General features: G+C 66.6%; 51 protein-coding genes (1 of these 51 running past the window's edge). 31 read left to right on the top strand and 20 right to left on the bottom strand.

Annotation, left to right across the window (positions count from 1 at the left end; translation table 11 throughout):
* The 10 genes in view from Q0Q36_RS16405 to maiA are tightly spaced (at most 33 nt apart) and all read left to right on the top strand, a layout consistent with a single transcriptional unit that may run on beyond the window.
* A protein-coding gene (locus Q0Q36_RS16405) for a branched-chain amino acid ABC transporter permease (protein ID WP_293799331.1) crosses the window boundary here: on the top strand, positions 1 to 809 show its 3' portion. 145 nt of this gene lie to the left of the window's left edge; the window shows 809 of its 954 coding nt (coding positions 146–954); its start codon lies off the left edge, out of view; it ends in the stop codon at positions 807 to 809.
* A gap of 6 nt (positions 810 to 815) precedes the next feature.
* The gene (locus Q0Q36_RS16400) at positions 816 to 1,799 is read left to right on the top strand and encodes a branched-chain amino acid ABC transporter permease (protein ID WP_293799330.1); all 984 of its coding nucleotides are present in this window, start codon (positions 816 to 818) and stop codon (positions 1,797 to 1,799) included.
* Positions 1,789 to 2,574: an ABC transporter ATP-binding protein gene (locus tag Q0Q36_RS16395; protein ID WP_293799329.1), complete on the top strand. Its 786-nt coding sequence runs from the start codon at positions 1,789 to 1,791 to the stop codon at positions 2,572 to 2,574. Before Q0Q36_RS16400 ends, Q0Q36_RS16395 begins: the two co-directional genes overlap by 11 nt.
* Positions 2,567 to 3,280 carry an ABC transporter ATP-binding protein gene (locus Q0Q36_RS16390; protein ID WP_293799328.1) on the top strand — a complete coding sequence of 238 codons (714 nt, stop codon included), beginning with the start codon at positions 2,567 to 2,569 and terminating at the stop codon, positions 3,278 to 3,280. The genes Q0Q36_RS16395 and Q0Q36_RS16390 overlap by 8 nt, the downstream gene beginning before the upstream one ends.
* Before the next feature lie 33 nt (positions 3,281 to 3,313).
* On the top strand, positions 3,314 to 4,057 hold the full coding sequence (locus Q0Q36_RS16385; protein ID WP_293799327.1) for an SDR family oxidoreductase: 744 nt from the start codon (positions 3,314 to 3,316) through the stop codon (positions 4,055 to 4,057).
* Positions 4,058 to 4,067: 10 nt separating this feature from the next.
* Entirely contained in the window at positions 4,068 to 5,765 is a 1,698-nt protein-coding gene (locus Q0Q36_RS16380; protein WP_293799325.1) for an FAD-dependent oxidoreductase, read from the top strand.
* A 13-nt stretch (positions 5,766 to 5,778) separates the two neighbouring features.
* Positions 5,779 to 6,399: a glutathione S-transferase family protein gene (locus Q0Q36_RS16375; protein ID WP_293799324.1), complete on the top strand. Its 621-nt coding sequence runs from the start codon at positions 5,779 to 5,781 to the stop codon at positions 6,397 to 6,399.
* Positions 6,400 to 6,421: 22 nt separating this feature from the next.
* On the top strand, positions 6,422 to 7,252 hold the full coding sequence (locus Q0Q36_RS16370; RefSeq protein WP_293799323.1) for an SDR family NAD(P)-dependent oxidoreductase: 831 nt from the start codon (positions 6,422 to 6,424) through the stop codon (positions 7,250 to 7,252).
* A gap of 13 nt (positions 7,253 to 7,265) precedes the next feature.
* Positions 7,266 to 8,036 (top strand): SDR family NAD(P)-dependent oxidoreductase, encoded by a 771-nt coding sequence (locus Q0Q36_RS16365; protein WP_293799322.1) that lies wholly within the window; start codon positions 7,266 to 7,268, stop codon positions 8,034 to 8,036.
* A gap of 14 nt (positions 8,037 to 8,050) precedes the next feature.
* The gene (maiA, locus tag Q0Q36_RS16360) at positions 8,051 to 8,683 is read left to right on the top strand and encodes a maleylacetoacetate isomerase (protein WP_293799321.1); all 633 of its coding nucleotides are present in this window, start codon (positions 8,051 to 8,053) and stop codon (positions 8,681 to 8,683) included.
* A gap of 6 nt (positions 8,684 to 8,689) precedes the next feature.
* Here the strand turns inward: maiA and Q0Q36_RS16355 are convergent, their stop codons facing one another.
* A complete protein-coding gene (locus Q0Q36_RS16355) occupies positions 8,690 to 9,460 on the bottom strand; it encodes a LuxR family transcriptional regulator (RefSeq protein WP_293799319.1) in 771 nt (256 codons plus the stop codon).
* Between the two features lie 135 nt (positions 9,461 to 9,595).
* The gene (locus Q0Q36_RS16350; RefSeq protein WP_293799318.1) at positions 9,596 to 10,288 is read right to left on the bottom strand and encodes a GntR family transcriptional regulator; all 693 of its coding nucleotides are present in this window, start codon (positions 10,286 to 10,288) and stop codon (positions 9,596 to 9,598) included.
* Between the two features lie 180 nt (positions 10,289 to 10,468).
* On the opposite strand from Q0Q36_RS16350, the gene aroQ (Q0Q36_RS16345) reads away from it, so the two are divergent.
* Positions 10,469 to 10,936 carry a type II 3-dehydroquinate dehydratase gene (gene aroQ, locus Q0Q36_RS16345; RefSeq protein ID WP_293799317.1) on the top strand — a complete coding sequence of 156 codons (468 nt, stop codon included), beginning with the start codon at positions 10,469 to 10,471 and terminating at the stop codon, positions 10,934 to 10,936.
* Positions 10,937 to 10,969: 33 nt separating this feature from the next.
* Here the strand turns inward: aroQ (Q0Q36_RS16345) and Q0Q36_RS16340 are convergent, their stop codons facing one another.
* Positions 10,970 to 11,635 (bottom strand): TetR/AcrR family transcriptional regulator, encoded by a 666-nt coding sequence (locus Q0Q36_RS16340; protein ID WP_293799316.1) that lies wholly within the window; start codon positions 11,633 to 11,635, stop codon positions 10,970 to 10,972.
* Between the two features lie 223 nt (positions 11,636 to 11,858).
* Here Q0Q36_RS16340 and Q0Q36_RS16335 point away from each other — a divergent pair, with 223 nt between their 5' ends.
* From Q0Q36_RS16335 to pcaG, 10 genes are all read left to right on the top strand, one after another.
* Positions 11,859 to 12,527, top strand: coding sequence for an amino acid ABC transporter permease (locus Q0Q36_RS16335; RefSeq protein WP_293799315.1), 669 nt, complete (start codon positions 11,859 to 11,861; stop codon positions 12,525 to 12,527).
* Between the two features lie 7 nt (positions 12,528 to 12,534).
* Complete coding sequence (locus Q0Q36_RS16330) at positions 12,535 to 13,176, top strand: amino acid ABC transporter permease (RefSeq protein ID WP_293799314.1); 642 nt, start codon at positions 12,535 to 12,537, stop codon at positions 13,174 to 13,176.
* A 50-nt stretch (positions 13,177 to 13,226) separates the two neighbouring features.
* Positions 13,227 to 14,060, top strand: a complete 834-nt coding sequence (locus tag Q0Q36_RS16325; RefSeq protein WP_293799313.1) for a transporter substrate-binding domain-containing protein — start codon at positions 13,227 to 13,229, stop codon at positions 14,058 to 14,060.
* 65 nt (positions 14,061 to 14,125) lie between these two features.
* Positions 14,126 to 14,857: an amino acid ABC transporter ATP-binding protein gene (locus Q0Q36_RS16320; protein ID WP_293799346.1), complete on the top strand. Its 732-nt coding sequence runs from the start codon at positions 14,126 to 14,128 to the stop codon at positions 14,855 to 14,857.
* A 29-nt stretch (positions 14,858 to 14,886) separates the two neighbouring features.
* Complete coding sequence (aroQ, locus tag Q0Q36_RS16315; RefSeq protein ID WP_293799311.1) at positions 14,887 to 15,336, top strand: type II 3-dehydroquinate dehydratase; 450 nt, start codon at positions 14,887 to 14,889, stop codon at positions 15,334 to 15,336.
* Between the two features lie 11 nt (positions 15,337 to 15,347).
* The gene (locus Q0Q36_RS16310) at positions 15,348 to 16,412 is read left to right on the top strand and encodes a Gfo/Idh/MocA family oxidoreductase (RefSeq protein WP_293799310.1); all 1,065 of its coding nucleotides are present in this window, start codon (positions 15,348 to 15,350) and stop codon (positions 16,410 to 16,412) included.
* On the top strand, positions 16,409 to 17,239 hold the full coding sequence (locus tag Q0Q36_RS16305) for a shikimate dehydrogenase (RefSeq protein WP_293799309.1): 831 nt from the start codon (positions 16,409 to 16,411) through the stop codon (positions 17,237 to 17,239). Before Q0Q36_RS16310 ends, Q0Q36_RS16305 begins: the two co-directional genes overlap by 4 nt.
* 13 nt (positions 17,240 to 17,252) lie before the next feature.
* Entirely contained in the window at positions 17,253 to 19,160 is a 1,908-nt protein-coding gene (locus Q0Q36_RS16300) for a sugar phosphate isomerase/epimerase and 4-hydroxyphenylpyruvate domain-containing protein (protein WP_293799308.1), read from the top strand.
* 281 nt (positions 19,161 to 19,441) lie between these two features.
* Positions 19,442 to 20,161 (top strand): protocatechuate 3,4-dioxygenase subunit beta, encoded by a 720-nt coding sequence (pcaH, locus tag Q0Q36_RS16295; RefSeq protein ID WP_293799307.1) that lies wholly within the window; start codon positions 19,442 to 19,444, stop codon positions 20,159 to 20,161.
* Positions 20,145 to 20,861 (top strand): protocatechuate 3,4-dioxygenase subunit alpha, encoded by a 717-nt coding sequence (pcaG, locus tag Q0Q36_RS16290; protein WP_367187179.1) that lies wholly within the window; start codon positions 20,145 to 20,147, stop codon positions 20,859 to 20,861. Before pcaH ends, pcaG begins: the two co-directional genes overlap by 17 nt.
* Positions 20,862 to 20,876: 15 nt before the next feature.
* Here the strand turns inward: pcaG and mfd are convergent, their stop codons facing one another.
* Positions 20,877 to 24,425 carry a transcription-repair coupling factor gene (gene mfd / locus Q0Q36_RS16285; RefSeq protein WP_293799306.1) on the bottom strand — a complete coding sequence of 1,183 codons (3,549 nt, stop codon included), beginning with the start codon at positions 24,423 to 24,425 and terminating at the stop codon, positions 20,877 to 20,879.
* Between the two features lie 180 nt (positions 24,426 to 24,605).
* Positions 24,606 to 24,902, bottom strand: coding sequence for a succinate dehydrogenase assembly factor 2 (locus Q0Q36_RS16280; RefSeq protein ID WP_293799305.1), 297 nt, complete (start codon positions 24,900 to 24,902; stop codon positions 24,606 to 24,608).
* 171 nt (positions 24,903 to 25,073) lie between these two features.
* On the opposite strand from Q0Q36_RS16280, the gene recG reads away from it, so the two are divergent.
* Positions 25,074 to 27,173, top strand: coding sequence for an ATP-dependent DNA helicase RecG (gene recG, locus Q0Q36_RS16275; RefSeq protein ID WP_293799304.1), 2,100 nt, complete (start codon positions 25,074 to 25,076; stop codon positions 27,171 to 27,173).
* Between the two features lie 179 nt (positions 27,174 to 27,352).
* Positions 27,353 to 28,186: an AraC family transcriptional regulator gene (locus Q0Q36_RS16270; protein ID WP_293799303.1), complete on the top strand. Its 834-nt coding sequence runs from the start codon at positions 27,353 to 27,355 to the stop codon at positions 28,184 to 28,186.
* Here the strand turns inward: Q0Q36_RS16270 and Q0Q36_RS16265 are convergent.
* On the bottom strand, positions 28,176 to 28,892 hold the full coding sequence (locus Q0Q36_RS16265) for a DUF502 domain-containing protein (protein WP_293799301.1): 717 nt from the start codon (positions 28,890 to 28,892) through the stop codon (positions 28,176 to 28,178). The genes Q0Q36_RS16270 and Q0Q36_RS16265 overlap by 11 nt on opposite strands.
* Before the next feature lie 129 nt (positions 28,893 to 29,021).
* Between Q0Q36_RS16265 and Q0Q36_RS16260 the strand changes: the two genes are divergently transcribed.
* Positions 29,022 to 29,408: a YbaN family protein gene (locus Q0Q36_RS16260; protein WP_293799300.1), complete on the top strand. Its 387-nt coding sequence runs from the start codon at positions 29,022 to 29,024 to the stop codon at positions 29,406 to 29,408.
* 7 nt (positions 29,409 to 29,415) lie between these two features.
* On the opposite strand, the gene glmS is transcribed toward Q0Q36_RS16260, so the two are convergent.
* Both glmS and glmU read right to left on the bottom strand, forming a co-directional pair.
* On the bottom strand, positions 29,416 to 31,242 hold the full coding sequence (gene glmS, locus Q0Q36_RS16255) for a glutamine--fructose-6-phosphate transaminase (isomerizing) (RefSeq protein ID WP_293799298.1): 1,827 nt from the start codon (positions 31,240 to 31,242) through the stop codon (positions 29,416 to 29,418).
* A 120-nt stretch (positions 31,243 to 31,362) separates the two neighbouring features.
* Positions 31,363 to 32,730 (bottom strand): bifunctional UDP-N-acetylglucosamine diphosphorylase/glucosamine-1-phosphate N-acetyltransferase GlmU, encoded by a 1,368-nt coding sequence (gene glmU / locus Q0Q36_RS16250; RefSeq protein WP_293799343.1) that lies wholly within the window; start codon positions 32,728 to 32,730, stop codon positions 31,363 to 31,365.
* A gap of 309 nt (positions 32,731 to 33,039) precedes the next feature.
* Between glmU and Q0Q36_RS16245 the strand changes: the two genes are divergently transcribed.
* Positions 33,040 to 34,599, top strand: coding sequence for a glucan biosynthesis protein (locus Q0Q36_RS16245; protein ID WP_293799297.1), 1,560 nt, complete (start codon positions 33,040 to 33,042; stop codon positions 34,597 to 34,599).
* A 20-nt stretch (positions 34,600 to 34,619) separates the two neighbouring features.
* A complete protein-coding gene (gene mdoH / locus Q0Q36_RS16240) occupies positions 34,620 to 36,770 on the top strand; it encodes a glucans biosynthesis glucosyltransferase MdoH (protein ID WP_293799341.1) in 2,151 nt (716 codons plus the stop codon).
* Positions 36,771 to 36,970: 200 nt separating this feature from the next.
* Here mdoH and Q0Q36_RS16235 read toward each other — a convergent pair whose 3' ends face one another.
* From Q0Q36_RS16235 to Q0Q36_RS16220, 4 genes are all read right to left on the bottom strand, one after another.
* A complete protein-coding gene (locus tag Q0Q36_RS16235; RefSeq protein WP_293799296.1) occupies positions 36,971 to 37,852 on the bottom strand; it encodes a VOC family protein in 882 nt (293 codons plus the stop codon).
* 70 nt (positions 37,853 to 37,922) lie between these two features.
* On the bottom strand, positions 37,923 to 39,092 hold the full coding sequence (locus tag Q0Q36_RS16230; protein ID WP_293799295.1) for a glutathionylspermidine synthase family protein: 1,170 nt from the start codon (positions 39,090 to 39,092) through the stop codon (positions 37,923 to 37,925).
* Between the two features lies 1 nt (position 39,093).
* Positions 39,094 to 39,720, bottom strand: a complete 627-nt coding sequence (locus Q0Q36_RS16225) for a DUF1190 domain-containing protein (RefSeq protein WP_293799293.1) — start codon at positions 39,718 to 39,720, stop codon at positions 39,094 to 39,096.
* A 7-nt stretch (positions 39,721 to 39,727) separates the two neighbouring features.
* A complete protein-coding gene (locus Q0Q36_RS16220) occupies positions 39,728 to 40,129 on the bottom strand; it encodes a DUF350 domain-containing protein (RefSeq protein WP_293799292.1) in 402 nt (133 codons plus the stop codon).
* A 104-nt stretch (positions 40,130 to 40,233) separates the two neighbouring features.
* Between Q0Q36_RS16220 and Q0Q36_RS16215 the strand changes: the two genes are divergently transcribed.
* Positions 40,234 to 40,620 carry a GFA family protein gene (locus Q0Q36_RS16215; protein ID WP_293799291.1) on the top strand — a complete coding sequence of 129 codons (387 nt, stop codon included), beginning with the start codon at positions 40,234 to 40,236 and terminating at the stop codon, positions 40,618 to 40,620.
* A gap of 1 nt (position 40,621) precedes the next feature.
* Here Q0Q36_RS16215 and Q0Q36_RS16210 read toward each other — a convergent pair whose 3' ends face one another.
* The 3 genes from Q0Q36_RS16210 to tpiA all read right to left on the bottom strand — a co-directional run bounded on the left by Q0Q36_RS16210 (position 40,622) and on the right by tpiA (position 43,726).
* Positions 40,622 to 42,250: a CTP synthase gene (locus Q0Q36_RS16210; protein ID WP_293799290.1), complete on the bottom strand. Its 1,629-nt coding sequence runs from the start codon at positions 42,248 to 42,250 to the stop codon at positions 40,622 to 40,624.
* 153 nt (positions 42,251 to 42,403) lie between these two features.
* Positions 42,404 to 42,817, bottom strand: coding sequence for a preprotein translocase subunit SecG (gene secG / locus Q0Q36_RS16205; RefSeq protein WP_199086330.1), 414 nt, complete (start codon positions 42,815 to 42,817; stop codon positions 42,404 to 42,406).
* 144 nt (positions 42,818 to 42,961) lie between these two features.
* On the bottom strand, positions 42,962 to 43,726 hold the full coding sequence (gene tpiA / locus Q0Q36_RS16200) for a triose-phosphate isomerase (RefSeq protein ID WP_293799288.1): 765 nt from the start codon (positions 43,724 to 43,726) through the stop codon (positions 42,962 to 42,964).
* Positions 43,727 to 43,913: 187 nt separating this feature from the next.
* Between tpiA and Q0Q36_RS16195 the strand changes: the two genes are divergently transcribed.
* Positions 43,914 to 45,827 carry a peptidylprolyl isomerase gene (locus tag Q0Q36_RS16195; protein WP_293799287.1) on the top strand — a complete coding sequence of 638 codons (1,914 nt, stop codon included), beginning with the start codon at positions 43,914 to 43,916 and terminating at the stop codon, positions 45,825 to 45,827.
* A gap of 2 nt (positions 45,828 to 45,829) precedes the next feature.
* Entirely contained in the window at positions 45,830 to 47,344 is a 1,515-nt protein-coding gene (gene trpE, locus Q0Q36_RS16190) for an anthranilate synthase component I (RefSeq protein WP_293799286.1), read from the top strand.
* Between the two features lie 76 nt (positions 47,345 to 47,420).
* Here the strand turns inward: trpE and Q0Q36_RS16185 are convergent, their stop codons facing one another.
* Positions 47,421 to 47,993 carry a TIGR00645 family protein gene (locus Q0Q36_RS16185; protein WP_293799285.1) on the bottom strand — a complete coding sequence of 191 codons (573 nt, stop codon included), beginning with the start codon at positions 47,991 to 47,993 and terminating at the stop codon, positions 47,421 to 47,423.
* A gap of 244 nt (positions 47,994 to 48,237) precedes the next feature.
* Here Q0Q36_RS16185 and Q0Q36_RS16180 point away from each other — a divergent pair, with 244 nt between their 5' ends.
* Positions 48,238 to 48,681, top strand: a complete 444-nt coding sequence (locus Q0Q36_RS16180) for a BA14K family protein (protein ID WP_293799284.1) — start codon at positions 48,238 to 48,240, stop codon at positions 48,679 to 48,681.
* Between the two features lie 126 nt (positions 48,682 to 48,807).
* Positions 48,808 to 49,587, top strand: coding sequence for an exodeoxyribonuclease III (gene xth / locus Q0Q36_RS16175; protein ID WP_293799283.1), 780 nt, complete (start codon positions 48,808 to 48,810; stop codon positions 49,585 to 49,587).
* Between the two features lie 120 nt (positions 49,588 to 49,707).
* On the opposite strand, the gene Q0Q36_RS16170 is transcribed toward xth, so the two are convergent.
* The 4 genes from Q0Q36_RS16170 to Q0Q36_RS16155 form a co-directional block, all read right to left on the bottom strand.
* Entirely contained in the window at positions 49,708 to 50,664 is a 957-nt protein-coding gene (locus tag Q0Q36_RS16170; protein WP_293799282.1) for a tetratricopeptide repeat protein, read from the bottom strand.
* A complete protein-coding gene (gene ilvD, locus Q0Q36_RS16165; protein WP_293799281.1) occupies positions 50,651 to 52,381 on the bottom strand; it encodes a dihydroxy-acid dehydratase in 1,731 nt (576 codons plus the stop codon). The genes Q0Q36_RS16170 and ilvD overlap by 14 nt, the downstream gene beginning before the upstream one ends.
* A gap of 287 nt (positions 52,382 to 52,668) precedes the next feature.
* Positions 52,669 to 53,250 carry a DedA family protein gene (locus Q0Q36_RS16160; RefSeq protein WP_293799280.1) on the bottom strand — a complete coding sequence of 194 codons (582 nt, stop codon included), beginning with the start codon at positions 53,248 to 53,250 and terminating at the stop codon, positions 52,669 to 52,671.
* A gap of 299 nt (positions 53,251 to 53,549) precedes the next feature.
* Positions 53,550 to 56,369, bottom strand: coding sequence for a valine--tRNA ligase (locus Q0Q36_RS16155; protein WP_293799279.1), 2,820 nt, complete (start codon positions 56,367 to 56,369; stop codon positions 53,550 to 53,552).
* Between the last annotated feature and the right edge of the window lie 69 nt (positions 56,370 to 56,438).

The following is a 56,438-nucleotide window of genomic DNA, read 5'->3' as shown; positions in this document are numbered from 1 at the left end:
TGGTGATCTTCAAGACCTCGGATGTGCCGAATTTCGCCCAGGGCGAGGTCTTCATGGCGGCGGGCTACGTCGCGCTCTATCTCTTCGTCTTCCAGAAGATGCCGATCTGGGTCGTGCTGCCGGCGACGCTGGTCGTGGCCTTCCTCGCCATGGCGCTGTTTCGCCGCTTCGTGCTCGATCAGGTCGCGAAATCGGCCAAGGACCTCGTCTATTTGGTCATCGCGACGCTCGGCCTGTCCTATGTGCTGAAGGGCCTCGTACGCCGCACCGGCTTCGGCGACACGCCACGCTCCTTCCCGGCACTGGTGCCGACCGATTCCATCATGATCGGCCAGGCCTCGGTGACGATGCTCGATCTCGCGATCTTCGGCACCGCGGTGACGGTGATGGCCGCCTTCTTCTGGATGTTCAACTACACCAAGACCGGCCGCGCCATGCGCGCCGTCGGCATGAATCCCAAGGCCGCCCAGCTCGTCGGCGTCGATCTGCGCCGCTGCCATATGCTGATCTGGGGCCTCTCCGGCGTGATCTCCGCCATAGCGGCGCTATTGATCTCGCCGAAGATCCTGATGACCGCCGATATGGGCTCGATCGTCATGCTCGCCTTCGCGGCGGCGATCGTCGGCGGCTTCTCCAGCCTGCCCGGCGCCGTGGTCGGCGGCTTCGTCATCGGCATCGTCGAGAACATGGTCGGGCTGTTCATCTCGTCGCGCGCCATCGTGCTCGCCCCCTTCCTCGCCATCCTGATCGTGCTCGTCCTGCGTCCGCAGGGCCTGTTCGGTGGGAAGCTGACGATCAAGAAGGTCTAAAGCCGGATGTCGTCACCGCCTCTCGCATCTTCGGCGCCCGTTCGGCGCGCGCTCTCCGGCCCCGCCCTGATCGGGCTCGTGGCGGCCGTGGTCGTGACCGTCGCGCTACCCGTCTTCACCTCGGGCTATGTCGTCTACATCGCCAACCTGCTGCTGGTCTTCGTCGTGCTCTGCCTCGGCCTGCACATCGTCATCGGCGAGACTGGCCAGTTCTCGATGGCCCATGCCGCCTTCTATGGCATCGGCATCTATGCGAGTGCGCTGGCCAACCGCGCGGTCGACCTGCCCTATCCCGTCGCCATGCTGTTCGGCGCGCTCGTCGCCGGCGCTGTCGGCCTGGTCATCGGCGCGCTCGCGCTCCGGATGCGCGACATCTATCTCGCGCTCGCGACCTTCGCCTTCGGCGAGGCCATGCAATGGGTCTTCGCCAACTGGGACAGCGTCACCAACGGCCCGAACGGCCTGCGCATCAGCCCGGCCCGCTTCGGCCCGATCGAAATCCTCAGCGACAAGCAGGCCTATCCGTTCGTGCTGTTCTTCTGCCTCGTGATGATCGGGCTCACCGTGGCGATCTCGCGCTCGCGGCTCGGCCGGTCCTTCCGGGCGGTTCGGGAATCCGAAGTCGCGGCCATGGCGATGGGCATCGACGTGCGCCGCGCCCGCATCGTCTCCTTCGGCCTCTCGGCCGCAATTGCAGGCTTCGCGGGCGGCATGTTCGGCCTGTTCCAGACCTTCATCCACCCAGACAGCCTGGGCTTCCAGACCACGATCCTCGTGCTCACCATGGTCGTCGTCGGCGGGCTCGGCTCGATCGCGGGCGCCATCGGCGGGGCGATCGTGTTCGGGCTGATCTCGGAGGTGCTGCGCCAGGCGCCGCAATACCAGGAGATCATCTACGGCGCGATCCTGATCCTGTTCATGATGTATGCGCCGCGCGGCCTCTTCGCCTTCATCGGCGACCGTATCCGGGAGGCGCGCCATGGCCGGTGAAAGCGCCGCCGCCTTCCTGAATGTCGAGGGGCTTACCATCCGCTTCGGCGGGCTCACCGCCGTCGGCGGGCTCGACATGGCGGTCGCCAAGGGCTCGATCCATGCGCTGATCGGCCCGAACGGCGCCGGCAAGTCGACGACCTTCAACTGCATCTCGCGCTTCTATACGCCGAGCGCCGGGCGCATCACCTATGACGGGCGCGACATCACCCGCATGCCCGCCCGCGAGATGGCGGGCCTCGGCATCGCCCGCAGCTTCCAAAACCTCGAGCTCTTCGGCGAGCTCACCGTCTTCGAGAACGTGCTGATCGGCGCCCATGTCCATGCCGGCCGCTCCTGGCGCGACGCGATCAGCGCCCGCCCGCGTGGCATCGTCGAGCATGTCGATGAGTTGCTGGAGCGCACGGGCCTGACCTCCTACGCCCAGACCAAGGCGCGCAATCTCGATTTCGGTCACCAGAAGATGGTCGAGATCGCCCGCGCGCTCGCCATCCGCCCAAAACTCCTGCTGCTCGACGAACCGGCTGCCGGCCTACGCAACCGCGAAATCGCCGCGCTCGACCGCCTGCTCTGCGAATTGCGCGAGCGCGACGGCCTGACGATCCTCCTGGTCGAGCATGTGATGCAGTTGGTCATGTCGATCTCCGACAGGATCACGGTGCTGAGCTTCGGCACCAAGATCGCCGAGGGCACGGCTGCCGAGGTGCGCGCCCATCCCGCCGTGATCGAAGCCTATCTCGGCCGCGAGGCAGCCCAGGAGGCCGCTCATGGCTGATCTCCTCGAAATCGACGGCATTTCCGCCGCCTATGGCCGCATCCAGGCGCTCTCCGAGGTTTCGCTCAAGGTGCCGGAGGGGGCGATCGTCGCCCTGCTCGGCTCGAACGGCGCCGGCAAGAGCACGACGCTGAACACCGTCTCGCGGCTCGTGCCGGTGACGAAGGGGCGCATCCGTTTCGCCGGCGAGGAGATCCAGTCATGGGCCTCGCACAAGGTCGTCTCGGCCGGCGTGCTGCAGGTGCCGGAAGGCCGCGAGGTCTTCCGCGACATGAGCGTGCGCGAGAACCTCGACATGGGCGCCTATCGCCGCAGCGATGCCGCCGGCATCAGGCGCGATCTCGATCGTGTGTTCGAATATTTCCCCAAGCTGCAGGAACGTCTCCAGCAGAAAGCCGGCACGCTCTCCGGCGGCGAGCAGCAGATGCTGCTGATCGGCCGGGCGCTGATGGCGGGACCGCGCCTGCTGCTGCTCGACGAGCCCTCGCTCGGCCTCTCGCCGGTGCTGGTGCAGCAGATCTTCGCGATCATCGAGCGCTTGAACAAGGACGGGCTCACCATCCTGCTGGTCGAGCAGAACGCGGCGATCGCGCTGGGCTGCTCGACCTATGCCTACATCCTCGAGAACGGCGAGATGGCCCTCGAAGGGGCATCCGCACAACTGCGGCAGGACGACAGCGTCCGCCGCACCTATCTCGGCGGCTGAGCCGGGATGCGCGACACGGACAGGAACCGGCTCATGGCTACGCCGCAGGACAAACCCATCGCCCTCGTCACGGGCGGCGCTCGCGGGATCGGCCGGGCAATCGTCGAGCGGCTCTGTGCCGATGGCTTTGCGGTCGGCATCCTCGACCGCGAAGCTGAGATCGCGACCGCGCTCGTTAAGGAGCTGATGGCGCAGGGTCACAGCGTCTTCTTCGAGCCGGTCGATCTGGCCCATCACGCCGGCCTCGCTGCGCTGGCGGAGCGGCTGCCGGTGGCACAGGCGCTGGTCAACAATGCCGGCATCTTCGAGAACAAGCCGTTCTTCGATCTCGGGGCGAGCGATTTCGGCCGGATGATGGATGTCAACGTCACCGCGCTCTTCCTGCTCTCACAGGCGGTGGCGCGGCGGATGGAAAAGGGCGGGCGCATCGTCAACATCGCCTCGCGCACCTTCCTGGGCGCCCGCAACCACGCGCATTACGTCGCCTCGAAGGCCGCCGTCGTCGGCCTGACGCGAGCGATGGCGATGGAGCTTCTGCCGCACGGCATCGCCGTCAATGCGGTGGCGCCGGGCGGTGTCGCGACCGAGATGGTTGCGAAGCAGTCGGAAGAGGCGCGCGCCGCCCTGCTTGCCCAGCAGCCGACCGGGGCGCTCGCGGCGCCCGAGGATATCGCCAACGCCGTCGCTTTCCTCGCTTCTCCGCGCACCAATTTCATCTACGGCCAGGTCCTGCTCGTCGACGGCGGCAAGTCGCTCGGCGGCGGCATGGGCGGCTGAGGGCATTGCGATGAGCGAGAGCTTCGACGAAATCCGCGACGTCGTCGTGGTCGGCTCCGGCGCCGGCGGGATGTCGGCGGCCATCAGCGCCGCCAAGGCCGGGCTCGACGTGCTGCTGATCGAGAAGAGCGAATATGTCGGTGGCAGCACGGCCGTCTCTGGCGGCGCCATGTGGGTGCCGGAAAACCCGCATGCGGCCAAGGCCGGCCATGCCGATACCCGCGAAGCGGCGATGACCTATCTCGAAGCCGTGCTCGGCAACCGCCTACGGCCGGACCTGATGCGCGCCTTCCTCGATAACGGCCCGGAGATGGTCCGTTTCTTCGAGCGCGAGACGGCGCTGAAATTCGAGGCGCGCGCCTATTCGCCGGACTACCAGCCCGAACAGCCCGGCGCCTCCAAGGGCGGCCGCACGATCGACCCGGCGCCCTATGACGGCAACAAGCTCGGCGCCGATTTCGCCCTGTTGCGCCCGCCGCTGAAGGAATTCACCGTGCTCGGCGGCATGATGGTGAACCGTAGGGATATCGACGCGCTGGTCGGCCGCTTCCGCAATCTCGCGAACTTCAGGCACAGCGCCAAGCTCCTGATCCAGTACGGGCTCGACCGCCTGCGCCATCCGCGTGGAGCGCGGCTGCTGATGGGCAATGCCCTGGCGGGGCGCCTGCTTAAATCGGCGCGGCAGGCGGGCGTCGACATCCGCACACAGACGCCGGCCGGCGCGCTGATCGTGAAGGACGGTGTCGTCATCGGCCTCACTGTCAAGGACCCGCAGGGCGAGCGGCGGATCGGCGCGCGGCGCGGCGTCGTGCTGGCGAGCGGCGGCTTCCCGGCCAATGCAGCGATGCGTGGCGAGCACATGCCGCATGCCGAGGTCCATCGCTCGATGGCGCCGAAGACCGATACAGGAGACGGCATCAATCTCGGTCTCTCGGCCGGCGGCGCCCTGCGCGATGACAATATCGGCGCGGCCTTCTGGACGCCGGTTTCCGTGCTGAAAAAGCCGGATGGCAGCGAGGTGCAGTTCCCGCATCTGATCCTCGACCGGGCCAAGCCCGGCCTGATCGCGGTCGATGGCCAAGGCCGCCGCTTCGTCAACGAGGCGACCTCCTATCATGGTTTCGTCGAGGCGATGCATGCCAGCGGCGCCGTGCCCGCCTTCCTCGTCTGCGACAGTGATTTCCTGCGGAAATATGGGCTCGGTCTTGTCCATCCCGGCCTGAAGACACCGAAAGCCTTCGTCGGAGCCGGCTACCTGTTCGAAGGCGATAGCGTCGCGGCACTGGCCGGACGGATCGGCGTGCCGGCCGCGGCGCTGGCGGAGGCCGTTGCCGGCATGAATGCGGCGGCGCGCTCCGGCACCGATGCCGCCTTCGGCAAGGGTTCGAGCGAGTACAACCGCTATCTCGGCGACCCCAACAATAAGCCCAATGCCTGCCTCGGCCCGATCGCGACCGCGCCCTTCTATGCCGTGAAGGTCTGGCCCGGCGATATCGGCACCGCGACCGGCCTGACCTGCGATCCCCAGGCGCGCGTGCTCGGCCGCAATGAGCAGCCCGTTGCCGGGCTCTATGCCTGCGGAAACGACATGAACTCGATCATGGTCGGCGCCTATCCGGGCGCCGGCATCACGCTCGGCCCCGCGCTCACCTTCGGCTTCATTGCCGGACGGGCGCTCGCCACCGAGCCAGACCGCCTGCCGCGATGAGAAAGGCATTCCGATGAAGCTTTACCAGTCCGCCACTTCACCCTTCGTCCTCAAGGTTCGGATCGCCGCCGCCGAACTCGGCCTGCTCGACCGGATTAAGATGCTCGACGTCTCGCAGGAGTACAAGGCCGGCGGCCCGCTCGCGCGCGAGCAGAATATCATCAAGACCAACCCGCTCGGCCAGGTCCCGACCCTGCTGCTCGCGGACGGCACGACGATCGCCGACAGCCGCGTCATCTGCGAATATCTCGACGGGCTCGGCGGCGGCTCGCTGTTTCCGGTCGAGCCCAAGGCGCGTTGGAACGCCCTGACCGAGCAGAGCTATGGCGACGGCCTGCTCGATGCGGCGCTGGCCGCGCGCTATGAAGGACTGCTGCGCAGCGAGAAGCAGCGCTGGCAGCGCTGGATCGACGGGCAGCTCGCCAAGGTCCATGCCACGCTCGACCTGATAGAGGGCAAGGCCGCCGGCTTCGGCGGGCGCGTCGATATCGGCACGATCACCTTCTATTGCGCGCTTTCCTATCTCGACCTGCGCTTCCCCGACCTGAATTGGCGCGAAGGCCGGCCGCAGGCCGCCGCCTGGTTCGCCAAGCTGTCCGAGCGTCCCGCCTTCGGCGGCCAGAAGCTGGGCTGAGCAGGAACGGCGGGAGGCGGCGATGGGAGCAACTCTCGGGCTTGCCGGTCGGACCGTCCTGATCACCGGCGGCGCCTCAGGCATCGGGCGGGAATGCGCGCTGGCGCTGGCGCGCGAGGGCGCGGCCATCGCCATTGCGGATGCGAACGAGCAAGGCGCCGCCGAGACCGTTCGCGAGATCGAGGCACTTGGTGTCCGTGTCCTCGCCGTCAATTTCGACGTGCGTAATCCCACCGCCACCGAAACGGCGGTCGAGGCGATCGAGCGCGATCTCGGCCCGCTCGACGGGTTGATCACGGCGGCCGGTATTTCCCGCCCTGCCCCGGCGACCGAACTCGCTTCGGAGAGCTGGGAGGCCGTGATCGGCGTCAACCTCTCCGGCACCTTCTATTCCTGCCAGGCGGCGGGCCGACGCATGGTCGCGCGCGGGCGCGGCGCCATCGTCACGATCGGCTCGGTCTCCTCGCTCGGCGGCCAGTCCGGCCGCGCGCATTACTGCGCCTCGAAGGCCGGCGTCGTCGGGCTGACGCGCGACCTCGCGGTCGAATGGGGCTCGCATGGCGTCCGCGTGAACTGCATCGGCCCGAGCGCGACCGATACCCCGATGATACGCCGCGGCATCCCCGAGAGCTTCGTCTCCGGCGTGATGGAGGATCGCACGCCGCTCGGGCGTCTGGCCCAGCCTTCCGAGATTGCCTCGGTCTGCCTGTTCCTGCTTTCGGACCTCGCGAGTTACGTCAACGGCGCTCTGATCATGGCCGATGGCGGCGTTTCGGCCGGCTTCTTCACGCGCGGCCATGGCCGCGATTTCTCGTCCAAGGCCCTGCTCGCGCAGGGCGTCTACAGCGAATGAACCGGAGACCGACATGAGCAAGCTCGCCCTCGTCACCGGCGCCGGCCGCGGCATCGGCGCGGCCATCGCCCATAAGCTCGCGGCCGATGGCTGGCGCGTCGCCGTCTGCGACCTGACGCAGGAGCCAGCGGCAGCGGTCGCGGCCACCCTGCCCGGCTCCGGCCATAGCGGCTGGGCGATGGATGTTTCCAATGAGGCTTCCGTCGAGGCGGTGTTCGACGCGGTCGAGGCCGCTCATGGCCCCGTCACCGGGCTGGTCTGCAACGCCGGCGTTCTCCTGATGGCGGCCGATGGCGAGCGGCCGACCATCTTCGACATGACGCTCGACGACTGGGAGAAGACGCATGCCGTGAACACGCGCGGCGTCTTCCTGAGTATCCGCGCCTATGCCCGTCGCCGCCGCGCATTGCCGGTCGAAGGCGGGCGGGTCACCACGACGAGCTCGGTCGCGGCGGAGCTTGGCGGCTATCGCGGCTCGGCCAGCTACATCTCGTCGAAATCCGCGATTCTCGGCTTCACCAAGGCGATGGCGCGTGAGCTCTCGTCACTCGGTATCACCGTGAATTGCGTGGCGCCCGGCGTGATCGACGCGCCGATGCTCGCTGCGGCGACGCCGCGTTCGGCGACGCCGGGCTCGATGGATGCGCTGGCGCAGGCCGTTCCGCTCGGCCGGCTCGGCACGCCGGAGGATATTGCCGGGGCGGTGTCCTTCCTGCTCTCGGAGCAGGCCTCCTACGTCACCGGCGCGACGATCGACGTCAATGGCGGCTACCGGATGGCCTGACGAGGAAACCCGACATGATCCTGCACGGCTATTTCCGCTCCTCCGCCGCCTGGCGCACGCGGATCGCCTTCAACCTGAAGGGCGTGACACCGCAGAGCGTGACACACAATCTGCGCGACGGCGCCCAGAACGAGCCCGCCTATGCGGCGATCAATCCGCAGAAGCTGATCCCGTCACTGGAGCTCGACGACGGCACGGTGCTCACCCAATCGCTCGCGATCATCGGCTGGCTCGATCGCGAGGTGCCTGAGCCGCCGCTCTTTCCGGCTGCCAATGCCCTACGCGCCCGCGTCGAGGCCTTCGCGCTGGTCATCGCCTGCGAGACCCACCCCTTCCAGAATCCGAAGATCCAGAAGCGCCTGCGCGCCAAGAGCTTTTCGGAAGCCGACGTGCAGGATTGGCTCGCTGTTGCGATGAACGAGGGCCTAAGCGCCTGCGAAAAGCTGATCCAGGACCAGCCCGGCCCGTTCTGCTTCGGCGGTGCGCCGACGCTTGCCGATATCTGCCTCGTGCCGCAGATCGGTAGCGCGCGACGTTACGGGATCGACCTTGCGCCTTATCCGAAGCTCGTCGCGATCGACGCCCATTGCGCCACCCTGCCCGCCTTCATGGCGGCAAGGCCCGACCAGCAGTCGAACGCGATCTGAGCCGGCTCACATCAGGATGCGCATCAGCTCGTTCTGCGAGGAGATGCCGAGCCTCGCATAGGCGCGCTTGCGATAGGTCAGCACGGTATTGATGCCGACGCCGAGTTCGAGCGCGATGCCCTCCGAGGTCAGGCCGGCGGCGACGAGCGCGCAGACATCTCGCTCGCGCTTTGACAGGCCGGGCGCAGCCTTCTCCAACCGGGCGTGGAAATCCCGCGCCGCCGCCGGCTTCGTCACCTCGTAGTGGCGCCAGAGCGCCGCCATCAGAAACGGCGCGCTCTCGACGAGATTGTCGATCTCCGCTTCGCTGAAGCTCTCCTTGCGGCGGCGATAGATACTGAGCCGCATCGTGCCGGCCTCGCGACGCTGCAGCAGCGAGAAGCGCTCCGACAGCCCGACCGAGAGATAGCATTCGCTGCGATAGGCGGAGCTTTCGATGTCGCCCGCCTTCATCCGCACGCCCCAGCAATCGGCCTCATCGCCCTCGTCGAGCGGGATCGTGTTGGCCGGATCGGCGCGCCAGTGCCGCGAGACGTAGCGGCGTGCGATCTCGAGCGCCGGCTGTCCAGAAGTATAATGGTTCTCGGCCAGCAGCGTGTGGATCTCGCCATCCGGAGCCGCGACGAAGGCGGTGACGATCTCCGTGCCGGTGAAGCGCCGTGCGATGTCGAACAGGCCGCTGGAAAAATCGGAACGGCCGACGCTTTCGATCACGCGCGGCATGGTCGCCAGGATACTGCGCGCCGCCAAGGCCTGCTGGATGGCCACAAGCTGCATTCAAACCTCCCGCCGGCCCCTCTTTCAGCCCGGCACGGAGCCGGTGGCGGAGGCCGTTTCAGCCTTCCAGCGTTAACAGTATCCAACTTCGCATGCAAACTTTCGGATGAGACGAGACTGGCTTCTGCGCCGGCTTCAGCCGACCAGCCCGCGCTCCAGTGCCGTGTCGATGCAGCCATGAATATGGCCATGCAGCTGCCGCTGCGCCTCGGCCGCGTCGCGGCGCAAGGCACAATCGAGCAAGGCTTTGTGGTCTTCGGTCGAGGTCGGCCCCCAGAAGATGAAGAAGACCATCTGATAGCGCAGATAGCGGTCATAGATACCGGCATGGAGATCGAGCAGCGCCTTGGAGCCGCAGGCCGAAACCAGCGCCTGATGAAACTCGAAATCGTAGCGCTTCCAGGCTTGCGTGCCGGTTTCGTCGCCCGCGAGCAGGCGCTGCTCCATGCGGGCGAGCTTGTGATGGGCGGCGACGACACGCCCCTCCCATTCGACATCGCCGGCTTGGAAGGACTGCGCCAGGGCGTTGCTTTCGATCAGCAGGCGCAGGTCGGCGAGCTCCTTCAGGTCCGTCGCCGAACAGGGCGCGACCTGGAAGCCGCGCTGCCCTTCGGCCACGACGAGCCCCTCCGGCGCCAGCCGGTTCAGTATCTCGCGCAAGGTGCTGATGCCGACGCCATAAACCGATTTCAAACGATCGAGCGGGAGGCGCTGGCCGGGCTGGAGCACGCCGAAGATGATGTCGTGCTTGATGCGCTCATAGGCCTGCTCGCCGGTCGAGAGAACCGGGATCTCCTCGCCGCCGATTTCGAATGCCGCGTCCGTCATGGAGCTCCCTACCCTCACGCCTTCCTGTCAGGCGACAAGGCTGCTCGCAAGCTTGATGCTCATGCTCGCATAAATCAACTGACGATCGATGAATTATCAGTTGATCTCTGTTTCGTCTTGTATCACGTTCCACTCACGAATTGCGAGCGAGGCCGTCAGAGCTTAGCCTGGGAGGGTGTCATGGCGGACAAGGAAGCAGCGGCATCACGCCGGATTTTCATCCTGAACGGCCCTAACCTGAACCTGCTCGGACAGCGCGAGCCGCAAATCTACGGCTCGACCACGCTTGCCGAGATCGGCGAGCGTTGCGAGGCGAAGGCGCGCTCGCTCGGCTTCTCGGTCGATTTTCGCCAGACGAATTTCGAGGGCGAGTTGGTCGAGAGCGTGCAGCAGGCGCGGCAGGAAGCCTGCGGTATCATCATCAACCCGGCCGGCTACAGCTTCACCTCGGTTGCGCTGCTCGACGCGCTCAAGATGTTCGAAGGCCCGAAGATCGAGCTGCACATCTCGAATGTGCATGCGCGCGAGAGCATCTATCACAATTCCCTGGTCTCGCGGACCGCGACCGGCATCATCATCGGGCTCGGCGCTGCCGGCTACGAGCTCGCGATCCAGGCGATGGCCGGCCTCGTCGCGGCCCGGGGCTGAACGGTGCCTGCGCCTGCCCTGCCCCACCAGACCTCAGACACGCAACATCCGCAGCAGCGTATCGATGGCAGCGGCGCGGCGCCTGACCAGCGCTTCAGGCGCGCCCATGTCATGGCCGAAGACCTGGCGGATGCTGGCACGGTTGGAGACGTTGTAGAAGGCGAGCGCGCTGATCGTCAGATGGATGTCGAGCGCCTCGATTCCGGGCCGGAACAGCCCCGCCGCGACGCCGCGCTCATAGGCTTCGCGGATCATGTCGATGGCAGAGAGGTTGAGCGTCGCGATCCGGTCGGAGGTCGCGAGATGGCGGGCATGGTGGATGTTCTCGACCATGACGAGCCGCACGAAATCCGGGTTCTCGGCGTGATAGTCGAAGGTGAAGCCCGCCAGCAGCGTCATCGCTTCGACCGGCGGCAGGCTGGCGATATCGAGGCTGCGCTCGAAGCCGCGGATGCGTTCGTACATCTCCTCGAGGACGGCGCGGTAGAGACCCTCCTTGTCCCCGAAATAATAGTAGATCATCCGCTTGCTGGTCGCGGTCCGCGCCGCGATCTCGTCGACGCGCGCGCCGCTCAGGCCGTTCTCGACGAATTCCTCCTTCGCCACAGCCAGGATGTTGCGGCGGACGCCCTCCGGGTCCTGCGTCCAGGACGCCGGCTTGCGGCCCGTTGTCTTCGACGCAGACGCTGCCTTGCTCATGCTTCACCCGCAGGAGGCCGGCTCGAAAACCGGGCCGAACGCACTGAAATGGACAAGGCGGTTAATTGCCCTTGACCAAATGAACTGATTGGTACATTTAACATGTCGTCGGCATAGCGCAAGCCGGCAAGCCTGAAGGCCAAGGCACCCGATGAGAGGTGCCGCGACTGCAGACGGAAACCGGATCGACCCCATCGAGAATGGTCGGCCGCTAGGGAGCGCCATGAACTACCAGCTTGATTTCACGCCGGTGATCGACGGGCTGCCCGCGCTGCTGATGGGCTGCCTCGGGACGTTCCTGCTGGCGCTCGCGGGGATGGCGCTGGCCATCGTCATCGGCGTCGGCGGCGTCGTCCTGCGCGACTCCAAGATCGCGCCGGTGCGCTGGCTGGTGAAGGCCTTCGTCGAGATCATCCGCAACACGCCCTTCCTGGTCCAGATCTTCTTCATCTATTTCGCCCTGCCGCTGGCGGGCCTGAGGCTCGACCCGACGCCGACGGCGATCATCGCGCTCGGCATCAATGGCGGCGCCTACGCGATCGAGATCATCCGCGGTGGCGTCCAGTCGATCGGCAAGGGCCAGATCGAGGCAGGGCTGGCGCTCGGCCTGCACAAGGCCCAGGTCTTCCGGCTGATCGTGCTGAAGCCGGCGCTGAGGGCGATCTTCCCCTCGCTCACCAGCCAGTTCGTGCTGCTGACGCTCACCACCTCCATCGCCTCGGCGATCTCGGCTTACGAGCTGACCTCGGTGGCCCAGCGGATCGAGTCCGACAGTTTCCGCTCCTTCGAGGTCTACGGCACGATCACGCTGTTCTACCTCGTGATCTCCTGGGTGATGATGCGCTTCTTTTCGGCGATCTCGACCCGCTACTTCAGCTATCCGGTGAAGTGAGGGCGCGATGGGATCGAACGAATTCCTCTTCCTGCTCACCGGCCTGAAATGGACCGTGCTGCTCTCGCTCGTCGGCTTCGTCGGCGGCGGCGTGTTCGGGCTCGCGATCGCGCTGATGCGCGTCTCCGGCCGGCCGCTGATGGAGCGCATCACCTCCGGCTATATCGCGCTGTTCCAGGGCACGCCGCTGCTGATGCAGCTCTTCGTGGTCTATTACGGGCTGGCGCTGGTCGGGCTGAAGCTCGATGCCTGGATCGCGGTCGCGATCGGCTTCACGCTGCATGCCAGCGCCTATCTCGGCGAGATCTGGCGCGGCTCGATCGAGGCCGTGCCGAAGGGCCAGACCGAAGCCGCCAAGGCGCTGAGCCTGAACTACGTCTCCCGCATGCGCGACGTCATCCTGCCGCAGGCGATCCGCATCTCGCTGCCGGCGACGGTCGGCTTCCTGGTCCAGCTGATCAAGGGCACCTCGCTTGCCGCCATCGTCGGCTTCACCGAGCTGACGCGGGCCGGCAACATCGTCTCGAACCAGATCTTCCAGCCGCTCCTCGTCTTCGGGATCGTCGGCGTCCTCTACTTCCTGCTGTGCTGGCCGCTCTCGCTCTACGGCTCGCATCTGGAGCGCCGCATGGCCATCGCCGCGCGCTGACCCCGTTCACCGCCTGAACCAACCACCAATCACAACAGAGGGAGAGAAACATGACGAAGATGAAGACCACCCGCCGCAGCTTGCTCATCGCCGGCGCTGCAGCTCTGGCGATGCCCGCCCTGCTCGGCAGCCCGGCACAAGCGGTCACCCCGGCCGAGATCAAGGCCAAGGGCAAGATCGTCGTCGGCATCCAGGGCGACAATCCGCCGTGGGGCTTCGTCACCAGCGCCGGCAAGCAGGACGGGCTTGATGCCGATATCGCGACGCTCTTCGCCAAGGAGCTCGGCGTGCAGGTCGAGTTCGTGCCGCTCGAGGTCAATAACCGCATCCCGGCCCTGACCACCGGCCGCGTCGACGTGCTGTTCGCGACCATGGCGATGCTGCCCGAGCGCGCCAAGGCCGTGCAGTTCTCCAAGCCCTATGTCGCCAACACCATCGTGTTCATCGGCCCGAAGAAGGACAAGATCACCACGAACGAGGACATGGGCCGCTACACGATCGCCGTCGCCAAGGGCGCCGCGCAAGACACGCAGGTGACCAAGAACGCGCCCGCCAGCACCACGATCCGCCGCTATGACGGCGATGCGCCCTCGATCCAGGCACTGGTCTCCGGCCAGGTCCAGGCGATCGGCGGCAACATCTTCTACATGCAGCGCATCGAGCAGGCCCGCCCCGGCGAGTTCGAGAACAAGCTCGAATTCCAGAACCTCTACAACGGCGCCTGCACCCGTCTCGGCGAGAAGGAGATCAACGCCGCGATCAACACCTTCATCGACAAGATCAAGGCCAATGGCGAGCTGCAGAAGGTCTACGACAAGTGGATGAAGGTGCCGGTGCACAAGTTCCCGGACAGCCTCGAAGGCATCACCTTCACCGCGAGCTGATCGCGCAAAACGAGGTCAGGGCCATGAACCAGCCAGCCGTCCAGAACCCCGCGCCTGCGGTCACCATGATCGCCATGACGCATGTCGAGAAATGGTATGGCGAGTTCCAGGCCCTGACCGATATCAACCTGACGGTCCGCAAGGGCGAGCGCATCGTGCTCTGCGGGCCGTCAGGTTCGGGCAAGTCCACCCTGATCCGCTGCATCAACCATCTGGAGAGCTATCAGAAGGGCGAGATCCGGGTCGGCGGCACGCGACTTGGAGACGATGCGAAGACCATCGACGCGGTGCGCCGCGAGGTCGGCATGGTCTTCCAGCATTTCAACCTGTTCCCGCACATGAGCGTGCTGGAGAATTGCATGCTGGCGCCGATGCGCTCGCTTGGCGTGAGCAAGGGGGAAGCCGAGGCCACCGCGCGCCAACTGCTCGGCCGGGTGAAGATCCTCGAGCAGGCGGAAAAATACCCGGCCCAGCTCTCGGGCGGCCAGCAGCAGCGCGTCGCCATCGCCCGCGCGCTCTGCATGAAGCCCAAGGTCATGCTGTTCGACGAGCCGACCTCGGCGCTCGACCCCGAGATGGTCAAGGAGGTGCTCGACACCATGATCGGCCTCGCCGATGAGGGCATGACCATGATCTGCGTCACCCACGAGATGGGCTTCGCCCGGCAGGTCGCGAACCGCGTCATCTTCATGGCCTCCGGCGCCATCGTCGAGGAAGCGCCGCCGGAGGAGTTCTTCCACAACCCGCGCCACGAGCGCACCCGCAAGTTCCTCGGCGAAATCCTCAGCAAGCACTGACCATCGGTTCTTTAACAACGGATTCTGTGATGTCCCGCCTCGTCTATGTCCTCAACGGTCCGAACCTGAACCTGCTCGGCAAGCGCCAGCCGCATATCTACGGGCACGAGACGCTCGCCGATGTCGAGCGCGACTGCCGCAAGCTCGCCGAGGAGCTGAAGCTGGAACTGCGCTTTCACCAGTCCAACCGCGAATACGAGCTGATCGACTGGATCCACGAGGCGCGCGAGGACTGCGCCGGGATCGTCATCAACCCGGCCGCCTTCACGCATACCTCTGTCGCGTTGCTCGACGCGCTCAACACCTTCGAGGGGCCGGTGATCGAGTGCCATATCTCGCAGGTCCATAAGCGCGAGGCGTTCCGGCACCATTCCTATGTCTCGCTGCGCTCCGACGGCGTCATCGCCGGCTTCGGCACGCAGGGTTATCAGCTCGGCTTGCGACGCATCGCCAAGCTCATCGACGAAAAAGCCGCGTGAGGACCGCCCCGATGGCTCCGGTGAAGATCGCGGTGATGGGAGCGGGCCTGATCGGCAAGCGCCATGCCGCCCATATCGGGGCCGCGCCCGGCGCCGTCCTCTCGGCGATCATCGATCCCGCACCGGCCGGCAAGGCCTTTGCCGAGGAGATTGGTGTCGCCTGGTATCCGGGTTTCGACGCCCTCCCCGCCTCAGGGAAACCTGACGGCGTCATCGTCGCGACGCCGAACCAGCTTCATGTCGCCAACGGGCTGGAGCTGGTCGCGGCCGGCGTGCCGATGCTGGTCGAGAAGCCGCTGGCCGACAACGTCGACAGCGCCCGCGAGCTGGTTCATGCGGCCGAAGGGGCGAATGTGCCGCTGCTCGTCGGACATCACCGCCGCCATAACCCGATGATCCGGAAGGCGCGAGAGGCGATCGATGCAGGAAGGCTCGGCCGCGTCCTGACCCTCAACGGCCAGTTCTGGCTGGTCAAGCCGGACGATTATTTCGACGTCGACTGGCGCCGTCAGGAGGGCGCCGGGCCTGTCCTGATCAACCTGATCCACGATATCGACCTGTTCCGCTATCTCTGCGGCGAGATCGTCGGGGTGCAGGCGCTGAGCTCGAACGCCGTGCGCGGCAACCCGGCCGAGGAGACTGCCGTCGCGATCCTGCGCTTCGCCAATGGCGCGCTCGGCACGGTCAGCGCCTCCGATACGGTCGTGTCGCCCTGGAGCTGGGAGCTGACGACCGGCGAGAACCCGGCGTACCCGCAACAAGATCAGTCCTGCTACCAGATCGGGGGCACGCATGGTTCGCTGACGATTCCGGCGCTTGAACTCTGGAGCCACACAGACAAGCGGGGCTGGTGGGAGCCTCTCAAACGCGAGCGCATCCCCTTCGTGCCCGAGGACCCGTTGCAGGCGCAAATCCGGCATTTCTGCGCGGTGATCCGCGGCGAGGAGGAACCGCTCGTCTCCGGGCGCGAGGGATTAGCGACGCTTGCCGTGATCGAAGCGGTGAAGCAGGCGGCGCGTACGGGTGCTCCGGTCGAGATCGCCCCCGAGCCTGCTCCGGCGAGGGCCGGCGCATGATCAAGGGCACGACACGGCTGATCGGCCATCTCGGCTATCCGACCGAGAGCTTCAAGGCGCCGATGATCTACAACCCTTATTTTCAGCGCGAGGGAATCGACGCCGTCGTCGTGCCGATGGGCTGTCGCAGCGAGGACTACCCGGACTTCCTCAAGCTGTTCTTCCGGCTGTCCAACGCCCATGGCGCGCTGGTGACGATGCCGCACAAGGTCACCACGACCGGGCTCGTCGATGTGCTCTCGCCGACGGCGGCTATCGCTGGCGCCTGCAATGCTGTGCGCCTGGGAGCGGATGGCCGGCTCAGCGGCGACATGTTCGATGGCGAAGGCTTCGTGCGCGGCGTGCTGCGCAAGGGATATAAGCTCGATGGCGCCCGCGCGCTCGTCGTTGGCGCCGGTGGTGTCGGCTCGGCGATCGCCGCCTCGCTGGCGAAGGCCGGCGTCGCAGAGCTGGGCCTGTTCGACACGCAAGCAATGAACGCCGAGGAACTCGGGCAGCGGCTCACTGCGCATTACCCTGCCCTTCGCGTCGCCACTGGCTCGAACGACCCAGATGGCTTCGACCTCGTCGTCAACGCGACCCCGCTCGGCATGAAACCGGGCGACCCGCTGCCGGTCGACATCTCCCGCCTGCCCGCCTCCGCCTTCGTCGGCGAAGTGGTGATGGCGCAGGAGATCACGCCGTTCCTCGCCGCGGCGCGGGCGCGGGGATGTGCCGTGCAGGTCGGCACCGACATGCTGTTCGAGCAGATTCCCGCCTATCTCGAATTCTTCGGCCTGCCTACGACCACGGCGGAGGATTTGCGCGCCGTCGCGCGACTGGCTTGAGAGGAGGCATTCTATGATTCCATCGATTGCCACGGTCTGCGTTTCCGGCACGCTTCATGAGAAGCTGGAGGCCATCGCGGCTGCCGGGTTCACGGCGGTGGAGATTTTCGAGAACGACCTGATCGCCTTCCCCGGTTCGCCGGCGGAAGTCCGGCGCATCTGCGCCGATCTCGGGCTGACCATCGTGACCTGCCAGCCCTTCCGCGATTTCGAGGGCATGCCGGAGGGGCGCCGCCAGCGCGTCTTCGACCGGGCCGAGCGCAAGTTCGATCTTTTGCAGGAGCTGGGCACGGATCTGCTCTTCGTCTGCTCCAGCGTCTCGCCCGAAGCCTTGCCGGGCATCGACCGGCTCGCCGCCGATTTCGCCGAACTCGGCGAGCGGGCCGGAAGGCGGGGCCTGCGTGTCGGCTACGAGGCGCTGGCCTGGGGACGGCATGTCTTCGACTATCGCGACGCCTGGGAGATCGTGCGCCGGGCCAACCGGCCGGAAGTCGGGATCGTGCTCGATTCCTTCCATATCCTGGCGCGCGGGCTCGATCTTGCTGCGATCGGCACGATCCCGCGCGACAGGATCGCGATGGTGCAGATGGCCGATGCGCCACTGCTGCAGATGGACCCGCTCTCCTGGAGCCGGCACTGGCGCTGCCTGCCCGGCCAGGGCGATCTCAACCTCTCCGGTTTCATGCGCGCGCTGGCCGCGACCGGCTATGACGGCGTGCTCTCGCTGGAGATCTTCAACGACCGCTTCCGCGCCGGCTCAGCCCGCTCCGTCGCGCTCGACGGCCATCGCTCGCTGATCTGGCTGCTCGACGAGACCGCAAGGCAGGTCGGCAAGCCGGTGCCCGGCGCCGTGCCGATGCCGCCGCCCGCCCCGGTCGAAGCGGTCGAGTTCATCGAGTTCACCGTGTCGGAAGCCGAGCGGCCGGGTTTCGAGCGGCTGCTGCGGGCGCTCGGCTTTGCGCGAACCGGGGCGCATCGCTCCAAGGATGTCGATCTCTGGCGCCAGGGCGATATCCGCATCGTGCTCAACAGCGAGGCCGACGGCTTCGCCCATAGCTACCAGATCACCCATGGCACCTCGGTCTGCGCGCTGGCCCTGCGCGTGCCGGATGCGCAGGCCTCGATCGCCCGCGCCAAGGCCCTGCTCGACGTGCCCCATGCCGGCGCGATCGGGCCGGACGAGCTCGACATCCCGGCCGTGCGCGGCCTCGGCGGCAGCCTGCTCTATTTCCTCGACCAGGCCTCGGCGCTCGGCCGCTGGGCCGAGGTGGATTTCGAGGCGACCGGCGAAGCCTCGGACGATGCCGGGCTCACCGGTGTCGACCATGTCTCGCAGAGCATGCAGTACGAGGAGATGCTGACCTGGCTCCTGTTCTATTCCTCGCTGTTCGAGACGCGGAAGATGCCGACGCAGGCCGTGCTCGACCCCGGCGGCGTGGTCCAGAGCCAGGTCATCGAAAGCGGTCTCGACGGCAGGAACGGCCATGGCTTGCGCCTCATCCTCAACGGCTCGCAGAGCCACCGCACGCTCTCGGCCCGCTTCATCACCGATTTCTTCGGCTCGGGCGTGCAGCATATCGCCTTCGCGACCGACGACATTGCCGCGACCGTCAAGCGGCTGGTTGCGAATGGCGTCGCCATGCTACCCATCCCCGAGAACTATTATGACGACCTCGAGGCCCGCTCGGACCTGACGGCGGAGGAGATCGACGCGATGAAGGCGCTGAACATCCTCCATGACAGCGATGCCGGCGGCGCCTTCCGTCAGGCCTATACGCAGACGCTGGATGGCGGCCTGTTCTTCGAGATCGTGCAGCGCGACGGCTATGCCGGCTATGGCGCGGCCAATGCCGGCATCCGGCTCACCGCGCAATCCAGGCTCGCGCGGCCGATCAGCGTTCCCGCGCCGAGCCATGGCTGAGAGCCTCTAACAAAACCCGGAGGGGTCTCGATGGGCTTTGGAGGAGACGGATGCCAGGAGTAGCGCGCAGCCGATATCTTTCGATACCGGCAAGTCGTTCCGACGCCGCAGGCGGCCCTCCAAAGCCCACCTTCGGCGCCGGGAATTCGACCGCCCGCGGCGTCGCGGCGCTTGCCGATACCAACGGTATCGGCTTCACCCCGCTCCTGGCGGAGCGGACGAATTGCCAGCGTCGAGACCCCTCCGGGTTTTGTTAGAGGCTCTAAGGAGAGATAAGCCGCATGAGCCGCCTGATCCTTCCCTATGCGGGGCTCGACGCCGGGCAGCCGGCCTCGCTCTCCCCGGATTATCGCTCGACCGTGGCGCGCAGCCCGCGCCAGGCCCCGATCGCGATCCCGCAGACGCTGACCGAGGTGACCGGGCCGACCGACTGGTCGCGCCTGATGGGCCCGGCCATGGCCGACCTCACCACCCAGCACAAGGGCGAGCCGCAGGGCCAGCGCATCGTCGTGACTGGCCGCGTGCTCGACGAGGAGGGGCGGCCCGTGCCGAACACGGTCGTCGAGATCTGGCAGGCCAACGCCGCCGGCCGCTACATCCACGCCAAGGACGACTGGCCGGCGCCGCTCGACCCGAACTTCACCGGCGTCGGCCGCGTGATCACCGACGCTGAGGGCCGCTACCGCTATGTCACGATCCGGCCCGGCGCCTATCCCTGGGGCAATCACAAGAACGCCTGGCGCCCGGCCCATATCCATCTCTCGCTGCTCGGCCCGGCCTTCGCGACGCGCCTGGTCACGCAGATGTATTTCCCCGACGATCCGCTGATCGAGATCGATCCCATCGCGAATGCCGTGCCGATGCCCTATCGCCAGCGCATGGTCTCGCGCTTCGACATCGGCACCACCGAGCCGAACTGGGCGCTGGGCTATGTCTTCGACATCGTGCTCAAGGGCCGCGACCAGACGCCGTTCGAGGACGACCATGACGACGACCACTGACTCTTTGAGCGGGGACTTGGAAACCCGCAACGCCGCGCCGCGGCAGGACAGCCAGGACCCGTCGATCTTCGGCCAGACGCCATGGCAGACGGTCGGCCCCTATTTCCATTACGGCCTGCCCTGGAAGGGCGGCGCCGATCTCGTCGGCCGCTCGGAGATGGGTGCGCGGCCCGATCTGATGCCGCCGGAGCATTTCCTGCTCTCGGGCTCGAATGTCTCGGGTACGCCCGAAGGCGAGGTGATCGCGCTCGCCGGCTGCGTCTACGATGCCGACGGCAAGCCGATCGAGGACGCGATGATCGAGATCTGGCAGGCGAACGCGAACGGCCGCTATGCCAGCCCGGACGATGACCGCGCGGATGTGGCGCTCGACCGGCATTTCGTCGGCTTCGGCCGCGCCTCGACCGACAAGGAGGGCGTCTACCGCTTCCGCACCATCCGCCCCGGCCGGGTGCCCGGCCCCGGCAACAGCTTGCAAGCGCCGCATATCGCGCTCTCGGTCTTCGGCCGCGGTCTGCTGAAGCGTTTGCCGACCCGGCTCTACTTTGCCGACGGCGAGGGCAACGAGACAGACCCGATCCTCGCCCTCGTCCCCGAGCCGCGCCGCCACACCCTGATCGCCCAGCGCAAGCCGGACGGAACCTGGTGGCTCGACATCAACCTCGCCGGTGAAAACGAGACCGTGTTCTTCGATCTATAGGTGAAAGGCGGCCGTTCAGGCCGCCTTCTTCCTTTCGGCGATCCGCGCCAGATCGGTCAGCAACCGTCGCGTTGCCTTGAGCCGCTGCTCGACCGTGTCGAAATCGTCGATGAAGACGACGCGCATGTCGGGGCGCACCTTGGCCAGCGTGCCCTGCTTAGCGACGAAGCCGACCAGCCCTTCCGGATTGGCGAATTCGTTGTTGCGGAAGGCGACGATGATGCCCTTCGGCCCGGCCTCGACCTTCTCCACATTGGCGCGCTTGCAGAGCGCCTTGATCGCGACGATCTCCAGCAGCTGGTTGACCTCCTCCGGCAACGGGCCGAAGCGATCGACCAGCTCGGCGCCGAAGGATTGCAGCTCCGCATCGTCGTCCATGGTCGAGAGGCGCTTGTAGAGCGTCAGCCTCAGCGTCAGGTCGGCGACATAGTGCTCGGGGATCATGACGGGCGCGCCGACCTGGATCGCCGGCGACCATTGCGTCTCGGTCTCGAACTCGATGCCGGCCTTGAGCGCCGCCACCGCCTCCTCAAGCATCTGCTGGTAGAGCTCGTAGCCGACTTCCTTGATATGACCGGACTGCTCGTCGCCGAGCAGGTTTCCGGCGCCTCTGATGTCGAGATCGTGGCTGGCGAGCTGGAAGCCGGCGCCGAGCGTATCGAGCGATTGCAGCACCTTGAGCCGCTTGTCGGCCTGCTCGGTCAGCTTGCGGTTGGCCGGCACGGTGAAGAGCGCATAGGCGCGCGTCTTCGAGCGGCCGACGCGGCCCCGGAGCTGGTAGAGCTGGGCGAGGCCGAACATGTCGGCGCGGTGGACGATCAGCGTGTTAGCGGTCGGGATATCGAGGCCCGACTCGACGATCGTGGTCGAGAGCAGGATGTCGTACTGGCCCTCGTAGAAGGCCGTCATCACGTCTTCCAGCGTGCCGGCCGCCATCTGGCCATGGGCGATGCCGACCTTGCACTCGGGCACCTGCTTGTCGAGGAAGTCCTTGACGTCGGCGATGTCCTCGATGCGCGGCACGACATAGAAGCTGCGCCCGCCGCGATAGCGCTCGCGCAGCAGCGCCTCGCGCACGATCAGGGGATCGAAGGGCGTGACGAAGGTGCGCACGGCCAAACGATCGACCGGCGGAGTCGCGATGATCGAGAGCTCGCGAACCCCAGTCATGGCGAGCTGGAGCGTACGCGGGATCGGTGTCGCCGAGAGCGTCAGCATATGCACCTCGGCGCGCAGTTCCTTCAGCTTCTCCTTATGGGCGACGCCGAAATGCTGCTCCTCGTCGACGATGACGAGGCCGAGATCCTTGAAGTCGACGCCCTTGCCGAGCAGCGCATGCGTGCCGACGACGATGTCCATCGTGCCGTCCTTGGCGCCCTGCTTCACCGCCTTGAGATCGGCCGAGCCGACGAAGCGCGAGGCCTGACCGACATTGACCGGCAAGCCGGCAAAGCGATCCGCGAAATTGCGGTAATGCTGGCGGGCGAGCAGCGTCGTCGGCACCACGACCGCGACCTGCTTGCCGTTGAGCGCGGCGGCGAAGGCGGCGCGCAGCGCGACCTCCGTCTTGCCGAAGCCGACATCGCCGCAGACGAGCCGATCCATCGGCCGGCCGGCCGCGAGATCGTCCAGCACCGCGTCGATCGTGTTCTGCTGGTCCTCGGTCTCCTCATAGGGGAAGCGCGCGATGAACTCGTCATAGACGCCCTCGGGCGGCACGAGGCGCGGCGCATCCTTGAGCGCGCGGGCCGCGGCGATCTGGATGAGCTTGCCCGCCATCTCGCGGATGCGCTGCTTGAGCTTGGCCTTGCGCGCCTGCCAGCCGCCGCCACCGAGCCTATCGAGCTGGACCTCGGTGTCTTCCGAGCCGTAGCGCGACAGAAGCTCGATATTCTCGACAGGCAGGAAGAGCTTGGAATCGCCGGCATAATGGATTTCGAGGCAGTCATGCGGCGCGCCGGCCGCCGTGATCGTCTGCAGGCCGATGAAGCGGCCGATGCCGTGGTCGACATGGACGACGAGATCGCCCGGCGCGAGCGATGACAGCTCCGCAATAAAGTCCTGCGGGCGCTTGGTCTTGCGGCGCGGCCGGACGAGCCGATCGCCCAGAATGTCCTGTTCGCCGATGACGGCGAGGCGCCCGGCCTCGAAGCCTGTCTCGAAGCCCCAGACTGCGAGCGCGACCGTGCCGGGCTTGAGATCGAAGGCCGCGCGCAAAGAGCCCGTCATCTGCACGCTCTTCAGCCCGTGGTCTTCGAGCACATGCGCAAGACGCTCGCGCGAGCCCTCGGACCATGCGGCGAGGATGACGCGCTTTCCGTCGGCCTCCAATGAGCGGACATGGGCTACAGCCGCCTCGAAGACGCTGCCGGATTCGCCGGCCCGCTCGGCCGCGAAGCTGCGGCCCTGTTTGCCGCCGAGATCGAGGATCAGCTTGCCTTCGCTGTCGGGGAGCTGGAACGGGGTGAGCGTCGCGACGCCGGAGATGTCGACCACCGCGCGCCAGTCGGCCGGCGAGAGATAAAGTGCATCCGGCGGCAGCGGCTTGTAGGGAATGCCGCCGCCCCCGCCTTGCTCCAGCGCGGCCTTTCGCGCGTCGTAATAGTCCTTGATCAGGCTGATGCGTTCGCCGACCGCATCCTCGGCCTGATGGTCGAGCACCAGGGGCACCTCCGGCAGATAGGTGAAGAGCGTATCGAGCTTCTCGGCCAGTAGCGGCAGCCAGTGCTCCAGCCCGGCCGGGCGGCGGCCTTCGCTGACGGCTTCATAGAGCGTGTCGTCGCGGCCGGGCGTGCCGAACGTGGAAATATAGGACTGGCGGAAGCGGCGGATGCTCTCGCTCGTCATCTGCGCCTCGGACATCGGCACGAGGTCGAGCCCGCGGAGCTGGCCAGTGGTACGCTGCGTCTCCGGATCGAAGGTGCGGATCGATTCCAGCGTGTCGCCGAAGAAGTCGAGCCGGATCGGCGCCGGCATGCCCGGCGGGAAGAGGTCGACGATGCCGCCGCGCACGGCGAATTCGCCGGTCTCGCGCACGGTCGAGGTGCGCAGATAGCCGTTGATGTCGAGCCAGCGTGCCAGCTCCTCGATATCGACCATGTTGCCGGGCGCCGCCGAAAAGCTCTCGGAGGCGACCTTGCCGAAGGCCGGCACGCGCTGGAGCGCGGCGTTGACCGTGGTGAGCAGCAGGCGCGGCCGGTCGCCCGACTTCGTCTTGGCGAGGCGCGACAGCGTCGTCATCCGGTGCGCCACAATGGCAGGCGCGGGCGAGACGCGGTCATAGGGCTGGCAGTCCCAGGCCGGGAAGCTCATCACCTCGAGATCGGGCGCGACGAATTGCAGCGCATTCTCAAGCACCTGCAGGCGCTGGCCGTCACGCGCGATGAAGACGAGCAGCGCCGGGCCTTCCGCCTTCTTGGCGCGGGCGCGGGTCAGGTCGGCGAGGACGACGGCGTCGAATCCATCGGGCACGCCGGCAAGCGTCGGCTTGTCGCCGCGCTTCAGCGCGTCGAGCAGACGGTCGAGCTGGGGCTTGGCGATCTGGCTGGGAGGAGGAATGCTCATCGGTATGCTTCAGTTTTTGACTATCGCTTGTCATTCCGGGGGGCGCGGCAGGCGCGAACCCGGAACCCACGACTGGGTGCTACTGCGGTGTTCGGTTGCCATTGACTCACCCAGTCGTGGGTTCCGGGTTCTTCGCTGCGCGAAGCCCCGGAATGACAACGGTGGGAGCCGGCCGAGCCCTCACACATGAATCGGCTTGTCGTGATGGTGGAACGCCTTCAGCTTGCGGAACAGTTCCGTGTTGTAGTTCTCGGGCACCGGCGCCTCCCCGGTCACCCAGCTCAGCAGGTCGCGGTCCAGGACTTCGATCAGCCGCTCGAACTCATCGAGCTCGGCATCGCTGAAGCCGGCGATCGCGTCGTCGGCGAAGCGACCCATGATCAGATCCATCTCGCGCATGCCGCGATGCCAGGCGCGGAACAGGATCTTGCGGCGGCGCGGGTCGAGATCGGCGCTGGAGCGGGTCGAACCGGACATGGGAACCTCGGCAAGAAAACACCAAGTTCGAAAACCTGGGGGATGGCGCAATGACTGCGGGGCCGGCCCCGTCGCGGAGCCTGCCTGAGCAGGCTATATAGCGATGCAACCCGGCGAAGTCAGCGGCGAAGCGGCCGCGATCTTCGCGCTCCTGACAATTGCCGAGACGTCTTGCGCCCTTCGATCCTCGATCCGCTCTTCGCCCCCGTCACGACGCTTTCCGGCGTCGGGCCCAAGCTCGGCAAGGTGCTGGACAAGTTTCTCGGCGACGAGACTCAGGCAGCACGCGTCGTCGACCTGATGTTCCAGCTTCCGACCGGCGCGGTCGACCGGCGGCCGAGCCCCTCGATCGCGGATACGCCGATCGGCGATGTCGCGACCTTCACCGCCCGCGTCAGCGAGCATCGCGCGGCGCCCGCCGGCAAGAAGGCGCCCTATCGCATCATCGTCGAGGACGAGACCGGCGACGTCACGCTCGTCTTCTTCCACGCCGATTCCCGGCACCTCGCGCAGACCCTGCCGATCGGCGCCTATCGCCTGATCTCGGGCAAGCTCGAACTCTGGGAAGGCATGCGCCAGATGGTGCATCCCGAGCGCATCCTCGATCCCAAGCTCGCGGCGACGCTGCCGGCCTTCGAGCCGGTCTATCCGCTGACCGAGGGCATCGGCCAGCGCATGATGATGCGCACCGTACAGGCCGCCGCCGAGCGCTGCCCGGAGATGCCGGAATGGCAGGACCCGGCCTTTCTCGCCAGGAGCGACTTTCCAACCTTCCATGCGGCGGTCGAGGCCCTTCACCATCCGGTCGATCGCAAGGCGGCCGAAGGCGACACCGTCGCGCGCCGCCGCATCGGTTACGATGAATTGCTGGCGAGCCAGATCGCGCTCGCGCTCGTCCGTCGCCAGCAGAAGAAGATCGCCGGGCGGGCGACCACGGGAGATGGCGGCCTGCGCTTCCGAATCCAGTCCGCCCTGCCCTTCGAGCTGACAGAGGGCCAGCGCAAGGCGATCGCCGATATCCATTCCGACATGGCCAAGCCGGAGAAGATGCTGCGCCTGCTCCAGGGCGATGTCGGCTCCGGCAAGACCGTGGTCGCGTTGATGTCCATGGCCGCCGCCGCCGAGGCGGGCCGGCAATCGGTCCTGATGGCGCCGACCGAAATCCTCGCCCGCCAGCATGCCGAACGACTGGCGCCGCTGGCCGAGAAGGCCGGATTGAAGCTCGCCCTGCTGACCGGCCGCGAAAAGGGCGCCGGCCGCAAGCAGGTGCTCGCGGGGCTCGCCGATGGCTCGATCGACATCGCGGTCGGCACCCATGCGCTGTTCCAGGAGGGTGTCGCCTTCCATGATCTGGCGCTCGCCGTGGTCGACGAGCAGCATCGCTTCGGCGTGCATCAGCGCCTGCTGCTCGGCTCGAAGGGCGAAGCCGTCGACGTTCTGGTCATGACCGCGACGCCGATCCCGCGCACGCTGGCGCTGACATGGTTCGGCGACATGGATGTCTCGATCCTCTCGGAGAAGCCGGCGGGCCGGAAGCCGATCGTCACCCGCGCCGTCTCCTCCGAGCGATACGACGAGGTCGTCGGCGCCATCGGCAGGGCGGTCGAGAGCGGTGCGCAGGCCTATTGGGTCTGCCCGCTCGTGCAGGAATCCGACACGCTCGACGTCGCCGCCGCGCAGGAGCGCTACGAGGCGCTACGTGAAATCTTCGGCGACAAGGTCGGGCTGCTGCATGGCCAGATGCCCGGCCGCGAGAAGGACGCCGCCATGGCCGCCTTCGTCGCCGGCGAGACGCGCATCCTCGTCTCGACCACCGTCATCGAGGTTGGCGTCGACGTGCCCAATGCCAGCGTCATGGTGATCGAGCATGCCGAGCGCTTCGGCCTCGCCCAGCTCCATCAGCTTCGTGGGCGCATCGGGCGCGGCTCGGCCGCCTCGACCTGCCTGCTGCTCTACAAGGGACCGCTCGGGCCGATCGCGGAGGCCAGGCTCACGATCATGCGCGAGACAGAGGACGGCTTCCGCATCGCCGAGGAGGATCTGCGTCTACGTGGCGAGGGCGAAGTGCTCGGCACCAAGCAATCGGGCTCGCCGGACTGGCGCATCGCCCGGCCGGAGATCGACGGCGACCTGCTGGCAGCGGCGCGCGACGATGCGCGCTTGCTGATCGAGCGCGACCCGCATCTGGAAACGCCGCGCGGCCAGGCTATCCGGGTGCTGCTCTACCTGTTCGAGCGCGATGTGGCGATCCGGTTGCTGCGGGCGGGGTAGAGCTCGCCGTCATGCTCGCCCTTGTGGCGAGCATCCACGTCTTGGACACGCCCTTCGACCAGCGAAGACGTGGATGGTCGGGACAAGCCCGACCATGACAGGAACCGTCGTGCGCAGCAATCCCGATCAAGCGCGGCTGTCTTCCCTTCGCCATGGTGTCGGCGCTTCGTGGAGAGAACATGGACCCGGTCAAGGCCGCCATCTGGTGCATCGAGAGCCGCTTCACCGCCGATCTCACGCTTGACGAGATCGCGGAGGTCAGCGGCGTTTCGCGCTTCCATCTCAGCCGCGCCTTCGGCGTGGCGACCGGCCGCTCGGTGATGCGCTATGTGCGCGAACGCCGGCTGTCGGAGGCGGCGCGCCAGCTTGCGAACGGCGCGCCCGATATCCTCACGGTCGCCCTCGACTGGGGCTATGGCTCCCACGAAGCCTTCACCCGCGCCTTTCGCGAGCAGTTCGGCCTCACGCCGGAAGAATTGCGTGCCCGGCGCGACCTTTCATCGCTCGCTCTCGTGGAGTCCCTGTCCATGCATGACATCACCCCTGCCCCTATTGCCGAGCCGCGCATCGTCGCCGGCAAGCCCATGCTGATCGCGGGCTTCAGTGGCCATTTCTCGATGGACAAGACGCAAGGCATCCCGCTGCTCTGGCAGAAGATCGCCCCGCATTTCGGCCATATCCCCGGCCAGCGCGGCTATGTCGCCTATGGCGCAAGCTATAATTGCGATGATGGCGGCGCCTTTGACTATATCGCCGGGGCCGAAGTCTCCTCCTTCGGCGACCTCACCGAAGAGTTCGCGCGGCTCAGCGTGCCGGAGCAGCTCTGCGCGGTATTTGAGCATACCGGCCATATCACCGGCATCGCCCAGACCTACAAGGCGATCTGGCAGGACTGGTTCCCGAAATCGGGACGCAAGCCCGAGATGGGCGTCACGCTGGAGCGCATGGACGAGCGTTTCGACGGCGCCACCGGCAACGGCACCGTCGAGATATGGGTGCCGCTCAAGCGCTGACCGGCTGCTTCGCGTCCAGCTTCGGCTTGCCGTTCTGTTCGCCGGGCTGGATCAGCCCGGCCGACATGATCAGCTTGGCGCCATCCTCGACCGAGATCGAGAGCTCGATGACATCGCGCCGCGGCAGGTAGAAGAAGAAGCCGGTGGTCGGGTTGGGCGTGCAGGGCAGAAAGACGCCGATCTGCTCCTCGCCATCCGGCAGGCTTTCGGCAATCTCGGGCGCCGCCTCCTGCGCGATGAAGACGATCGACCACATGCCAGGCTGCGGGAACTGCACCATGCCGACCGTGCGGAACGACGTGCCGGATTGCGAGAAGATCGTCTCGAAGACCTGCTTGACCCCCTTGTAGAGGCCACGGATCACCGGCATGCGGTTCAGGATCGCCTCGCCGGTATTGATCAGCGAACGCCCGATCAGGTTATGCGTCATCGAGCCGAGAAAGGTCAGGCCGACCAGCGCGATGACGAGCCCGAAGCCCGGCACCGGGTAAGGCAGGTAGGCATCCGGCAGATACGCATTCGGGATGAGCGGCTTCACCAGCCCATCGATGAAATTGATGAACCACCAGGTCACCGAGGCCGTGATGGCAAGCGGCGCGGCGATGACGAGCCCGGTCAGGAAATAACGGCGCAGGCGCGCGCCCCATGTCGGACGCAGGATTTCCGTGGGCAGGATGAGCCGGGGATCGGGCGGGCCGGCTGTCATGCGTTGTCCCACCCCACCGTCACGACCTCCGATTCCCTTGCGGACGACGTCTCGCGCCGCGATATGACATAGATAAGCGAGGCGGCGGTATCCGCCATCCCCACCTTTCGGGCAAGCAAGGACGAGGCCGTGAGCGAGAACGATCAGCCGCGACGCCGATGGTCGCGGCCGCTGCTGTTCGCGATGGGCTGGGTCTTCACCGCGCTCGGCGTCATCGGGCTCATTCTGCCGCTGATGCCCGGCACGGTCTTCCTGATCGCTGCAGCCTGGTGCTTCTCACAATCCTCGCCACGATTCGAGGCGTGGCTCGTCGGGCATCCAAGATTGGGGCCGCATGTCCGGCGCTGGCGCGAGACCGGCGCCATCGCGCGGCGGGCGAAATATCTCGCCTGCGGTTCGATGGCGCTGAGCTTCGTTCTGCTGACACTGACGAGCGCGCCGCCGATTGCCTTGGCAACGGCGGCGCTCTGTCTGGCTGGTGCAGGCTTCTATGTAGCAAGCCGGCCCGAGGCCTGAGCCGCCTTCACTCCACCGTGACGGATTTCGCCAGATTGCGCGGCTGGTCGACGTCCTTGCCCATGAAAACCGCCGTCTGATAGGCGATCATCTGGATCGGCAAGGCGTAGACGATCGGCGCGAAGGTCGGGTCCATGTCGGGCATGATGATCGTCGCCTCGGGCTCGATTCCGGCTTCGGCCGCGCCCTTCGCGTCGGTGACCAGGATGATGCGCCCGCCGCGCGCCGCGACCTCCTGCATGTTGGAAGCCGTCTTCTCGTAGAGCGCGTCATGCGGCGCGACGACGATGACCGGCATCTCCTCGTCGATCAGCGCGATCGGCCCGTGCTTAAGTTCACCTGCGGGATAGCCTTCCGCGTGGATATAGCTGATTTCCTTGAGCTTCAGCGCGCCTTCCAGCGCCAGCGGGAAGCTGGTGCCGCGGCCGAGATAGAGCACATCCTTGGCCTTGGAGAGCTCGCGCGCGAGCTTCTCGATCTCTGGCTCCAGCTCCAACGCCTTGGCGATCAGGCCTGGCAGCGCGATCAGATGCTGCACATGGCCGGCTTCCTCCTCGGCCGAGAGCGTGCCGCGAGCCCGCGCTGCGGCGAGTGCCAGCGCCGCGAATACGGAAAGCTGGCAGACGAAGGCCTTGGTCGAGGCGACGCCGATCTCGGGGCCGGCGAGCGTCTGCGCGACCGCGTCGCTTTCGCGCGCGATGGTCGAGGTCGGCACGTTGACGACCGAGAGGATGGCCTGCCCGTTCTGGCGGGCGTAGCGCAAGCCGGCCAGCGTGTCGGCGGTTTCGCCGGACTGCGAGATGAAGAGCGCGAGGCCGTTCTCCGGCAGCGGCGCCTCGCGGTAGCGGAACTCCGAGGCGACATCGATCTCGACCGGCAGGCGCGCCAGCTTCTCGAACCAGTATTTCGCGATCAGGCCAGCATAATAGGAGGTGCCGCAGGCGCTGATCGTCAGGCGCGAGAGGCTCTTCCAGTCGATCTTGTCGCCGAAAGGCAGGCGCACCTTTCCGTTGGCCATGTCGAGATACTGGGTCAGCGTGTGGCCGACGACCTCAGGCTGCTCGTAGATCTCCTTGGCCATGAAGTGGCGATGATTGCCCTTCTCGACCAGGAAGGCGCCGGCGGCGACGCGCTGGGCGCGGCGCTCCACCTGCGTGTTGGTTCGATCGTAGAAAGTCGCGCCACGGCGATGGAGCACGACCCAGTCGCCCTCTTCGAGATAGGCGATGAGATTGGTGAAAGGAGCGAGCGCCAGCGCGTCCGAGCCGAGATACATCTCGCCATCGCCGATGCCGACCGCTAGAGGCGAGCCCTTGCGGGCGCCGATCAGCAGGTCTTCCTCGCCCTGGAACAGGAAAGCGAGCGCGAAGGCGCCGCGCAGAAGCGGCAGGCTGGCCGCAACCGCATCGACCGGGGACTTGCCGCGATCGAGCTCGCGGGTGACGAGATGAGCGACGATCTCGGTATCGGTCTCCGTCTCGAAGACGTAGCCGTCCGCCTGGAGGTCGGCGCGCAATTCGCGGAAATTCTCGATGATGCCGTTATGGACGACGGCGAGCTTCGCGGTCGCATGCGGGTGGGCATTGGTCTCGTTGGGCTTGCCATGGGTCGCCCAGCGGGTGTGGCCGATGCCGATCAGGCCCTCGAGCGGCTCGCTCGACAGGCGGGTCTCGAGATTCTTGAGCTTGCCCTCGGCGCGGCGGCGGGTGAGCTGACCACCTTCGAGCGTCGCGACGCCGGCGGAATCATAACCGCGATACTCCAGCCGCCTGAGCGCATCGACGACCTGCGTCGCGACCGCTTCCTTGCCCAGAATCCCGACGATGCCGCACATGGGCCAACCCCTCAAGCCGTTGCTGTCGGCAAAGCGCATAGCCGCGAACGGAGCGCATGCCCAATCAATCTACATGACGAACTGTGAACGGCGGATTGCCCGATCCACCGCGATTCCCGCCTATTCCGCCGCTTTCTTGGCGGCTTTCCGGGCGGCGGCGACGGCGCGGAACGCCTTCGCCCAGCCCTCCTTCACGACTTGCTTGCCCCGGCCGATGGCCAGCGCCTCCGGCGCGACATCGTCGGTGATCACCGAGCCGGAGCCGATATAGGCGCCCTCGCCGATCGTCACCGGGGCCACCAGCGAGGAATTCGAGCCGACGAAGGCATTGGCGCCGATCGTCGTCTTCGACTTGTTGAAGCCGTCGTAGTTGCAGGTGATGGTGCCGGCGCCGATATTGGCGGCCGCGCCGACCGAGGCATCGCCGATATAGGTGAGGTGGTTGACCTTGGCGCCCGGGCCGATATCGGCGGCCTTCACTTCGACGAAATTGCCGACCTTCGCCTTCTCGGCCAGACGGGTCCCCGGCCGCAGGCGCGCGAACGGGCCGATATTGGCGTCCGGGCCGATCCTGGCGCCCTCCAGATGTGAGAAGGCATGGATCACCGCGCCGTCGGCGACCTGCACGCCCGGCCCGAAAACCACGTTCGGCTCGATCAGGACATCGCAGCCGATCTCGGTATCATGGCTGAAGAAGACAGTTTCGGGCGCGATCAGCGTGGCGCCGCCGACCATGACGGCGAGGCGCTTGCGGCGCTGGAATTCCGCTTCCGCGGCAGCGAGCTGCACGCGATCGTTGACCCCCTGGACTTCGCTCTCGGGCGCCCGCAGCGCGACCGCGTCGAGGCCGCGCGTCCGTGCGACTTCGACCGCATCAGTCAGGTAGAATTCGCGCTGGGCGTTGTCGTCGCCGATCGCTTCCAGGATCGACAGGGCATGCTTGCCGGCGAGCGCCATCAACCCGGCATTGCAGAGCGTGATGCGGCGCTGCTTCGGCGTCGCGTCCTTGTGCTCGACGATCGCTTCGAGATGGCCGTCATGCTCGACGAGCCGGCCGTAGCCAGTCGGATCCTTGGCTTCGAAGCCGAGCACGGCGACGGCAGCGCCTCCGGAGAGCGCCTCGCGGAGTGCCAAGAAGGTCTCCGGACGTACGAGCGGCGTGTCGCCGAACGCGATGATGACATCGTCATGAGCCGAGGCCAGCGCAGCTTTCGCCGCCAGCGCCGCATGGGCCGTGCCTCTGCGCTCGCGCTGGATCGCGATCTGAGCGTGCGGAAGGAGCTTGTGCGCCTCCTCGCCGACTTCCGGGCGCTCGGAGGAGATGACCACGGCGACGTCGTCGGCACCGGCCTCGGAGACGGCCGCCAGCACATGGCCGAGCAGCGACCTGCCGGCAACGGCATGGAGCACCTTCGGGCGCCGCGACTTCATGCGAGTGCCCTCTCCGGCCGCCAGGACGATCGCGAGGCAGGATCTGGCCGGCTGCATTTCGGTCATGTTTCTCGTTTCCCTTGCAGGGCATGGTCGAACCACAGCCCGCACATCACAATCGCATTCACGCATGCTGGCGTTGCAGGCGCCGTGGATAGCCGATCCGCGCGCCTTTTGGCAAAGTTCAATCGCGGTGAAAGGCAGCTTTCGGGGGCGGTGCATATGTCGGCCTAGCCACGGCTTGATTTCTGGAGATCGCACCCTGCGAAAGGCGTGCATCTTCCCGGTCGGAAAGGCTTTTCAGGCGAACTGGAAATGCTCTAGAAGCGCGAAGGGCGAGGGCGTCGCCCGCGTAGTTTGGATCCCATGTCGAAACCCTTGAATCGTAGGCAGTTTCTGGAAGGCGCCGCTGGTGGCGCGGCGCTGCTCTCGCTGGCCGGCCCAGCTGCGGCGCAGGCGCCCACGGGTGCCGCTTCCTTCAACATTCCCACTCTCGTGGACGGGCAGCGTTTCGATCCGGCTCTCGTCGTCGATGCCGCCAGGACCCTGGCGCAGCGTCCGCTGATTCCGCTCGCCAGCAACGACCTGCCCGAGGGCTACGCCGCCCTGCCCGCAGATCAGTATGCCGGGATTCGGATGCAGCCGGGTGCCACGGTCTGGGCGGGCGAGAATCGCGGCTTCACGCTGGAGCCCCTGCATCGCGGCTATGTCTTCTCCAATCCGGTGAGCCTGTTCACCATCGAGGACGGCACGGTGCGCCGCATCGGCTTCGATCGCAGCAAGTTCGACTACGGGCGAGTGACCCCGCCCCAGGGCAATGCCGATCTGCAGTTCTCGGGCATGCGGATCGCAGCCGGGCTGGAGCGCCCCTTCGAGGTCGCGGTCTTCCAGGGCGGCACCTTCTTCCGCGCCCTGGCGCGCGGCCAGAATTTCGGCGCGATGGCACGCGCGCTGATTCTGCGGCCGGGCGAGACACGCGGCGAGGAGCTGCCATTCTTCCGGGCGTTCTGGATCGAGCGGCCGAGCCCGGCCGTCGGCTCGCTGGTGATTCACGGCCTGCTCGATTCGGAGAGCGTCGCGGGCGCCGTCCGGATGACGCTGCGCCCAGGCGACGTCACCTTCATCGATGTCGAGATGACGCTGTTCGCGCGGCAGGCGCTGGACCATGTCGGCTTCGGCTGCACCAGTGCGACCTTCCTCTCCGGTCCGCAGAGCCGGCGCGTCTTCGACGACATCCGCCCCTCGATCGGCGAGGTATCCGGCGTCCAGATGCAGTCGGGTGCCGGCGAGTGGATCTACCGGCCCGTCAACAATCCCGCGACCCTGCAGGTCTCTTCCTTCGTCGACGAGAACCCGAAGGGATTCGGGCTCGTCCAGCGCGAGCGCGATCCCGCCGCCTTCCAGGACGACGATCAGCGCTTCGAGCTTCGGCCGAGCGTCTGGATGGAGCCGCTCGGCGATTGGGGCGCCGGTTCGGTGCAGCTCATCGAGATCCCCAACGATTCCGAGCCGAACAAGAACATCATCATGTACTGGCGGCCGAAGCAGCCCCTGGCGGCCGGCAGCGAGACCTCCATCAGCTATCGTCAGGCCTGGTGCTGGCAGCCGCCGGATCGTCCGCCATTGGCGCTCGCAACGCGGACGCGACAAGGCAAGGGCTCGCAGGGGCGCCGGCGTCGCTTCATCGTCGAATTTACCGGGGACAAGCTCGCCGATCCGGCCGTCGTCGCTTCGACGCGGGCGACGATCACGGCACAGCCCGGCGCTGTCCACGGTGTCCGCCTCTGGCCCTATCCCGAGCGCAAGCTGATGCGGGTCGGCTTCGAGGTCGACCCCGGCAACGATAATCTGTCCGAGCTCCGGCTCGTCCTGCAATCGGGCGGTCAGCCCGTCTCTGAGACCTGGTTGAATCGATGGACCTGGTAACGGCGCCCCGCCGCGACACCATGGAAGCGGAACAGCGCAGCTACAGCGCGGCCCGCGAGCCGGCGACCCCGCCTGAAGAGCCGCTGGTCATGCCGGTGCAGTCGTTCAGGAGCTGGAAGGCTTCGGATCGCCGCGCGCCCGCCGCGCCCGCCAACTGGAAAACGCCTTGGCTGAAGCGCCTCTTCGTCTTCGGCGGCGGGCTCGCGCTCACCGCCTTCGGCGCCTGGGAAATGTACAATGTCGTGTCGGTCAGCCGCACGACCTCGCTGCAGTACGCCTTGCTGGTGCTGTTCACGATCAACTTCTCGTGGATCGCGCTCGCCTTCACCAGCGCGCTGCTCGGCTTCTTCGGCGTGCTGTTCGGCGCCGGCAGGGCGGATCGGGCGGAAAGCCTCAAGCACCGCACCGTCGTGGTGATGCCGATCTACAACGAGTCGTCGGCACGCATCTTCGCGGCGGTGGCGGCGATCCGGGAATCGGTCGAGGCGACCGGGCTCGGTGACCATTTCGATTATTTCATCGTCTCCGACACCACCAACCCGGATGTCTGGGTGGCGGAGGAGCGGGCCTTCCTGGCGCTGCGCGAGCGTCTCGGGCCGAACAGCCGGGTCTATTACCGCCACCGGCCGAAGAACCATCATCGCAAGGCCGGCAATATCGCCGATTTCGTCACGCGCTGGGGTGGGCTCTACGAGCATATGGTCGTGCTCGACGCCGACAGCCTGATGACCGGCACCTGCATCGTGCGCCTTGCCGCTGCGATGGAGAACGATCCCGATGCGGGCATCATCCAGTCGCTGCCGCTGATCATCAACCGCAACACCTTCTTCGCGCGGCTCCAGCAATTCGCGGCGCGGGTCTATGGGCCGGTCATCGCGACCGGCCTCGCGATGTGGTCCGGCCGCGACGGCAACTACTGGGGCCATAACGCGATCATCCGCACCAAGGCCTTCGCCGACCATTGCGGCCTGCCGGACCTGAAGGGCAAGCCGCCCTTCGGCGGGCATGTGCTCAGCCACGATTTCGTCGAGGCGGCACTGATCCGCCGCGCCGGCTGGTCGGTCTACATGCTGCCGGACCTGACGGGCTCCTACGAGGAAAGCCCGCCTTCGCTGATCGACATTTCGGTGCGCGACCGGCGCTGGTGCCAGGGCAATCTCCAGCATTCGCGCATCATGGGCGGCAAGGGCTTCGTCATGCCGACGCGCCAGCATTTCGCCACCGGCATCATGGGCTATCTCGCCTCGCCGCTGTGGTTGATGCAGCTTGTGGTCGGCATCCTGATCGTGCTGCAGGTCAATTACGCGCGGCCGGAGTATTTCACCCAGGAATTCACGCTCTTCCCGGTCTGGCCCCGCTTCGACCCCGAACGCGCCTTGCGCCTGTTCGCGATCACCATGGGAATCCTGCTGGCGCCGAAGCTGTTCGGCCTGTTGCTGACACTGTTCAACACAAAGCTCCGGCAGGCCGGCGGCGGCGCGATCCGCCTGATCGTCTCGGCGCTGATCGAGGTGCTGTTCTCGGCCTTCTTCGCGCCGATCATGATGCTGATCCAGTCCGGCTCGGTCTTCCAGATCCTGCTCGGCCGCGACACCGGCTGGAACCCGCAACGGCGCGACGACGGCTCGATCCCGCTGAAGGACATCATCCGCCGGCACCGGACCCACACCGTGCTCGGCCTCGTCACCGGCCTTTCGGCCTTCATGATCGCGACCTCGCTCTTCGCCTGGATGTCGCCGACGATCGTCGGCCTCGTGCTGGCAATCCCGCTGTCATGGGCTTCGGGACAACTCGCTATCGGCCTCTGGCTCAAGCGCCACAAGCTGCTGATGACGCCGGAGGAAGGCGCCCCGCCCGCGATCGCGACGCGTGCCAACGAATTGCAGGCCGAGTTCGAGAAGGCCGGCTATGACGATGCCGACGCGATCAAGGCGCTGCACGGCGATCCCGAATTGCGCCATGCCCACGAACTGATGCTGCCCTATGGCCAGTCGCGCCGCCGCGGCGAGATCGAGCCCGACCGTGCCGTGGCGCAGGCCAAGCTGGTCGATGCCGAGACGGTCGACGACGCCGCGATCTGGTTGAAGCCCAAAGAGCGCATGGTCGTGCTGCACGACCGCGCGCTGATCGGGCTGCTGGCCTCCTTGCCGCCCGTCGAGGCGAAGGCCTGAGGCAGAACCGCACCGTCATTCCGGGTGGGCAACAGGCCAGAGACCGGAACCCATGAAAGCGACGCCATTCCAGACCGTCATGCTCGCCCTTGTGGGGAGCATCCACGTCTTGAACACAACCTGCGACCGGAGAAGACGTGGATGGTCGGGACAACCCCGACCATGACGGTAAGGCTCCGTCAGACCGTGCTCTCTGCCCTTCAGCCTTGCTCGAACGCCACCATGCAGCCGAAAGCTTCTTCGGCCGGCACGAAGAGCCGCTCGTCGCCGCGCTGGAACGAGATTTCGTTCTCGGTCAGACGCTCCGCCAAGGCTTCGAGATCGGGCACCGAGACGCAGAACCCCAGGAAGCGGGCGGGGGTCGTATCCGGCTCGACGAGATAGGCCCCCTGCGCGGCCTCGGGGTCGAGCACGTCGATGCGCCCCCGCGGCAGGGCGAGCACATAATCCTCGTTGCCTTCCAGCACCTCGGCGCCGCCACTGAAGGCCGAGAGGAAACCGCGGTGGAAGGCCGGCTCCTCCGCCAGCATCACGGCGGCTGAGAGCGCCGTCGCGCCGTTCGGATGCTGCTGGAACTCGGGGTTCCAGAAATTCTGCGGTTCCAGCTGCTGGCAAACGAAGAAGCCGCATTCCGGCGCGCGCGAATCGGCGGCGAAGGCGAGTTCGAAGGCGACGCGGACATCGCTGCCATCCGGCCGCCTTGCCCGGCGCTCGAAGAAGAAGGGCTCGAAATCACCGATGCCCTGCGCCTTGAAAGCGGCAGCATCGGCCTTGGCGTCTTTGCTCTCCAGCACCAGCATGGAGAGCCCCTCGCCCTGTTCCGCCAGCGCCTGCCGCACGAAGGCGCCGAAGGAGAAGCGGCGCTCGCCATGCGGCGGAATGGCCGCGTCATCGGCGATCGTCACCAGTTCGAGGAAGGAGCCCGGGAACTGCACGATCCGGTTCTCGGTGCCCCAGGGATGGCGGTTGCGGGCGCCGACACGGAAGCCGAGCTTCTCGTAGAAGTGCCAGGCGGCATCGAGGTCGCGGACGCCGATGACGAGATGGTCGAGACCGCGGGGCGTTGAGGCGTTTGCAGACATGGCAGGCTCCGTCGACAGGCGTATCGGAGCCCAAGGCTAGCACAGATCAAGGCGCGGTCATGTCGCGCGTTCAGGGCTCGATATAGTGCGGCAGGAAGCGCGAGGTGTTCTTTGTGATTGGCGAGGCGTCCTCGCGGACGCAGAGCCCACAGGCCTGCGAGGCGACGAGCCAGGAGCCGAGCACGGCGTATTTGCCCTCGGCGGAGAACAGGTTGGTCGCCGCATCCTGCAGGACATGCCCCTCGGCGCCATAAGGGCCGTCGTCGCTGTCGAGCACGCGGCCGCGTTCCATGAGCGTGACATTGGCGCCCTCGCGCGAATAGAGCGGCTTGCGGACATGGCGGGGCGAGAGTGTGGCGCAGCGCGGATCGCCCTCGAAGAAGGCCGGCAGGAGATTGGGATGGCCCGGCTCCATCTCCCAGAGACAGGCGAGCAGGCCCTTGTTGGAGAGGATCGCCTTCCAGGGCGGCTCGATGAACTGGCAGCCCGAGCCGGCCAGCGCCTTGCCGTAGCTCTCCCGGAACATCCATTCCCAAGGATAGAGCTTGAACAGGGTCTCGATTGGCTGATTGGCGCCGTCGCAGAAGCGTCCGTCGCTGAGCAGCCCGAGTTCCTCGATATAGGTGAAGCGCGCATCGAGCCCGGCCTGCACGGCGCAGTCGGCGAGATAGTCGACCGTGCCCTTGTCTTCCGGGCTGCCTTGTACGCAGGTCAGGTGCAGGCGATAGGGCGAGGGCTCGCGCAGGTCTTTGAAGGCCGCGATCAGGCGTTCATGCAGTGAATTGAACTGGTCGCTGCCGCGCGGGATCGCGCCTCGCGCCATCGCCTGCTCCAGCCAGTCCCATTGCACGACGCTCGATTCGAAGAGGGCGGTCGGCGTATCGGCGTTGTATTCGAGCAGCTTCGCCGGCCCGCGCCCGTCATAGGCGAGATCGAGCCTGCCATAGAGATTGCGCTCGCCGCGTTGCCAGCTGTCGCGGACATAGCCCCAGTGCTCGGCGGGAATCGCGAGCCTGGTCAGGATCTCTTCGCTGTCGAGCGCCTTCTCTATGAAGGCGAAGCAGAGCTGCTCGATCGCGTCGGTCGGCCCCTCGATATCGCGCTCGATCTCCTCCAGCGTGAAGGCGAAGGCCACGCTCTCGTCCCAATAGGTCTCGCCGTCGATGGTGTGAAAGGCGAAGCCGAGGCGTTCGACCTGTTCGACCCAGTCCGGGCGCGGCGGAAGCGTGACGCGGCGCATGTCAGGACGAGGAATGCGAGGAGAAGGAGCGCGCGGTCGAGCCGAAGCCGCCGCGCGAGGCCGCGCTGGTCGTCGAGACGCTGCCTGCGCGAGAGCCTCCGGCGAAAGCGGCTTTGACGGTGCTCCCCGTCGTGGTGGAATAGGCGCGCGAGCGGCTGCCGAAATAGCCACTGCTCCCGCCCGAAGAGCCCGAGGAGCCCGAAGACGATGACGCGGCGCGCGCCTGCTGGCATTCCGGCAAAGTCGAGCCCGGTGGGCAGGCAGCGGCGGTCGGCGGCATCAGGGGCTGCGCCGGGCCTCCGGCGAGACCCCGCGCGAGCATGAAGCCGGCGAGGGCCGGGATGAAATACTGCGCGCCGCCGATGGACGCCGAACCACAGCCATTGGCACCGTATTGCGTCTCGCAGGCGCTCTGGCTCTGGAATTTCGGCGCGTCCTTGAGGCGCGTTGCGGTCGCTTCCGAAAAGGCAGTCTCGCATTGCTGGGCGGTGAGTTGCCCGGCCGCCCGGCAGTCGCTCAGGCTGTTATAGACGAGGTTCTCCTCCTGGCTGTCTGATGTCATCGACCAGACGGTGGCGACGAGGAGAACGCCGGCGGCCCCGAGCCCGATCTGCGTGGAGCGTTTCATCGCCGCCTCATTCCGTCATGCTGGCAGCGGCCAGCGTCCCGGAGACGACGGCGATCACTGCGAGCATGACCGCGGAGGGCAGATTGTCGTTCTCGATTTTCTGCGACAGTTGGGGAATGAGAAGGCGCGCGACGCCATAGGCGATGAACTGGATAATCATCGCGGCGAGCGCCCAGAGCACGCAGTCAGGAATGCTGCTGGCCTGCGAGATCGCCTGCTCCAGCGGCAGTGAGAAGCCGACGACATTGCCGCCGAGCGCGACCGCTGCCGAGAGATTGCCGCCGCGGATCAAGGCGATCTCGTCATGCGGCGTCATGCGCAGATAGAGCGCGGAGAAGGCGGCAATCAGGGCCGCGCCGACGACGAAATAGAGGAGGAATGCGGGCAGGCCCGCCATCGAGATCGTCATGCCGCCCTGCCCGTGCCGTCGCGCGGACTCCCAGTCCGCGATGCCACATAGTCAGGCTAACGCGAAAGCCGCACAAGCCGTCATCTAAAAGGAGGATGCGAGAGATGAAGAACCGGGAAGCCCGCTGCAGCTGCGGGCAATTGCGCATCGCCTGTTCAGGCGAACCGGCGCTCGTCGCGCTCTGCCATTGCCGCGAATGCCAACGACGGACGGGAAGCGCCTATGGCGTCGCCGCCTTCTTTGGGCGTGATGCGATCACGATATCTGGGCGTTTCAGCGATTACGAGCGCCCGGCCGATAGCGGCCATCGCGTGCTCCACCACTTCTGCCCGGTTTGCGGGAGCACGGTGTTCTGGGAGCCGTCGCGCAAGCCGGAACTCGTGGCGGTCGCGATCGGCGCCTTTGCCGACCCGGACTTTCCCGGGCCGACCAAGGCGGTGTTCGAGCAGCACCGACTACCTTGGACAGCGGTGCGGCTCGGCGAACCCTGAATCAGACCAGGCGGCTCTGCGCCTTCGCAGCCTCGATGAAGCTGGCGAAGAGAGGGTGCGGCTCGAAGGGGCGCGACTTCAACTCGGGGTGATACTGCACGCCGATGAACCAGGGATGGTCGGGATATTCGACCGTCTCGGGCAGCAGGCCGTCAGGGGAGAGGCCAGCGAAGCGCAGGCCCTTGGCTTCGAGCTGCTCGCGATAGCCCATGTTGACCTCGTAGCGGTGGCGATGGCGTTCGGAAATCTCGGTCGAGCCGTAGATCCCGGCGATCTTAGAGCCGGCCGCGAGCGTCGAGGCATAGGCGCCAAGCCGCATCGTGCCGCCGAGATTGCCGCCAGCCGCGCGCTCTTCCAGCTCGTTACCGCGCATCCATTCGGTCATCAGGCCGACGACCGGCTCCTGTGTCGGGCCGAACTCGGTCGAGTTGGCGTTCTCGATGCCGGCGAGCGAGCGGGCCGCCTCGATCACGGCCATCTGCATGCCGAAGCAGATGCCGAAATACGGCACATTGTGCTGCCTCGCGAAGGTCGCCGCCTTGATCTTGCCCTCGGCGCCGCGATGGCCGAAGCCGCCGGGCACGAGGATGCCGTGGACATGCTCGAGGAAGGGCGCCGGGTCCTCCTTCTCGAAGACCTCGGACTCGATCCAGTCGAGATTGACCTTCACATTGTTGGCGATGCCACCATGGGTCAGCGCCTCGATGAGGGACTTATAGGCGTCCTTCATCCCCGTGTACTTGCCGACGACGGCGATGGTAACCTCGCCCTCGGGGTTCTTCACGCGCTCGGAGATGCGCTTCCAGCCGGTGACGTCGGGCTCCGCCTTGGCGTCCATCCCGAAGGCGGCGAGCACCTCGGTATCGAGCCCTTCCGCATGATAGGACAGCGGCACGTCATAGATCGAAGCGACGTCGCGGGCCTCGATCACGGCGGTCTCGCGGACATTGCAGAACAGCGCGAGCTTGCGGCGCTCCTCGCGCGGGATCTCGCGGTCGGTGCGGCACAGCAGGATGTCAGGCTGGATGCCGATCGAGCGCAATTCGGCAACCGAATGCTGGGTCGGCTTGGTCTTCAGCTCACCTGCGGTCGGAATATAGGGCAGCAGCGTCAGGTGCACGAAGATGCATTGGCCGCGCGGGAGCTGCTGGTTGGTCTGGCGGATGGCTTCCAGGAAGGGCAGGCTCTCGATGTCGCCGACCGTGCCGCCGATCTCGACCAGCGTGAAGTCGTAGCCCTCGTTGCCGGTCAGGATGAATTCCTTGATGGCATTGGTGACATGCGGAACGACCTGGATGGTCGCGCCGAGATAGTCGCCCCGGCGCTCCTTGGTCAGGATGTCCATGTAGATGCGGCCGGTGGTGATGTTGTCGCCCTTGTTGCAGGGCCGGCCAGTGAAGCGCTCGTAATGGCCGAGGTCGAGATCGGTCTCGGCACCGTCGTCGGTGACGAACACCTCACCGTGCTGATACGGGCTCATCGTGCCCGGATCGACGTTCAGGTAGGGGTCGAGCTTGCGCAAGCGGACCGTATGGCCGCGAGCCTGGAGAAGGGCTGCGAGAGCCGCCGCCGCCAAGCCTTTGCCAAGCGAGGACACCACGCCGCCGGTGACGAAAACATACCGCGTCATGGGAGGTCACCTCTATCGCCACGGGTTCGATTCGCTAAGCGCGTTCTGAGCAGTCCCGCCTTGCCCTGCGCGCTTGTCCACAAAAGAGAAGGCCGGTCGCCCGGCCCCTCCATACTCAAAAGAGAAGGGCCGGTTTCCCGGCCCTGCCCCATCTTATTGCTGCGGCGCCGCTGGCGGCGTCGGCGGCTGGGCGCCGCCCTGATTCTGGTTCTGCATCTGGCGGAGCTGGTCGAGGACGCCGCCGGCATTCGGGGCGCTCGGACCGGCAGGCGCGCCGGGCGTGGCCGGAGCAGAGGTCGCGGGCGCCCCGTCGATGATCGAGCGCTGGACGCGGCCGCGCGTGGCCATCACCGCCAGCACGATCGAGGTCAGGAAGAACAGGCCGGCGAGAATCGCGGTCGCGCGCGTCAGGGCATTGGCCTGGCCGCGGCCGGTCATGAAGCCGCCGACGCCGCCTCCGCCGCCGGAGCCCATGCCGAGGCCGCCACCTTCGGAGCGCTGCAGCAGCACGACGCCGACGAGGGCGACGACGATGATCAGGTGGATGACGATGAGAACGTTCTGCATGGTCTCACGAAATGGGCATGGCGCGGGCCGCCGCCAAGGGCCACCCGCTCCTCCTCGAAAGTCGAGGCGAATTCGGCGGGGCACATAACATGCGTGAGCCGGCAGCGCCACCCCTGTGCGCCGGCCTATTCAAGTCGGGCGTGTTCAGCCGGCGCAGGCGCGGGCGATCGCCAGGAATTCTTCGGCCTTGAGGCTGGCGCCGCCGACGAGCGCCCCGTCGACATTGGCGACATTCATCAGTTCGGCGGCATTCGAAGGCTTCACCGAGCCGCCATAGAGCAGGCGCACGCCGGCAGCGGCCTGCTTTCCCAGCAGGCGGCCGAGTTCGGCGCGGATCGCCTCATGCATCTCGGCGACATCGGCCGCGGTCGGCGTCAGGCCCGTGCCGATCGCCCAGACCGGCTCGTAGGCGACGACGAGCGTCGCAGGCGTCGCGCCGTCCGGCACCGAGCCGCGCAGCTGCTTCTTGACCACCGCCAGCGCCTTGCCGGCCTCGCGCTCGTCCTTGGTCTCGCCGACGCAGACGATCGGCAACAGCAAGGCCTTCTGCGCAGCCTCGGCCTTGGCCTTGACCGTGGCGTTGGTCTCGCCATGGAGCGTGCGGCGCTCGGAATGGCCGACGATGCAGAAACTGGCACCGGCATCGGCCAGCATCGCCGCGGAGACCTCGCCGGTGAAGGCGCCGGAGCCTTGCGTGCTGCAATCCTGCCCGCCGGTCGCGATCCGCGAGCCGATCAGGGCTGCCGTCGCGGCGAACAGAAGGCTGGCGGGCGGGCAGATGGCGAGGTCGACGCTCGGCTTCAGCGCGGCGTCGTAGCCCTTGGCCACCCCAGCCGCGATGGCGAGGTCGGCCTTCAGGCCGTTCATCTTCCAGTTGCCCGCCACCAGCGGCTTGATGCTGCGCGTCACGTCGATCCTCCGAAATTCGTTATCCCGGCTCTAGCAACGCCCGGCCGGCGCCGCAATCGCGTGCAACTCCGCATCGGACTGCGACGACGATTGCGGCTTTCGCCGACGGTTCCTATAAGCAGCGCCGGAAAATACGCGCGCGGGCTCGTTTGCGCGCCGTGAACAGGTTCAGGGAAAGACAGCTTCCATGATGATGCAGGGCATCCGCAAGGCGAGTCAGGGTTTGCTCGGCAAGCTCGTCATCAGTGTCCTGTTCGGCATCCTGATCCTCGCCTTCGCCATCTGGGGCGTCGGCGACATCTTCCGCGGCTATGGCCGCAACGAGGTGGCCAAGATCGGCAAAGCCGAGATCGGCGTCGAGCAGATGCGCACGGCCTATCAGAACGAGATCCAGAACCTGATCCGCCAGCAGCGCCGCCAGATCTCGCCGGAGATGGCGCGTGCCCTGGGCCTCGACCGGCAGGTGCTCTCCCGCCTGCTCACCGAGTCGACGCTCGACCAGACGGCGCAGAGCATGCGGCTCGCCGTCTCCGACGAGACGATCCGCAACCTGATCTTCGACGACCAGGTCTTCCGCGACGCTGCGGGGCAGTTCTCGCCCGCCCGCTTCAACGAGCTGCTGCGCTCGAACGGCTATACCGAGCAGAGCTATGTCGCGCTCCAGCGCTCGACCATCCTGCGTCAGCAGCTTTCCGAGATGCTGACCGGCGGCCTCATCGCTCCGGTCGCGCTGCAGGAGGTCGGCAACCGCCTGCGCAACGAGAAGCGCTCGATCACCTTCGCCCGCATGCCCGCAAGCGCGGCCGGCGAGATCGCGGCGCCGAGCGAGGACCAGCTCAAGACCTTCTTCAACGACCGCAAGATCGCCTTCCGCGCGCCGGAGTTCCGCAGCGCCGCCATCCTCTCGATCACCGCCGAGACACTGGCCGACCCGGCCAAGATCACGGATGCTGACGCCAAGGCGCGCTACGAGGCGACGAAGGCGCAGCGCTTCACCGCGGTCGAGACGCGCACCGTGCAGCAGATCCAGTTCCCGAACGAAGAGGAAGCGAAGGCCGCCAAGGCCAAGATCGACGGCGGCGAGACCTTCGACGAGATCGCGACCGAGCGGAACGTCGCTTTCAACGATCTGACGCTGGGCACTTTCACCCGCGAACAGATGATCGACCCCGTCGTGCGTGATGCCGCTTTCGCACTGGAGGAAGGCGCCGTCAGCGCCCCGGTCAAAGGCTCGTTCGGCACTGTGCTGCTGCGCGTGACCAAGATCGACGCCGCGCATGTCCGCCCGTTCGAGGAGGTCGAAGCCGAGGTGAAGAAGGAGCTGGCGACCAGCCGCGCCGCTGCCCAGGTCACCGAGCTGCATGACAAGATCGAGGATCAGCGCGCCTCGGCCCGGCCGCTCGCCGAGATCGCCAAGGAGCTCAATCTCAAGCTGCGCAATGCCGGCCCGATGAGCGCGAGCCTCACGCGTCCCGACGGCGCGAAGGAGGAGGCGCTGCCGGGTGGCGACGCCACGCTCCAGGCGATCTTCCGCTCGGATATCGGCGTCGACAACGAGGCGATCCGCCTGGGCCGCGATACCGGCTATGTCTGGTTCGACGTCACCAAGATCGACCCGGCGCGCGAGCGCAGCTTCGACGAGGTCAAGGCCGAGGTCGAGAAGCGGTGGCGCGCCGACGAGACTGCATCCAGGCTTTCCACCAAGGCGCGCGAGCTTTCGGAGCGGCTCGACAAGGGCGAGAGCTTCGACGTGGTCGCGGCCTCGGCCGGGCTGACCATCGAGACCGCCGCCGATATCGGCCGGCAGGACCAGCGTCCCGAGCTGCCGGGCACGGTCGTCGCTCAGGTCTTCGGCACCGCCGCGGGCAAGAGCGGCTCGGCCGCCGGGGCCGATGGATCGCGCATCCTGTTCAAGGTCGATTCGGCCACCGTTGCGCCTTATGTCCGCACCACGCAGGAGGCCGGCAATTTCGAGCGCCTGCTCTCGCAGAGCGTCGGCGAGGACATCATGCTGCAATATGTCGCGAAGCGGCAGGCCGAGCTCGGCGTCAGCATCAACGAGGCCGCCTTCCGCAACGCGACGGGCGGGGCGCAGAACTGACGATGCAGCCGCTCCCGGATTTCGAGCGCTTCGCGCAGACCTACGAGACCGGCGCCCCGCAATTGCTGCGGCAGGTGCTGGTCGGCGATTGCGAAACGCCGGTCGCCGCCTTCCTGAAGCTGCGCCATGCCACGACCGGCCCTGCCTTCCTGCTCGAATCGGTCGAGGGCGGCGCCGTGCGTGGCCGCTACTCGATGATCGGGCTGGAGCCGGACCTGATCTGGCGCTGCCATCACGGCCAGGCCTCGCTCTGTCGGACGGCGCTGGGCGAAACCTTCCTCGACGATCCGCGCCCGGCCTTCGAAAGCCTGCGGGCCCTGCTCGAAGAGAGCGCCATTCCGGAAGCCGAGGGGCTGCCGCCGATGGCCTCCGGCGTATTCGGCTATCTCGGCTACGACATGGTGCGTCTGATGGAGCGCCTGCCCGAGCCGAAGGAGACCGGCACCGGGGTGCCAGACGCCATCCTGACGCGGCCGACCTTGATGGTGGTGTTCGACGCGGTGCGCGACGAGATTCATGTCGTCACGCCCGTCCGGCATATGCCGGGCGTCGGCGCGCGCCATGCCTTTGAGCGGGCGCAGGAGCGGCTGGAGGCCGTGGTGCAGGCGCTGGAAGGCGCCCTGCCCGCCGAGGCCGAGATCGACATCGCCAACCTGCCGGAGCCGGCCACCACCTCGAATACGAGCGAGGCCGAGTATCTCGAGATGGTCGACAAGGCGAAGGAGTACATCCGCGCCGGCGACATCTTCCAGGTCGTGCTGTCGCAGCGCTTCGAGGCGCCCTTCGCCCTGCCGCCTTTCGCGCTCTATCGGGCGCTCCGGCGGGTCAATCCGGCGCCCTTCCTCTGCTATCTCGATTTCGGCGGTTTCCAGATCGTCTGCTCGAGCCCCGAGATCCTGGTGCGCCTGCGCGACGACACAGTCACGATCCGGCCGATCGCCGGCACGCGGCGGCGCGGCGCGACCGAGGCCGAGGACAACGCCCTGGCTGAGGAGCTTCTGGCCGATCCGAAGGAACGCGCCGAGCACCTGATGCTGCTCGATCTCGGGCGCAACGATGTCGGCCGCGTCGCCGAGATCGGCACGGTCAAGGTCACCGATTCGTTCTTCATCGAGCGCTACAGCCAGGTGATGCACATCGTCTCGAATGTCGAAGGCAGGATCGACCCGAAGCACGATTCACTCGGCGCCCTCATCGCCGGCTTCCCGGCCGGGACGGTGTCGGGTGCGCCGAAGGTCCGGGCGATGGAGATCATCGACGAGCTGGAGCGCGATGCGCGCGGCGCCTATGCCGGCTGCATCGGTTATTTTGGCGCCAATGGCGAGATGGACACCTGCATCGTGCTGCGTACGGCGGTGGTCAAGGACGGGCGTATGCATGTCCAGGCCGGCGCCGGCATCGTCTACGATTCGAGCCCCGCCTCCGAGCAGGAGGAGTGCATCAACAAGGCCAAGGCCCTGTTCCGCGCCGCCGAGGAAGCAATCCGCTTCGCCGCCCGGACCGGGCGCGGCCAGTAAGGTTCTCCGGTCCACCGCCCCAAAAGCAAAACGCCCCGCCGGATCGGCGGGGCGCTTCTGTTTCGAAAGGCCGTTCTCAGTGTCCCTTGGCGGGACTGGCCGACATCCGGTCGACCCAGGCGATGCCGAGGGCAGAGAGGATGAAGACCACATGGATCAGCGTCTGCAGCAGGACGCCGGTCTCGGTGTAGTTCGCCTTGCCTTCGATGCCGATATTGCCAGCCTCGATGAAGGTCCTGAGCAAGTGGATCGACGAGATTCCTATGATCGCCATGGCGAGCTTGATCTTGAGCACGCTGGCATTGACGTGGCTCAGCCATTCCGGCTGGTCGGGATGGCCCTGCAGCTGCAGCCGCGAGACGAAGGTCTCGTAGCCGCCGACGATCACCATGATCAGCAGATTGGAGATCATCACCACGTCGATCAGCCCCAGCACGACCAGCATGATCTGCTGCTCGCTGAAGGAGGTGGCGTGGCTGATCAGGTGCCAGAGTTCCTTGAGGAACAGGAAGACGTAGACGCATTGCGCCACGATGAGGCCGAGATAGAGCGGCAGCTGCAGCCAGCGGGAGCTGAAGATGAGGGCCGGCAGCGGCCTCATCGCAGCGAGCGCAGCTGACTGGGCGGACGGATCGCGCGGTTGCGCCATGGTCGGGTTCCGATCCTTTCAAGCAGAGTGTCGGTCTGTGGGTGAAACGCTAGATGGCGGGGAAAATCCATCTGCGCAAGCGGCACCGCGTTGCTTTCGAGGGCAAAAGCGACGGGAGCGTGACGGCCCATTTATGCCCGGATTGACTGCTAGCTTCCCCTGTGGTCACGGGACCGCTACATTTGAATCCAAACGGGGGAACATGCGGAGTTCCGCTCGCCAGGTATCGCAGAGGAGTTTCGACATGATCAGGACGCTCGCCGTCGCTGCCGCCCTTGCCGGCGGCACCTTACTTGCCATTCCAGCTTCGGCTGCCCCGCTGGCTCCCGCGACCTCGGCCGTCGCGACCGCACAGCCCGGCAGCGATCTCGTCCAGAACGTGCAGTACTATCGCCGCTACGGCTATTATCGCCGCGGCCCGGCCGTCGGCGCCGGCATCGCGGCCGGCATCCTCGGCGGCGCGCTTGCCGCCGGCGCATTGGCCGCCCCGCCCCCGGCGGTCTATTACGAGCCGGAGCCGGTCTATGTCGCGCCGCCGGTGGTCTATGCCCGGCCGGTGCCGCGCGCCTATGGCTACAGCGTCGAGGACACCGATGCGGTTGCCTACTGCTCGCGCCGCTTCCGCAGCTACAACCCGGAGACCGGGACCTATATCGCCGCTGGCGGCGTCGTCCGCGCCTGCCCCTGACAGCAGGCGACAGCGCGATCGCAGACAAGGACTCCCCGCAGCAATGCGGGGAGTTTTTCGTTTGCGGTCTTGCCTTGGCGGCGACCGTGCCGCTTATCCTGCGGCTCGTCTGAATCGGAGCGTCTCGTGCGGATCGCCACCTGGAACGTCAATTCGGTCAGGCAGCGCCTCGGCCATCTCCTCGATTTCCTGAAGGAGGCCGAGCCCGATGCGCTCTGCCTGCAGGAGATCAAGTGCGTGGATGCTGATTTCCCACGCGCCGAGATAGAGGCGGCCGGCTGGCAGGTCGAGACCCACGGGCAGAAGACCTTCAACGGCGTCGCGATCCTGAGCCGCTCGCGACTGGAGGATGTCCGGCGCGGCCTGCCGGGCGACGAGGGCGACGAGCAGGCGCGCTATCTCGAAGGTGTGCTGCCGCTCGGCGACGGCGTGGTCCGCGTCGCCTCGATCTACCTGCCGAACGGCAACCCGCCGAATACCGAGAAGTACCCCTACAAGCTCGGCTGGATGCAGCGGCTCACCGCCCATGCCCGGATGCTGATGGAGCATGAGGAGCCGCTGGTGCTGGCGGGCGACTACAACGTCATCCCCGAGCCGCGCGACGCCCGCGATCCGGCCGCCTGGGTGAGCGATGCGCTGTTCCTGCCGCAGACACGGGCCGCCTTCCGCGACCTTCTGAATCTCGGCCTGACCGAGGCGCTGCGCAGCACCTCCGATGCGCCCGGGCTCTATACGTTCTGGGATTATCAGGCCGGCGCCTGGCAGCGGAACAACGGCATCCGCATCGATCACCTGCTGCTTTCGCCCCAGGCGGCGGACCGGCTCGCGGGCGTCAAGATCGCAAAACATGTCCGCGGCTGGGACAAGCCCTCGGACCACGTCCCGGTGATGATAGACTTGCACTGAGGGCTGCAACCGGTCGTCATGCTCGGGCTCGAGCCGTGAGCATCTCGAAAACCAACGCATTCTTGTCATGATATTCTCGGGTCGAAGCGACGCTTCGCCGGAGAATGACGGCGATCAGCCTCAGTTCTGGGCCGCGTTGCCACCGCGCGAGTTCAGCAGGTGCTGACGCTCGATCAGGGCGAGCGCCGCTGAACGATCGCTGGCCGAAGCCGCCGCGAAGGCCAGGTCATGCCGCTCGATGATCCAGGCCTCGCGGGCCGGGTCTGCACCCTCGCGGGCCATGGCGAGCCACATCAGGCCCAGCACCGGCTGGCGGGGCACGCCCTCGCCGCCGCGCAGCAGCATCTCGCCGAAGGCGGCGCGGGCCGGCGCATGGCCCTTCTCGGCCGCGAGCTTCATCCAGCGCGCCGCCTGGCGCGGATCGCGGCTGGCACCCTGCCCGGTCATGTAGAGGCGGGCGAGATTGTATTGGCCGTCCGGATCGCCGAAATAGGAGGCGGCGTAGTGGAACATGTCGAAGGCCCGGTCGGGATTGGGCTTCACATAGCTGCCCTTGATTCCATCCGAGAAATAGTTGCCGAGCGCCACGAAGGCGCTGCCGACGAGCCGGGCATCGGCCGTACCGGGCATCGCGTCGGCATTCTCGTCCGCAATCTTCGAGAAATACTCGAAGGCCTTGAGATCATTGGCCGGGACGCCCTCGCCGCCGGCATACATCCTACCGAGCTTGTACTGCGCCGTGAGATGGCCCTGCGAGGCCGCGTATTCGAGCGCGCGGACGGCGCCGACCTTGTTGCCGGCGGTCGAGTCGCGCATCCAGGCCTTCAACGCGTCGCGCGCGCTGGTGAAGGGCACGAGCGGCAGCGCCGTATGGGCCGTGGGCGTATCGGGGCCGGGAGCGACGGCAGCCGCGCCCGGACCGCCCGGGACGGAATCCTCCGGCTCCGGCAGCGCCCCGCCCGGAATGGCGCGCGGCGGCAGCAGCGGCTTCGAGCCTGAGAAATCCTGCGCCAGGGCGACCTGCGGGCCGCCGAGCATCAGGAACAGGCATGCTATGATCGAGCTAGATATCCGCATAGCAATGGGTTTCGGCCGCCCCTCCTGGGTGGGTGACGGCGCCGCCTTTGGCGGAGCCGACCGTCTGCGCGTATTTCCACAGCACGCCGGAATTGTAGTCGGTCTTCCGCGGTTTCCAGTCCTTACGACGCGCTTCAAGTTCGGCATCAGAAAGGCGGACTGCGAGCTTTCCTGTGATGGCGTCGAGTTCGATGATGTCGCCGTCGCGGATCAGGCCGATCGGGCCACCGACGGCGGCTTCAGGCCCGACATGGCCGACGCAGAAGCCGCGGGTCGCGCCCGAGAAGCGGCCATCGGTGATGAGCGCGACCTTGTCGCCCATCCCCTGGCCGTAGAGCGCAGCGGTGGTCGCCAGCATCTCGCGCATGCCGGGGCCGCCTTTCGGGCCCTCGTAGCGGATAACGAGCACATCGCCTTCCTTGTAGGTCCGGTTCTTGACCGCCTCGAAGGCATCTTCTTCGCGGTCGAAGCAGCGGGCCGGGCCGGTGAAGACGAGCTGATCCTCCGGCATGCCGGCGATCTTCACGATTGCGCCTTCCGGCGCGAGATTGCCCTGCAGTCCGACGACACCGCCAGTAACCGTGATCGGCTTGTCTGCGCGGTAGACCACGTCCTGCTGGTCGTTCCACTTCACCGAGGCCATGTTCTCGGCGATGGTACGTCCGGTGACGGTCATGCAGTCGCCGTGCAGATAGCCGGCATCCAGCAGGCTCTTCATCACCAGCGGGATGCCGCCGACCTCGAACATGTCCTTGGCGACGTATTTCCCGCCCGGCTTCAGGTCGGCGATATAGGGCGTCTTCTTGAAGATCTCGGCGACCTCGAACAGGTCGAAATCGATACCGCATTCATGCGCGATCGCCGGGAGGTGCAGCGCGCCGTTGGTCGAGCCGCCGGTCGCGGCGACGACCATCGCGGCGTTTTCCAGCGCCTTGCGGGTGACGATGTCGCGCGGGCGGATGTTCCGCGCGATCAGCTCCATCACCATCTCGCCGGCGGTGTAGCAGAAGGTGTCACGGACGTCGTAGGGCGCCGGCGCGCCGCAGCTATAGGGCAGCGCGAGGCCAATCGCCTCGGCGACGGTCGCCATGGTATTGGCGGTGAACTGGGCGCCGCAGGAGCCGGAGGACGGGCAAGCGACCTCCTCGAGCTCCTTCAGGTCCTCGTCCGACATGGCGCCGACCGAGTGCTTGCCGACGGCCTCGAACACGTCCTGCACGGTGACCGGACGGCCCTTGAAGTTGCCGGGCAGGATCGAGCCGCCATAGATGAAGATCGACGGCACGTTAAGGCGCACCATCGCCATCATCATGCCGGGCAGCGACTTGTCGCAGCCGGCGAGGCCAACAAGCGCATCATAGCAATGGCCGCGCATGGTGAGCTCGACCGAGTCGGCGATGACCTCGCGCGAGGCCAGCGACGACTTCATGCCCTGGTGGCCCATGGCGATGCCGTCGGTCACGGTGATCGTGCAGAACTCGCGCGGCGTGCCACTGGCGGAGGCCACGCCCTTCTTCACAGCCTGGGCCTGGCGCATCAGCGAGATGTTGCAGGGGGCGGCCTCGTTCCAGCAGGAGGCGACGCCGACGAAGGGCTGCGCGATCTGCTTCGCGGTCATGCCCATCGCGTAATAATAGGAACGGTGCGGGGCCTTGGCCGGGCCGACGCTCACATGGCGGCTCGGCAGCCTCGACTTGTCGTACACACGCCCGTCCATCGCCACTCGCCCTGTCCCCGACCAGCACGGCGCGAAGATGTGCCACGCCCTGCCTGTCCGGAGCAATCACGCCCCCGAAATCCCGAAAAACGTCCGGAACCCTGCCAGGCTCCGCGCGTTACCCCTGATTTTGATATATCTCAGGCACTTAACGCAGTGTTTTGCTGGGCTTCGTTTGTGGCGGCTTCGCGGCGATCATGGCCGCAGGAACGGTGCCGGTCACCGTTCCCATCCGTGTGTTGCGCCGATGTCACAAAACCTGGGTCGGCGAGTGACGTAACGGCCGTTCAGAGCACCATCGGCAGGATGAAGAAGCCACCGACGACGACCACGAGCAGGGCCAGCGCCACCATCGGCAGATGCTTCTCGATGAAGATGCGGATGTCGTCGCCGTAGAAGCGCAGGGCCACCGCGATCATCAGGAAGAAGCTGGTGCGCGAGACGACCATGCCGATGGTGAACTTCCACAGGTCGAAATGCAGGAAGCCGGACATGATCGTGACGATCTTGAACGGGATTGGCGTCAGGCCCTTGGTGACGAGCACCCAGAACCAGTAGTCCTGCGAAGTCGCGATCAGGCTGGCGGCCTTGTCCTGCAGGCCGTAGATGCCGATCAGCCAGGCGCCGACCGACTCATAGAGCAGCGCGCCGATGGCATAGCCGAGATAGCCGCCGAGCACGGCGCCGAGCGAGCAGATGCCGGCATAGAACCAGGCCCGGTCCGGACGGGCGATGCACATGGGAATCAGCAGCGGAATCGGCGGAAGCGGGCTGAACGAGCTTTCGATGAAGGTGATGCCGAAGAGCAGCCACGGGGCCGCAGGATGGGAGGCGTATGAAACGCACCAGTCATAAGCTCGCTTGAGCATGGGTTCTGAACAGCCGGTCCTTGAGCCACCACGCGTTGCATGGCGGGTTTGCGTCAGGCGCATCTAAGCGGGGTCCGCGAGAGAATGCGAGTCCTCTCTTGAACCAGCGTCAATTTGACGACAGAGGCGTGACCGGAATGCGTCGTTGCCGATGAGCACCCAACCTAACCGCGTCATGGTCGGGCTTGTCCCGACCATCCACGTCTTCGCCGATGCAATGCCGTGTTCAAGACGTGGATGCTCGCCACAAGGGCGAGCATGACGGGACGGATCACGCGCCGGATACCGGCTGCGGTATCTCAGGCCAGCCGCGCCAGAGCTTCCGCGACCTTGAGCTTGCGGGCTTCGGCTGCGGCCTTGCGATCGCGATTCTCCTCGACGATTTCCTCGGGCGCGCGCGCCATGAAATCGGGGTTGCCGAGCTTCTTCTCGACGACCGTGATATCCTGATCGAGCTTGGCGAGCTCCTTGGTCAGGCGCGAACGCTCGGCGTCGAGATCGATCAGGCCGGCGAGCGGCAGCGCCGCGACCTCGCCACGCACGATGATCTGGGCCGACTGGGCCGGCGCCGCCGTCTCGAAGGCGATGTCGGAGACGCGCGCGAGGCGCTCGATCATCGGGCGCCAGCTCTCGATTGTCGCCCGCGTCGCGGCGGACGCATTGACGAGGACGAGCGGCGCCTGCGTGCCGGCCGGCACGTTGACCTCGGAGCGGACCGAGCGGATGTCCGAGATCAGGTCGACGACGAAGCCGATCTCTGCCTCCGCTGCCGTATCCTTGAGGGTCGAGAGGTCGGTCCAGCGGGTCAGGCAGACCAGCGAGGCATCTCCCTCCGCGAGCTTGCGCGGTGCGCCGGCCGCGGCCTTCTGCGCCCAGAGCTCCTCGGTGAGGAACGGCATGAACGGGTGCAGCAGCTGGCAAATCAGGTCGATGACGTAAGCGACCGTCGCCTGCGTCTCGGCGCGGGCGGCGGCATCGACACCCTCGCCTTGCAGCACGGGCTTGGCGAGTTCGAGATACCAGTCGCAGAACTGGTTCCAGACGAAGCGATAGGCCGCGCCCGCCGCCTCGTTGAACTTGAAGCTCGGGATGCCGGCTGCGATGTCCTCGGCGGCTTGCGCCGCCTCGCTGAGGATCCAGCGGTTGAGGGGCTGCTTGACGCCGGCCGGATCGAAACCTTCGGCGCGGGCGCAGCCGTTCAGCTCGGCGAAGCGCGCAGCGTTCCAGATCTTGGTTGCGAAGTTGCGATAGCCCTCGACGCGCTGCGTGCTGAGCTTGATGTCGCGGCCCTGCGCCGCCATGGCGGACAGCGTGAAGCGCAGCGCATCGGCGCCGTATTTGTCGACGAGCGTCAGCGGATCGATGACGTTGCCCTTCGACTTCGACATCTTCGCGCCCTTCTCGTCGCGAACGATGGCGTGGATATAGACGTCCTTGAACGGCACCTCGTCCATGAAGTTGAGGCCCATCATCATCATCCGGGCGACCCAGAAGAAGATGATGTCGAAGGCGGTGACCAGCGTCGCCGTCGGGTAATAGTGCTTCAGCTCGGCCGTCTGCTCGGGCCAGCCCAGCGTCGAGAACGGCCAGAGCGCCGAGGAGAACCAGGTGTCGAGCACATCCTCGTCGCGCGTCAGCGCGACGGTGTCGCCGTAATGCGCCATGGCGAGCGTCTGCGCCTCGGCTTCCGACTCGGCGACGAAGACTTCGCCATCCGGCCCGTACCAGGCCGGGATCTGGTGGCCCCACCAGAGCTGGCGCGAGACGCACCAGGGCTCGATATTCTCCAGCCAGTCGTAATAGACCTTGGTCCAGTTCTCAGGCGTGAACTTGGTGCGGCCGTCCTGAACGGCCTTGATCGAGCGCTGCGCCAGCGGCTTGACGTCGACATACCACTGGTCGGTCAGCCAGGGCTCGATCACGACATCCGAGCGGTCGCCATGCGGGACGGTATGGGTGTTCGGCTCGACCTTCACGAGCAGGCCGCGCGCGGCCATCATCTCGACGACGCGGCGGCGCGCGACGAAGCGGTCGGCGCCGTCGAGCGCCAGCGTCTCGGCTTCAGGCTTGGCACCGGCGAGAAACTCCTCGTTGCCGGCGAGCAGGATGCGCGCCTCGCCGTCGAGGATATTGACGACGTCGAGCTGGTGGCGCTTTCCGACCTCGAAATCGTTGAAATCATGCGCCGGCGTGATCTTGACCGCGCCGGTGCCCTTCTCGGGATCGGCATAGTCGTCGCCGAAGATCGGGATGACGCGGCCGACCAGCGGCAGCACGGCGTTGCGGCCGATCAGGTGGCCGATCGTCTCGTTCTCGGGGTGCACCGCGACGCCGGTATCGCCGAGCATGGTCTCGGGCCGAGTCGTCGCGACCGTGATGAAGGTCGAGGCGTCGTCCGCATCGTAGGTCGCGCCTTCGAGCGGGTAGTTGAAATAGTAGAGGTGGCCGTTCGGGTCGCGGCTCAGCGCCTTATCGAGCTTGGTGGCGTCGAACGCGTCCTCGCCGTCGCGTTGCCATTTGAACGTGCCGGTCTTCTCGACCTGCAGCACTTCGAGATCCGAGATCGCGGTCTGGAATTTCGGGTCCCAGTTCACCAGCCGCTTGGCGCGGTAGACAAGGCCCTGCTTGTGCAGGCCGACGAAGACCTTGAGGACGGCGGCCGAGAGTCCCTCGTCCATGGTGAAGCGCTCGCGCGACCAGTCGCAGGAGGCGCCGAGGCGGCGGAGCTGGTTGACGATCGTCCCGCCCGACTCCTCCTTCCACTTCCAGACCTCGGCGAGGAAGGCTTCGCGGCCCATGCTGCGGCGGTCGCTGCGGTTCTCGGCGGCGAGCTTGCGCTCGACGACCATCTGCGTCGCGATGCCGGCATGGTCGGTGCCCGGCTGCCAGAGCACGTCCTTGCCGCGCAGGCGCTCGAAGCGGCAGAGCACGTCCTGCAGCGTGTTGTTGAGCGCGTGGCCCATATGCAGCGAGCCGGTGACGTTCGGCGGCGGGATCACGATGCAATAGGGCTCGGCGCCGGGGGCCGCGCCCCTGCCCGCCTTGAAGGCTTCGGCCTCGTCCCAGGCCTTGCTGATCCGGGCCTCGACGGCGGCCGGTTCGAAAGTCTTGTCCATCATCGCATCGCTCGAACGCAGAAAGGCCGGGGAACCTGCCCCGGCCGGAAAAATCACGGGCCAAAAAGGTCT

This window comes from uncultured Allobosea sp. (assembly GCF_945957345.1).
Taxonomy (GTDB): Bacteria; Pseudomonadota; Alphaproteobacteria; order Rhizobiales; family Beijerinckiaceae; genus Allobosea.
Note: the sequence above shows the minus strand (reverse complement) of the source record. Positions and strands in the feature narration are given on the sequence as shown.

Coding starts and splice junctions, on each gene's coding strand:
- Q0Q36_RS16400 (WP_293799330.1), top strand. CDS start 816: ATGTCGTCACCGCCTCTCGCATCTTCGGCGCCCGTTCGGCGCGCGCTC.
- Q0Q36_RS16395 (WP_293799329.1), top strand. CDS start 1,789: ATGGCCGGTGAAAGCGCCGCCGCCTTCCTGAATGTCGAGGGGCTTACC.
- Q0Q36_RS16390 (WP_293799328.1), top strand. CDS start 2,567: ATGGCTGATCTCCTCGAAATCGACGGCATTTCCGCCGCCTATGGCCGC.
- Q0Q36_RS16385 (WP_293799327.1), top strand. CDS start 3,314: ATGGCTACGCCGCAGGACAAACCCATCGCCCTCGTCACGGGCGGCGCT.
- Q0Q36_RS16380 (WP_293799325.1), top strand. CDS start 4,068: ATGAGCGAGAGCTTCGACGAAATCCGCGACGTCGTCGTGGTCGGCTCC.
- Q0Q36_RS16375 (WP_293799324.1), top strand. CDS start 5,779: ATGAAGCTTTACCAGTCCGCCACTTCACCCTTCGTCCTCAAGGTTCGG.
- Q0Q36_RS16370 (WP_293799323.1), top strand. CDS start 6,422: ATGGGAGCAACTCTCGGGCTTGCCGGTCGGACCGTCCTGATCACCGGC.
- Q0Q36_RS16365 (WP_293799322.1), top strand. CDS start 7,266: ATGAGCAAGCTCGCCCTCGTCACCGGCGCCGGCCGCGGCATCGGCGCG.
- maiA (WP_293799321.1), top strand. CDS start 8,051: ATGATCCTGCACGGCTATTTCCGCTCCTCCGCCGCCTGGCGCACGCGG.
- Q0Q36_RS16355 (WP_293799319.1), bottom strand. CDS start 9,460: ATGCAGCTTGTGGCCATCCAGCAGGCCTTGGCGGCGCGCAGTATCCTG.
- Q0Q36_RS16350 (WP_293799318.1), bottom strand. CDS start 10,288: ATGACGGACGCGGCATTCGAAATCGGCGGCGAGGAGATCCCGGTTCTC.
- aroQ (WP_293799317.1), top strand. CDS start 10,469: ATGGCGGACAAGGAAGCAGCGGCATCACGCCGGATTTTCATCCTGAAC.
- Q0Q36_RS16340 (WP_293799316.1), bottom strand. CDS start 11,635: ATGAGCAAGGCAGCGTCTGCGTCGAAGACAACGGGCCGCAAGCCGGCG.
- Q0Q36_RS16335 (WP_293799315.1), top strand. CDS start 11,859: ATGAACTACCAGCTTGATTTCACGCCGGTGATCGACGGGCTGCCCGCG.
- Q0Q36_RS16330 (WP_293799314.1), top strand. CDS start 12,535: ATGGGATCGAACGAATTCCTCTTCCTGCTCACCGGCCTGAAATGGACC.
- Q0Q36_RS16325 (WP_293799313.1), top strand. CDS start 13,227: ATGACGAAGATGAAGACCACCCGCCGCAGCTTGCTCATCGCCGGCGCT.
- Q0Q36_RS16320 (WP_293799346.1), top strand. CDS start 14,126: ATGATCGCCATGACGCATGTCGAGAAATGGTATGGCGAGTTCCAGGCC.
- aroQ (WP_293799311.1), top strand. CDS start 14,887: ATGTCCCGCCTCGTCTATGTCCTCAACGGTCCGAACCTGAACCTGCTC.
- Q0Q36_RS16310 (WP_293799310.1), top strand. CDS start 15,348: ATGGCTCCGGTGAAGATCGCGGTGATGGGAGCGGGCCTGATCGGCAAG.
- Q0Q36_RS16305 (WP_293799309.1), top strand. CDS start 16,409: ATGATCAAGGGCACGACACGGCTGATCGGCCATCTCGGCTATCCGACC.
- Q0Q36_RS16300 (WP_293799308.1), top strand. CDS start 17,253: ATGATTCCATCGATTGCCACGGTCTGCGTTTCCGGCACGCTTCATGAG.
- pcaH (WP_293799307.1), top strand. CDS start 19,442: ATGAGCCGCCTGATCCTTCCCTATGCGGGGCTCGACGCCGGGCAGCCG.
- pcaG (WP_367187179.1), top strand. CDS start 20,145: ATGACGACGACCACTGACTCTTTGAGCGGGGACTTGGAAACCCGCAAC.
- mfd (WP_293799306.1), bottom strand. CDS start 24,425: ATGAGCATTCCTCCTCCCAGCCAGATCGCCAAGCCCCAGCTCGACCGT.
- Q0Q36_RS16280 (WP_293799305.1), bottom strand. CDS start 24,902: ATGTCCGGTTCGACCCGCTCCAGCGCCGATCTCGACCCGCGCCGCCGC.
- Q0Q36_RS16270 (WP_293799303.1), top strand. CDS start 27,353: ATGGACCCGGTCAAGGCCGCCATCTGGTGCATCGAGAGCCGCTTCACC.
- Q0Q36_RS16265 (WP_293799301.1), bottom strand. CDS start 28,892: ATGACAGCCGGCCCGCCCGATCCCCGGCTCATCCTGCCCACGGAAATC.
- glmS (WP_293799298.1), bottom strand. CDS start 31,242: ATGTGCGGCATCGTCGGGATTCTGGGCAAGGAAGCGGTCGCGACGCAG.
- glmU (WP_293799343.1), bottom strand. CDS start 32,730: ATGCAGCCGGCCAGATCCTGCCTCGCGATCGTCCTGGCGGCCGGAGAG.
- Q0Q36_RS16245 (WP_293799297.1), top strand. CDS start 33,040: ATGTCGAAACCCTTGAATCGTAGGCAGTTTCTGGAAGGCGCCGCTGGT.
- mdoH (WP_293799341.1), top strand. CDS start 34,620: ATGGAAGCGGAACAGCGCAGCTACAGCGCGGCCCGCGAGCCGGCGACC.
- Q0Q36_RS16235 (WP_293799296.1), bottom strand. CDS start 37,852: ATGTCTGCAAACGCCTCAACGCCCCGCGGTCTCGACCATCTCGTCATC.
- Q0Q36_RS16230 (WP_293799295.1), bottom strand. CDS start 39,092: ATGCGCCGCGTCACGCTTCCGCCGCGCCCGGACTGGGTCGAACAGGTC.
- Q0Q36_RS16225 (WP_293799293.1), bottom strand. CDS start 39,720: ATGAAACGCTCCACGCAGATCGGGCTCGGGGCCGCCGGCGTTCTCCTC.
- Q0Q36_RS16220 (WP_293799292.1), bottom strand. CDS start 40,129: ATGACGATCTCGATGGCGGGCCTGCCCGCATTCCTCCTCTATTTCGTC.
- Q0Q36_RS16215 (WP_293799291.1), top strand. CDS start 40,234: ATGAAGAACCGGGAAGCCCGCTGCAGCTGCGGGCAATTGCGCATCGCC.
- Q0Q36_RS16210 (WP_293799290.1), bottom strand. CDS start 42,250: ATGACGCGGTATGTTTTCGTCACCGGCGGCGTGGTGTCCTCGCTTGGC.
- secG (WP_199086330.1), bottom strand. CDS start 42,817: ATGCAGAACGTTCTCATCGTCATCCACCTGATCATCGTCGTCGCCCTC.
- Q0Q36_RS16195 (WP_293799287.1), top strand. CDS start 43,914: ATGATGATGCAGGGCATCCGCAAGGCGAGTCAGGGTTTGCTCGGCAAG.
- trpE (WP_293799286.1), top strand. CDS start 45,830: ATGCAGCCGCTCCCGGATTTCGAGCGCTTCGCGCAGACCTACGAGACC.
- Q0Q36_RS16185 (WP_293799285.1), bottom strand. CDS start 47,993: ATGGCGCAACCGCGCGATCCGTCCGCCCAGTCAGCTGCGCTCGCTGCG.
- Q0Q36_RS16180 (WP_293799284.1), top strand. CDS start 48,238: ATGATCAGGACGCTCGCCGTCGCTGCCGCCCTTGCCGGCGGCACCTTA.
- Q0Q36_RS16170 (WP_293799282.1), bottom strand. CDS start 50,664: ATGCGGATATCTAGCTCGATCATAGCATGCCTGTTCCTGATGCTCGGC.
- ilvD (WP_293799281.1), bottom strand. CDS start 52,381: ATGGACGGGCGTGTGTACGACAAGTCGAGGCTGCCGAGCCGCCATGTG.
- Q0Q36_RS16160 (WP_293799280.1), bottom strand. CDS start 53,250: ATGCTCAAGCGAGCTTATGACTGGTGCGTTTCATACGCCTCCCATCCT.
- Q0Q36_RS16155 (WP_293799279.1), bottom strand. CDS start 56,369: ATGATGGACAAGACTTTCGAACCGGCCGCCGTCGAGGCCCGGATCAGC.